Origin of the sequence: Sphingomonas sp. (assembly GCF_019746665.1) — a bacterium.
In the GTDB taxonomy this organism is placed as follows: domain Bacteria; phylum Pseudomonadota; class Alphaproteobacteria; order Sphingomonadales; family Sphingomonadaceae; genus Sphingomonas.
This window is the reverse complement of the sequence record NZ_JAIERS010000009.1, coordinates 1-41,985: the sequence shown is the minus strand read 5'-3', so window position 1 is coordinate 41,985 and position 41,985 is coordinate 1. Positions and strand designations below refer to the sequence as shown.

The window sequence follows — 41,985 nt, the reverse complement described above, 5'->3', positions numbered from 1 at the left end:
TTGGCAGGCATTCGTCGTCCCTTCCTTGATCCAGACTCTCATAGTCGATGGACCACTCAGAAGGGGGCAGCTCACGACCTCCAACTGGAACAGATAATCCTCGCACGCATCAACGCTTTCGTCATAGCGGATCGCCCGCGCGAGGTCGCCGCGGATCAGCGGGCTGCTGCCGTTCGAGACGAAATTGTCCTCCAGATGGCGGTGGAACGCCCAGCCCTCGACGCGCGGCGCGGCCGAGCCCGGCAGCACCCGGTCCTCGGCGTCGATCCGGCGAAACCAGCCATAGGCCATCCCCGCGCCCGGCCGCGCCTCGATCGCGGCCACCTGGCGCGTCAGCTTTTCGGGGTGCCACAGATCGTCCGCGTCGAGCGGGGCGATGTAATCGCCGGTCGCCTCGTCGAGCCCGCGGTTGCGCGCCCCGGCGAGGCCGCGATTCGCCTGGTGGATCACGCGTATCCGCGCATCCCGCGCCGCGAACTGCTCCGCGATCGCTCCCGTGGCGTCGGTCGATCCGTCGTCGATCACCAGGATTTCGTGAAGGGCATAATGTTGGCCGAGCGCGGATTGTAACGTGCGCGCAATCGTGTCCGCCGCGTTGTAGGCAGGGATGATCGTGGTCACTCTTCCCATTCTACGTAAACTTGCCACTAGTTATTTCCGTTTATCGTGATCTAGCGCTATCGGCTGCCACGGGGAGAGATTTTTGCGCGTCGCGTATTTGTCATTGGCATCGCCGTTGCGGCGCGATTCGTGGAGCGGGATGCCCTGGTACAGCTTCCGCGAGATCCGCGCGCGCTTCAATGACACGGTGCTGGTGGACACGCCACGCCTTGATCGCGTTGTGGAGCGGTTCGCCTCGTTGCAGCGCTATGGCTTGTCGGTGCGCCAGCGGCGCTTGCTCGGCGCGCTTTATCGCCGGATCATCGACGCTCGACTGGAACAAATCCAGCCCGATGTCGTGCTCTCCATCGGTGCGGCGCATAAATTGATGGGCCTTGAATCCAAGTGGCCACTCATTCATGTAACCGATGGTTACTTTGCAACCATCGTCAATTATTATGACAAATACCGCTACTTCTCCAGAGATGTGAAGCGCGCGGGGCATGAAGATTATCAGAGTTTTATCGATAACGCGAGCATGTCTTTATTCGCGTCGGAATGGGCACGCGATTCCGCGCTTGGCTTGTACCGTATGGACCAGGGCCGCGTGCGCGTCGTCCCGTTCGGCGCCAATCTCGACCAGGATCCCGGACGGCGTGAGCGCCAGCGTGGAGACCGGCTGAAGATATTGTTCGTGGGGTATGATTGGCAGCGCAAGGGCGGCGAACTCGTGCTCGCCACGTGGCGTTTGCTCCGCGCCCAGCTGCCGGATTGCGAACTGCACATCGTCGGCTGCCAGCCCCAGACCGCGATGGGGTTGGCCGGGGTGCACGTCCATGGCCGATTGGACAAGGCGAAGCCGGCCGATTTCGCGCGGCTCACCGGCCTTTTCGATAGCAGCTCGCTGTTCTTCATGCCGAGCCGGGCGGAAGCGTTTGGCATGGTGTTCTGCGAGGCCGCTTCCTATGGCCTTCCCGTCGTCGCTACCGCGACCGGGGGGGTGCCAACCGTCGTGCGCGAGGGCGAGACGGGCTTGTTGTTGCCGCTGGAAGCGGGGCCGGCGGCCTATGCCGAACGCATCCTCGCGCTGTGGCGCGATGCGACGGGCTATGTGAGGATGACCATGGCCGCGCGCGCGCGGTACGAAACGACGCTGAATTGGCATGCCTGGGGCGAGGCGGTCGAAGACGCGGTCGAGACAGTGCTGGAGCAGCGCGCGGCGACCATCGCCGCTTGACGGTCGCCGATCGCGCTGGTCGTCGGCTCTGACGATCAAGGGGCATGGTGTGAACCGGCGGCGGGCACCGGCACGGCGCGGTGCCTAGTGCGCTCAGGCGAGCGCGGCCGCCGCGGGCGCTTGCTTGAGCGGCCCTGCGCCCTTCGCCGCTTCCTCCAACCGCGCCAGTACCTGCTCGCGCGGGCCGAAGGCGGCGCTGCGACCATCGCGGAGCAGCAGCACATGCGTGGTTTGGGAGAGGATCGCCGAGCGGTGCGTGATCACCACCACGATCGCTCCGCGCGCCCGGGATGCCGAGATCGCCGCCGCCAGCGCCTGCTCGCCCGCCATGTCGAGGTTTGAATTGGGCTCATCGAGCACGATCAGGAACGGCTCGCCATAAAGCGCGCGGGCGAGGCCGATGCGCTGGCGCTGCCCGGCCGAGAGGCCGACGCCATTGTGCCCGACCGGCGTGTCATAGCCCTGGGGCAGCGCCACGATCAGCTCGTGAACGCCCGCCAGGCGCGCCGCGTCGACGATCGCCGCCCCCTGGGCGTTGGGATCGAACCGCGCGATATTCTCCGCGATCGTCCCGTCGAACAGCTCGACGCTCTGCGGCAGATAGCCGATCACGGCGCCCAGCCGATCCCAGTCCCATTGATCCGGTGTCGCGCCATCATAGCGCACGCTGCCGCGCGCCGGCGCCCACAGCCCGAGCAGTGCGCGGGCGAGGCTGCTTTTGCCGGCGGCGCTCGGCCCAATCACACCCAACACGTCGCCCGCCTTCAGGCGCAGATCGATGCCCTGGAGCAGCAGCCGATCGCTGCCCGGCGCGGCGACGGCGAGCGCGGTGACGCTCAGGTCGCGGCGCGGATAGGGCAAGGCCAGGCCGTGGCGCACCGGCTCCGGATGCGCGGCGAGCAGCGCGTTGAGCCGCCGCCACGAGGTCTGCGCACCGGCGAAGCCGCGCCAATTGGCGATCGCGACGTCGATCGGCCCCAGCGCGCGGGCCGAGAGGATCGACGAGGCAAAGATCACCCCCGCGCTCGCTTGACCCGAGAGGACGAGGAGCGCCCCCACCGTCAGCACGCCTGATTGCAGGAACATGCGAAAAGTGCGGCTCGCGCCACCATAGCGCCCGACGAGCGCCGCGAGCTGTTCCTGCGCGGTGAGGTAGCGCGCATGGACCGTGACGAAACGCTGTTGCGCACGGCCGAGCATTCCCAGCGCGGCGAGCGTTTCGACATGATGTACCACCCGTTCGGCCGAGGCGAAGCGGGCGGCCGTCACCCCGGCGAGCTCGCGGCTGGGCGCGCGGGAGCTGAGGTGGGTCGCATAGGTGAGCCCCACCATCACGGCCGCCCCCAGCAAGGTCGCGACACCGAGCCAGGGGTGGAGCAGGCTCAACACGCCGAGGAAGAAAAGAATCCACGGCAGATCGAAAAAGGCGGCGGGGCCGGCGCTCGCCAGGAAGCCGCGAATCTGGTCCAGATCGCGCATCGGGGTTAGCCCGTCGCCCTCGATCGCGCCGCCGCCAAGCAGCCGGCGCGCCATCGCGTGCTGGACATGCGGCGTCAGCTCCTCATCGACCGCGCTGCCCAGATCGGTCAGCAATCCGGCACGCGTCGTCTCGATCAGCGCTTGCAGCACATAGACCATCGTGACCCCGGCAAAGAGGAACAGCAGCGACGGTACGCTCGCGCTCGGCAGTGCCGAATCATAGACGAGCATCATGTAGACCGAGCCGCCGAGCAGCAGGATGTTGAGCAGCGCGGTCAGGCCCGCGACGGTGACGAAAGTGCCGAAATGTCCGCGCAGCGTCTGGCCGAGGACGCCGGTGCCGGGAGGAAGGAGCGTCATCACATCAATCCTTGAAGGCGCGGGCGACTTGGTCGCTCAGGGGTTTCAGCAGGTAAGACAGGAGCGACCGCGTGCCGGTGCTGATCTGGGCCTCGACCGGCATACCCTGCTTCAGTTTGATCGAGGGATGGCGGGCGAGATCGGCGGCGTCGATCGCCACTTGCACGCGGTAGAAGCTCGTCTTGCCGTCTTCGCTCGTCGTGCGATCGGGCGGAACGTAGCGCACGGTGCCGGCGATTTCGGGGGTCGCGGCGCGGTTGAACGCGGTGAAGCGCAGCCGCGCCGGTTGGCCTTGCGTCAGCTGGTCGATGTCGGTCAGAGCGACGGCGAGCGTCACCACCAGCGCGTCGCGATCGGGCACGATATCCATTACCGGCGTGCCCGGCGTGATCACCTCGCCCACCGCCGATACGCTCAAATGGTTGACGGTGCCGCTATGCGGCGCGCGCAACACGGTCTGGCCGAGCGTGTCCGCGGCATTTGCGGCCGCGATCCGCTGCTGGTTGAGCATTGTTTCGAGTTGGGCGAGCTCCTTGCCCGCCTCGGCGCGACGTTCGCTGCGCTGCTGGCGGAGCAGCGCGCGGGCTTCGGTGATTTTGCCGCTCGTCTGCGCAATCGTCGCCTGAAGTGAGCCAAGGCTGCCCTGCAGCTCCATCGCCGAACGCTCGAGCTGGTTGCGGCGGCTGATCGGCGCCAAGCCCTTTTTGTAAAGCTGCTCGATACCGTCCAGCTCGGGCTGGATCAGCACCGTCTGCTGGCGCACCGCCTCGAGCTGGGCACGGTATCCGGTGAGTTCCGCCTCATATTGAGCAACCCGCGCGGCGATGCCGGCGGTAGCCCCGCTCGCTTCGGCACGGTGGATCGCGAACATTTGTGCCTCGCGCGCAATCGCGCTCTGGGCGGCGGAGTCACGCCGCGCCGCGAGCGGGCGTGGCCAGTGGATCATGGAGGCGCCGGCGGCCTCGGCTTCGAGCCTGGCGCGGCGCGCGACCATCTGATCGATGCTGAGCGTGCTATAGGTATCGTCGGCGCTCGCGCTGCTGCTATCGAGCCGGAGCAGCGGCGCGCCCCGCTCGACATGCTGGCCTTCGCGCACAAGCAACTGGGCTACGACCCCGCCGCGCGGATGCGCCACCTTCTTGACGCGCGACGCAACCTCGACCTGGCCGGAGGCGATCACCGCGCCGCCGAGCGGGATCACCGCGCCCCCGCCACCGCCAAGCAGCGCGAGCAGGATAATGATCAGTCCCGCCCGGCGGCGATGTCGCCGCAGGCGCTCCGCGCGCGCTGGCAATCCGGCGTTGGCCAAGGGCACGAAGTGCTTTTGGAATTCAGCAGGCGCGATCGGCGGCGACATAAGGTGAACTTCCCCTCGCCATGCCGATTTCTGGTTGGCGCTGGCTTTACCAAGGCAATGCCATCCAAGGGATTATTTTTGGTTACCCTTCTCCTGCACATGCGCCTTGTTCGGCGCCGTTGCGACGAACCGCTGCCCGGACTGAGACGGCCAGGCAAATCCAGTTGATGCGGGGGGCGGATTCTTCCCTATAGAGGGGGCCATGGACGATACCGGGGCGGCGCGCGCGCCGCGCAAAGGGCTGGGCGGCATCGATCTCGACGCGCTCGCCAACATCTTCTTTCGGATCGGCAGCGGCGGGTCCAACCGACCGCTGGCGGTGATCGAGCGCAAATATATGCGCGCGCTGCCCTTCGTCGTGCTCGTCATGCTGGTGTCGACCGCGCTGGAAGGGGCGAGCATCGGGCTGATCATTCCGCTGCTGACGGTGATGATGGCCGGACGATCGAGCCTGATCTCGGATGAATTCGGCGAGATGATGCAGCGGATCGTGGGCGAGGCCAACCGGCTCTATCCCGGTCATGCGATCGAGGCGCTGGCGATCGCGATGGTTGGGTTGTTGATCATCAAGGCGGTGGTGTTGACGCTCGGCTGGCTCGTCATCTCGCGGATCGATGGTTTCGCTCAAGCCGACGTGCGCAATGCCGTCGCGCGCAAGCTATTGCGTGTACCGTATCGCTTTTATATTGTTCATGAATATTCAAAACTCGTGAATATCATCTCGAACGATACTTGGCGCACGGGTCAAGCGATCCAAGCAATTTACGGAATCGCGGGGGCGTTGGCGGCGACGATCGTGCTCGGGGCGCTGGCGGCTTATGCAAGCTGGCGATTATTCCTGGTCGTGCTGGTAGGCGCCGTGATCGCGCGCTTGCTGCAACAGGCGCTTGGCAAGCGAATGGAACAGCTGAGCGAGCAAGTGTCCAGTGCGAACGAGAAAATGGGCGAGCGGATGCTTGCTACCATCGACTTCGCCCGGATGCTGCGCTTGTTCAACCAGCAAGGCGCGATGACCGAGCGTTTCTACCGCGCGTCCGATGACTTGCGGCGCATCTTGTTCAATAGCGAAAAGCTGGGTTCCGTCTTCGGTCCGGTGATGGAAATCGTCCAGGCGGTGCTGTTCGTGCTGGTGTTGCTGCTCGCCCAGCGTTTTGGGATGACGCTCCCAGAGATCATCGCTTTCCTCGCGCTGCAATATCGGCTGCAGCCACAGATCCTTGCGGTGACCCAGGGGGTGCTGGATCTCTCGGCGCTGGCGGGTTCGATCCGCAATACCGAATGGCTCCTTGGGCAGCCCGACGAAGTCCACGCCGATGCCGCGTATCAGCCAATCAGCGCGATCGACCAGCCGATCCGGTTCGAGCAACTCTCCTACCAATATCCCGATGGCGACGGGCCAGTGGTTATCGATGCCAGCTTCACGCTGCCCATCGGCCGCGCCACCGCGCTGATCGGCCGCTCTGGCGCGGGCAAATCAACGCTGATCAACCTGCTCACCCGGTTGATCGAACCCGATCGCGGCCGCATTCTCCATGGCGACACCCCGGTGACCGCTTACGATCCAGACGCCTGGCGCGCGCGAATTGCGCTTGCCGGCCAGGACATCGATCTGATCGAGGGCAGCGTCGCCGACAATATCGCGTTCGGCGCGCCGGGCGTGACGCGCGCCGATGTCGAAGAGGCGGCGAGGCTGGCGGATGCGCATGATTTCATCGCGGCGATGGGCGGTTACGACGCGCGGATCAGCGCTTTCGGCGCCAATCTCTCGGGAGGGCAGCGGCAGCGGATCGGTCTCGCACGCGCACTCGCCCGACGGCCGAGCCTGCTGATCCTGGATGAGGCGACCAACGCAGTCGACGGCCTGTCCGAAGGGACGATCATCGAGCTGCTGACCGAGCATCGTCGCTTCGGCACCGCGGTCGTGATCAGCCATCGGCGCAGCACGCTCAACGCCTGCGAGAACGGCATCGTGATCGAGGGCGGACGGGTGGTCGAGCAGGGGCCGCTGCGCGCGCTCGATTTCTATCATCGGATGGAGAAACTGCCCGAGCTCGATGGGTCGGCGACGTGACCGCGCCGCCGAGGTCGAGCCGTGCGCGCCGCGCCTGGGCCAAGCTGCGGCGTGGGCTGGGGCTGCCGCTCGGCTTCGGGGCGTTCGGCGGCACCGCGCCGCTCAGCGACCGATTCGGCTTCGATCGCGGCACCCCGATCGATCGGTTCTACATCGAGGATTTTCTCGGCCGCCATGCCGGCGCGATCACCGGCCGCACGCTCGAAGTCGGCGACGACGCCTATACCGCCCGCTTTGGTGGCGACCGCACGGAACGGCGTGATGTGCTGCATGTCGATCCCCACTGTCCCGCCGCGACGATCATCGGCGACTTGGCCGACCCTTCGACGCTTCCAGAGGCGAGTTTCGATTGCGCGGTGATTACCCAGACACTGCACCTGATCTGGAACATGGGCGCGGCGGTCCACGCGCTCCACCGCGCGCTGCGCCCGGGGGGGACGCTGTTGCTTACCGTGCCCGGCATCACCCGCGTCGATCGCCACGAATGGGGCGCGGGCTGGTATTGGTCGTTGACCGAGCATTCCGCCAAGCGGCTGTTCGGCGAGGTGTTCGGCGAGGGACAGGTAGAGATCGCGGTTTACGGAAATGTCTTCGCCGCCTGCGCTTTCCTTCAAGGCGCGGCACTCGAGGAGGTGCCGCGGCGCAAGCTGGTGCCGGTCGATCCTTGCTTTCCGGTAATCCTGGGCGTCCGCGCGACGCGGTAGCGCTTAGCCGAGGCGCCGGAGCGCCGCATGCGCAAGCCGAAGCGGAAAGCGCGCGTCGTGGCGCCATCCGAGCCAAGCCAGGGCCAGCGCGCGCCCGGGCGTGGCGCGCATCGCCCCGATCAGCGCGAGCGAGCGCTGGCGCCGCGCGAAGTCGCGTCCCGCGCGCAGCGCCGCCGCCTCGCCGGCGCTGAGTCCCTCGGCCTGCTTGGCCAGCACCCGTTCTGTCATCGCGGCCATGCGCGCAAGATTTCGCGACATGCCGTGGGGGTGGCGGCGATAGTCGGCGGCAATCAGTGGATAGCTGGCGATCGGGTGGTGGCGCGCGAGGCGTAGATACGCATCCCAGTCCTCGCAACTGGTCAGGCTCGTGTCGAACCCGCCGATCGCGCGCAGCGCAGCCGTGTCGTAAAGCACCGTGCCGTGCATGCCGATATAGTTGTCGTGCAGCAGCGCGGCGAAGCTGGCGGGCTTAGTGACCGGCGGATGCTCGCTGATTGGGGCGCCGTCGGCAGCGATGTCCCGGTAGCCGCCATAGACGAAAGCGGCGCCCGGCGCTGCTCTCAGCCGTTCCGTTGCCGCCGCGAGCGTGCCGGGCCGGAGACGATCGTCCGCGTCGAGGAACAGGATCGTGCTCGTCCTTGCTAAAGCGAGCCCAGTGTTACGTGCCGCCGACAGTCCTGCATTGGCCTGGTGATGATAGGTCACACCAGCAAAGGATCGCGCCACCGTCGCGCTGCCATCGGTCGACCCATCATCGACCACGATCACCTCGGCCGCGCCCTGCGCCAGCGCCGATTCGATCGCTTCCGCTAGATAGGCTGCCTGACTGTAGCAGGCGATGGCGATGGTGGCGTCGAGCACTCCGTCCCGCCGTGTCACCGTATCTCGCTCGGCCAATTCTGCTCGCTGCCCTTTAGCTGACCACGCTTGCCGACTTCGATTCCTTGGCGGATCACCCGCGCCGGGTTGCCCGCGGCGATCGAGGCGGGGGGAACATCATCGAATACCACCGCGCCCGATCCCACGATCGAGCCATCGCCGATCGTCACCCCAGGCATCACCACCGCGCCGCCGCCGATGAAGCAGCGGTGGCCGATCCGGATCGGTCGCGTCCGGCCGGACATGTCGCGCGCGACCAGCAGCGTCTTGAAGGCGATGAGGCTGTCATTGCCGATCGAAATGCTTCCCTTGCCACCGCTTACGACCCGGCCGGAGAGCGATATCGACGAGTTCTCCCCCATCACGACCCCGTGGCGCAGCGCGAGCCAGCGCCGCCGGCCCTCCAGGATCAGGCGACGCAGCTTATAGAGCCGGTTGATCGTGCCCAACGCCATGACGGCCAAACCTCTATCGCGGATTGCGCGGCTCAGGGAAGGGCGATAATCGTCGCACCGCGCAAGCAGCGAGGTAGCGGGTGTTCGGTCAGCGCTGGCAACGGTTCATCCAGACCCGGGTCTGGGGGATGAACATCGATCCAAGCGCGCGCATCGCCACGACCGCCCTTATCGACCGGACCTGGCCGCGCGGTGTCCACATCGCCGCGGATGTGATCATCGGCGAGGAAGCCGTGATCCTGACTCACGACATGACCCGCGGCTTGTTCTGCGACACTCGCATCGGCCGTGGCACGGTGATCGGCCCGCGTGCGATCGTCCTGCCAGGGGTGACCATAGGGGCGGGTTGCGTGGTGCTGGCGGGTGCGCTGGTTAACCGCGACATACCCGATGGCGTCACTGTGATCGGCAATCCCGCGCGCCCGATCGACGAAACGTCAGCCTGACATCGCCAATACGCAGTCATTTCGCTTGGGGCTGTCCTACAGGATGATGTTCAATTAGAACATAACACGAACATAATCAAGCCCCCTATCAAAAAGGAACAGCAGATGAAGAGTTTGCCGCCAATTTTGGCGATTGCCCTCGCTTGCGCCGCGCTGCCGGCCCAAGCGCAGAGTGCGAAAACGATCGATGCCCCTGCCAATTTCGCCCCGCTCGTCGCCCCTTGCGCGCGAGCGAGCGACGGGAGCTGCGCTGCGATCTCGCTTAGCAATCCGCTCCCCGTCGACACCGTTGCGCGGGCCAGCGCTACCGATCGCGGGGCGATCGTCTCCAGCGCCGCCGTCGCGCAACTGCTGATGCCGGCCAATGCCGCACGTCGCGGTTTCGCCGTCCAGAACCAGTCGAATGGTGCCTGCTACATAAACGACCTCGCGACCGCGACCCAGGACTATCGCAGCCTGATGATCCCGGCGGGCGGCTATTATGAAACGCCGACAACCCAGGTCGGCACGGGCGCGGTGTCGATCATCTGCACCGTGGCCAGCACGCCCGTCTGGGCGCGTGAGTGGTAAATGGCGCTCTTCCCGAACCCCTTCCGGCGGCTGCGCGATAGCCTTCGCGCCCCCTCGGCCGTCGCCGCCACCTTCCCCATCATCACTCGGCCGGCGAGCTTCGCGATCACCCAGGCCGGCAATGCGTTCGGCGACAGCACGACCTTTGGCGTGGGCGCGCCCTCGGGCCAAGACCTTGTGGCCCGGATGCGCGCCGCCGTCGCGAGCGGCCCCACGAGCCAGGCCTTCAATCTGGTCGGCCTCAGCAGCACCGTCACCGCCAACTATTATGGCAATGGCGGCGACAGCGGCCAGAACACGGCCAAGATCGCCAGCAACGTCAGCTATTGCCGCACCAACTACGCCGCGCAGATGAACCGCATCCAATTCTTCTCGGGCGGGCTCAACGATTACAACACCGGCGTCACCGGCTGGGCGCGCAACTGGCCCGATCAGGTGAAGGCCAATTTCGCCACGATGGCCGCGCAGGTGCCCGGCGGTTACGATTATTTCTTCGATCTCGCCCCGCCCGAAAGCAACTCGCAGGCGGGCACCAATTTCGGCGCCGACCACGCCTATCATCGCCGCGACATGCTCGCCACCCATGGGCGCCGCGCCAATTTCTACGCGCGCACGCTGCGCCTGATGCGTGAGCTGGAGAGCCCCAACCCCGCCAATGCCGACGCGCTCGCGATCCAGCTGGGCGTGATCCCTTATTCGTGTCGCGGCTATCCCACGGCGAGCGGCGATTTCGCGGACGGCGACCCCGCGATCACCAGCCAGGCGAGCGCGCCGACGATCGGCGGCGCGGGCACCGATGGCGCGCTGATCTGGGCCACCGCGACCAACACCATGTACCGCTGCGGCGCGGGCGGCTGGCAGCTGCTCGATACCAAGCACCAGGGCCGCTACGGCAATACCCGCTACGCGCTGATCCGCCGCGACATGCACGCCGCGAGCGAAGGCACCGGCGCTCCGTTCGTGCCGCCGATGGAAATGCGCTGCCCGATCGACGCGGCGGCGGGCGCGGTGGTGGGGCAACTGGTCTATACCGGCACCGCCACCCGCTTCGCGCTCGGCAATCTCGACGGCACGCTCAACAGCCAGTTCGCGGTGAGCGCGACCGGGCAGATCACCCGCACCGGCACCGGCACGCTCACCGATGGCGTGCAAACGCTGGTGGTCGCCGCGACCAACGCCAACGGCACGCTCTATTCGGCGCTCGACATCTATGTCACCCGCGCGAGCAGCGTCACCGCGCCGACGATGCGCAGCCTGTCGGGCGCGATCTCGGTCGCGAGCCGCTGGGCGCATGGCATGACCGATGGCACGCTGGTATCGTTCGCGGTATATTTCCAGTGCGCGGTGCTCAACACCCAGCAGACGCTCATCAATCTGTGGCGCCAGACCAATTTGCCGTTCCAGCTGTTCGTGCTGGGCAACGGCCAGCTGCGCATTGTCAGCACCAACAGCGCGGGGACGCAGAGCATCATCGCCTCGACCGGGGTATCGCTCGGCGTCGGCACGCCGCGCTGGCTGTTCGGCACGATCAACACCGCGACCGGCGCGGTGGTGATGTATCTCGGCGACAATCCGGTGACGATGAGCGGCACGCTCAGCACCGGCACGCTATCGCTGGGCGACTGCAACCCGATCTTCCTCGCCTCCTCCGCGCGCAACCAGCTCTTGGAGCCGGGCTCGCCGTTCGTTGGCGGCACTGGCGCGGGCATCGGCTTCATCGGGTTGTGGAACGCCGATTGCGGCTGGGCGACCACCGCCAACCGCCGCGTGCTGATGGACGCGAGCGGCAACCCGGCGGCGCGCACGCCCTATGCGGCGGTGAACGGCGCGGCGCCCAAGCTGGAGCTATGGGGCAGCAAGGGCGACTGGCTCTATGGCACCCCCGATGGATCGAACGGGCCGCAGACGATGAGCACCGATTGGTTCGCGATCAGCCGGATGGGGTGAGGGCGCGCGCGCTTGTTCGACCCCATGCTTTGAGCTAGGCGGAGTGGGGGTACGGGCTTCGTGCTGCCGGCGACGGCAGCCAATTGGCGAGTGAGCGTATGAGCCTGATGCAATTTCTGCGCATTCTGTGGGTGTGGCGCGTCACCATCGTTCTCGCCGCGGCAGCATGCCTTATCGCCGGCATCGCCGCCGCGCTGGTGCGGCCCAAGACCTATACCGCCGAAGCGCGCGTGCTGCTCGATTTGCTCAAGCCCGATCCGGTTACCGGTCAGGAAATTTCGAGCAGCTTTGCCCGGGCTTATTTGCCGACCCAAACCGAACTCGTCCGGGATTATCGCGTCGCCGGTCGGGTCGTCGACAAGCTCGGCTGGACGCGCTCGCCCGAGTTGCGCGCCGATTATGAGGCGAGCAACGCCCAAGGCGTCGACTTCCGCCGTTGGCTCGCGGGCGGGGTCGCGGAAAATACCAAGCCGTATAACGTCGAAGGCAGCAATGTGCTGGTGATCGGCTATACCGCGAGCGACCCCGAAACCGCGGCGAAGATGGCTGACGCGGTCCGGGACGCTTATATCGAGGAAACGTTGCAGACCCGCCGCAGCGAAGCGGCGGGCAACGCGGCGTGGTTTGAGCGCCAGCTGCGCGATGTGCGCGATAAGCTGATCGCCGCCGAACAGCGCAAGGTCGCCTTCGAGCGTGCCAACAACATCGTGCTGCTCGACAAGGATAATGACGCCGACGCGGCGCGGCTGCAGGCGCTTTCTGGCCAGACACCCCCTAGCTCGACAATCGTCGGCGGCGGCGGGGCGAGCGACCCCAATGCCGGACAGTTGGCGGCGATCGACGCGAAGATCGCGGCGGCCTCGACCACGTTGGGCGACAACCACCCGGTGCTTCAGGAACTGCGCCAGCAGCGCGCGGCGATCGTCGCCAGTTCGCGGGCGAGCGCCGCCCCGGCGCCACGGTTGGTGCTCGGCGGCGGTGGCGGTGACGTCAATTCAGCCCGGGCGAAGGTGCTCGCGCAGCGCGACAAGGTGGAGACGGCCAAGCGACTCGAAACCGATGTCGAGGTACTGCGCGATCAATATGCCAAGGTGAACGCCCGTGCCGCCGAGCTCCGCCAGCAGGCCGCGTCGAACGAATCCGGCATCACATTGATGGACAGCGCCGTGCCGCCGCGCCAGTCGGATGGGCCCAAATCGATGGTGCTTATCGCCGGATCGGCCGGTCTCGGGTTGGCGCTCGGCGTGATGCTGAGCCTGTTGATCGAGCTGCTCTACCGTCGGGTGCGCGGTGCCGATGATTTCCGGGCGCTGGATGTGCCGCTGTTGGGCGTCGTCCAGTGCCGGGCGGTTGCATTGTAAGCCGCGAGGCAAGCGAAGCTCGCGCCGCCTGGGAGCGCGCTTAACGGCAGGGCGCGGTCCCGTCGCTCACATGCGGATAATCGACCTTGTTGCCGCAAATCTTGTTGCGTGCGCCGTCGAAGGTCCGGATCCAGGAGGTGATGCGCCCGAAGGGATAGTTGAGCATCTTCGCGCCCGGAACCGTGCGGATGATATTGTTGGACACCTCCGAATCGCGCGCGGTGTAGAGAACGATCCCGTTCCATGCCGAGAGCGCGAACTCGTTGTTCTTCACGATCATCCGGTCCAGCGGGCCGCCGGCATTGCCGAAGAACACACCCTGCATATAACCTTCGCCGCGATTGCCGGTGATCGTGATGTCCGCCGTCAACGGATAGCCAGGCGCGGACCAACCCTGGATGCAATCGGGATGGTCGCCGTCTTGCACCAACCTTCCAGTGGGACTGTAAACCGGCATGATCGGGTTGAAATTGTGGCAGTGATTGCCGGTGATGACCACCGACTGCGACATGGCGATATTGATTCCGTCCGAGCGGAGCCCGTCCAGATCATTGTCGATCAGCCGGATATCCCGGCTACGGGCGACACCGATTCCAATTCGCGCGCCGCTTACCCTTGCCTCGTGCACCTCGACGGCGCGGGAATAATCGATGACGATGGCATGTTCCTCGGTCGAGCTGGTCTCGATCGTGCCACCGTTCAGCACCACGCCCTCGACGTTGCGCATTGTGATGCCATCGATCCTCGCCGCGCGCGCATCGATCGTGACCGGGCGATTGAAGCGCCGCCCTTGGATCATGAGCCGCGGATAGCGCGCGCCTTCAAGCACGATAGTTTGGCCCGGCTGGGCGTTCGCGATAGCGCGGTCGACCGTCGCGGGCGTCACGCGGAGCGTTTGGGCCTGGCACGCGCCGCTCGCCACCCCCAATAGGGCGACAGCGCCGAGTAATCGGGCCCGTTCTTGCATTGCAGCATCTCCTTCGCGCGTTGGCATGGCGCCCTCTGCCCGCTTGGGCAAGCGTACTCGCGCCGAGGCGTTCGGCTTGGTCGGTCCAAACGCTAAAGATACCGCGCCGGCCACTGCTGACGCCGATCCCGGCGCGGGCGCCTTGCCAATGCTGCACTGCGCTGATACGCGCCATACCATACAAGGGAGGCGGATCATGAGCGACGAACTCGTCACGCGTGTGCGTGATATCATGTCGGACGTCTTCGATCTCGATGAATTGCATATCACACGCGAAACGACAGCGGAAGATATCGAAGAATGGGACAGCTTGAGCCATATTCGGTTGGTTGTTGCGGTAGAGCGCGCCTTCGGCGTCAAATTCAGCAATAGCGAGATCGAAGGTTTGGCCAATGTTGGAGAGTTGGTCGACGTGATTAAGCAAAAGCTTTAAGCATTAGCTTCCGGAGGCGACAATGCTGTCCGACTTGGCTTGGCTGCCGCAACCGCCGCGTGACTTTCGCCAACAGCTGGCTGCTCTCGGCGCCGCCCCCCAGGGCGAGGCGCTGGTCAGGCTTGCCACGCACCGGTTGGACGAGACCCAGCTCGCGCGGCTCGCGCGAATGGTCGGGGCGCTCGCCGCACCCCCCGCGCCACTATCGGCGCTACGGCTGGGATTGATCGGAGACGGGACGTTGTCGTTGCTCGGCCCGGCGATCATCGGTTCGGGCGTGCGCCACGGGCTGGCGATCGAGCTTGTCGAGGGCGGCTATGGCACCGCGGTGCAGGATGCGGTCGATGCGAACAGCGCGTTGCGCCGCGCCGCGCCCGACATGGTGCTGCTCGCGCTCGACGCGCGCCTCGCCGGCTTCGAACACGCCGCGCTGGGCGCGGGGGCAGCGGCCGAGCGCGTCGACGCGGCGGTCCAGCGGGTCGAGATGATCGCCGCCGCGCTGCGTCCCGCGATGAAGGGACCGCTGCTCGTCCAGACGATCGCCCCGCCGCTCGACCCGCTGTTTGGCAGCTTCGATCGGCTGGAGCCCGGCTCGGTGTTCGCGATGGTCGAGGCGTTCAACGCCCGGCTCGCGGCGCTCGCCCGCGCGGGCACGATCGTACTCGTCGACGTTGCACGGCTCGCCCAATCGATTGGGCTCGAACAATGGGAAAGCCCCGGGCACTGGCATTCGGCCAAGCTCGGTTTCTCGCCGCATTATGTGCCCGCCTATGCCGATCTCGTCGCGCGCGTGCTCGGCGCGATTCGCGGCAAGGCGAAGAAGGCGCTGGTGCTCGATCTCGACAACACCCTGTGGGGTGGGGTGATCGGCGACGATGGGCTGGAGGGGATCGTCCTCGGCCAGGGCTCGGCGATGGGCGAAGCGTTCCTCGCGATCCACCGGCTCGCGCTTGATCTGCGCGCCCGTGGCATCGTGCTCGCGGTGTGCTCCAAGAACGAGGACGACGCCGCGCGGCTGCCTTTTCGCGAGCACAGCGAGATGCTGCTGCGCGAGGAGCATATCGCGGTGTTCCAGGCCAATTGGACCGACAAGGCGAGCAACCTGCGGGCGATCGCGGCGACGCTCAACATCGGCGTCGATGCGCTCGTCTTCCTTGACGACAACCCGGCCGAGCGCGAGCAGGTGCGGCGCGAGCTGCCGCTGGTCGGCGTACCGGAGCTGCCCGAGGATCCCGCGCTCTATCCGCGGATGCTCGCCGCCGCCGGCTATTTCGAGGCGATCGCGTTCTCCGACGAGGATCGTAACCGCGCCGATCTCTATCAATCGCTCGCCGAGCGCGCGCAGCTGATGGCGAACGCGTCCGACATGGAAAGCTATCTCCGCGCGCTCGAAATGACATGCACGATCGGCCCGGTCGATGCCCGCAACCGCGCGCGCGTCGCGCAGCTCATCAACAAATCGAATCAGTTCAACCTCACCACCCGCCGCTATACCGAGGCCGAGGTCGCGGCGGCCGAGGCCGATCCCGCGCGGCATCTGGCGCAGATCAGGCTCGTCGATCGCTTCGGCGACCATGGGCTGATCTCGGTGCTGATCGCCGACAAGGGCAGCGACGCCTGGGTGATCGATACCTGGCTGATGAGCTGCCGCGTGCTCGGCCGCCGGGTGCAGGAGGCGGCACTCGCGCACCTCGCCGCCGCCGCGCGCGCGGCCGGGGCGCGTGCGCTGATCGGCCAGTTCATTCCCAGCGCCAAGAACAAGATGGTGGCCGAGCATTATGCCGGCCTCGGCTTCGCCGCCGATGACGTGCTCGACAATGGGACGACGCGGTGGCGGCTTGACCTGGGAAGCTATCAGCCGCCCGAGCTGCCAATGCGGATCGACGATCTGGCGCTCACCCCGGAACGCGTGGCGGCATGAGCGGGTCGCCCTATGCCGGCCGGCCCGCGATCCAGGCGTTGGTCGATGCCGTGATCGCGGTATGGCCCGAACATCAGGCCTATCTCGACAAGAGCTTCGCCGCGCGTACCGAGGCGCTGCTCGACACCAGCGATCGGATGGCGGCCGCCGTGCTCGAACTCGCGGCGGACAATGTCGCGGGCGCGGCCGCCGATTACCGCTGGCTGTGCGACCGGATCCGCGAGGAAGAGCTTAATTTCGCGCGCACCGACGCCTATCGCTTCTCGACCTTCGCCGAGACCAACGCGCATGTCTACGCCGACGACGCGTTCATGCAGCGCTACATGAACGGGCTGCTCTTCAGCCATGTCCTGTGGTTCATGCACGCCTCGTCGCTGCACTTCTTCACCCAGCGGCTGGCGGCGCGGGTGCAGCGTGGCGGCAAGGTGCTCGAGGTCGGCTCCGGACACGGCCTGCTCCTGTTCATCGCGCTGCGCGATCTGGGTCTTGACGAGGCGGTGGCCTGGGATTTGAGCCCCGTGTCGCTCGATCACACCCGCGCCGCGTTGGCGCGGCTGGGGGCGGTGGGCAAAGCGCGCTTCGCGGTGCAGGACATGCACGAGGCGCGCTCGACCGGCGAGCGCTTCGACCTGGTGATCCTGAGCCATCTACTTGAGCATCTGGAGGAGCCGGGACGTGCGCTTGAAACCGTTGGCGCGCTGCTGGCGCCCGGCGGCGTGTTGTTCGTCAACATCCCGCTGAACGCGCCGATGCCCGACCACATCCAGCTGCTGCGCGCGCCCGAGGAAGTCGAGGCGATGTTGCGCGCGGGCGGCTTCCGCGTTCTGGAGTTCGCGGCGCACACCACCCAGGCGATGCCGCTCGGCAAGGCGCTCAAGCGCAAGGCCGCCGTCACCTGCTCGGTGATCGCCGAGCGCGCCTGATCGTCCGCCACCGCCATGTTGTTCAACTCGATCGTCTTCATTTTCGGCTTTCTGCCAGTCACGTTGACCGGCTATTGGCTGTTGGCGGCTTTGCCCTGGCATCGGCCGCGGCTGTGGTGGCTGATCCTGGCCAGCCTGTTTTTCTATGCCTATTGGGCGCCGCGTTACGCGCTGCTGCTGATCGCGGCGATGATGGTGAATTACGCGGTCGGCCAGCTGCTGCAACGAACACCGGCCGAGCGCAAACGCCGTCGCAACTGGCTGCTCATCGGTGGCGTCGGGTTTAACCTGGCGCTGCTCTTTTATTTCAAATATTTCAATTTCTTCATCGACAACATCAATGCGCTGCTCGGCACCGACATCGGTGTCGGCCGGATCGTGCTGCCGCTCGCGATTTCATTCTTCACTTTCCAGAAGATCGCGCTGCTGTTCGATATCGCGCGCGGCAAGGTTCGGCTGGGCGGGGTGAGCGAGTTTAGCACTTTCGTGCTCTTCTTCCCGCAGCTGATCGCGGGGCCGATCGTTCATTATTCAGAGCTCGAGCCGCAGCTCGCCGCGCCGCCGCGACGTACGGCGGCCGGGCGCGACATGGTCGCGGGGCTCACCATCTTCGCGATCGGCCTGTTCAAGAAAACCGTGCTCGCCGATACGGCCGCGCTTTACGCGACGCCCATTTTCGACGCGGCGCGTGACGGGGCGGCGCCCGGCATGGTTGGCGCATGGCTGGCCGCGGCCGCCTATACGCTGCAAATCTATTTCGACTTTTCCGGCTATTCCGACATGGCGATTGGCCTCGCGCGCATGTTCGGCGTGGTGATGCCGCTCAACTTCCATTCGCCGCTGCGCGCGCGCAACATGGCCGAGCTGTGGCGGCGCTGGCACATGACGCTCAGCCGCTTCGTTCAGAGCTACATCTTCCAGCCGCTCTCGATCCCGCTCGCGCGCTGGGCGGCCGGGCATAGCAGCGGCGCGCTCGCGTTTCTGGCGCTGTCGACACTGCTGCCGACTTTCCTTGCGATGGTGATCATCGGCGCCTGGCACGGGGCAGGGTGGAACTTCTTCATCTTCGGCGCGATGCACGGCGTGTTCGTCGCGAGCTATGAAGCCTGGGCCTTCGCGACCAAGAAGCGCCGCAAGGGGCGGGTCGAACCGGGCTGGGAGCGCGCCTTGGCCCATGTGCTGACGGTCACCTGCTTCGTCGCCGCAGTGGTGCCGTTCCGCGCCGCCGATGTCGGGGTGACGGGGCAGTTCTTCGCCGACATGCTGGGCTTGCATTCGCTGGCCGGCGATTGGCCGACGCGCGTCCCTTTCGGCGCGGCGGGCATGGCGCTGGTTCTGATGGTCGGCGCCCTGATCGTCGCGCTGTTGCCCAACACGCAGCATTTCATGACCGGGGTAACGCCGGCGCTTGAGTGGAAGAAGTGGCGTAGCGTGGGGCTGCCGCCGATCTCGTATCATTGGCGCCCGACCCTGGGGTGGAGCGTGGTGACCGGGCTGATCCTGATGCTGGGCATCGTTTTCATCTCGCGTGGCACCACCGAGTTCATCTACTTCAACTTCTGATGGCGCGCGCGGCAACCCTGGAGCCCAAAGGCAAGGCACCGGCACCGGCGGCGATCGAGCTGCGCTGGTCGTCACCGCTGCTGCTCGCGTTGACAAGCTTCGCGACCGCGCTCGTCGCGGCGGCGGCGCTGGTCGCGCTGCCCCATGATCCCTATATCCGCTACCAGCAGCTGGCGAAGACGATCCAGTTCCGCAGCCAATGGCGCTATGAGCGGATCGAGTTCGACCCGACGCCGATCGATATCGCGATCATCGGCAATTCGCGGCTTGAGGCGGGGGTTAGCGGGCCGGGGCTGCAGTCCCAACTCCGCGCGCGGCTCGATCGTCCGCTGAACGTCGCCAATCTGGCGATGCCGCAAGAGGGACGGAACATGCATTATGTTCTCGTCAAGCGCCTCCTTGCCCGCCATCCCGAGGTAAAGCTGCTGATCCTCTCGGTGATCGAGCGGATGCCGCGCGATGGGCATCCCGCGTTCCGCGATCTCGCCGACGCGCGCGACGTGATAAGCGCTCCGGCGCTGCTCAACCGCGATTATCTGGACGCGCTCGCCGCGCTCCCCTATCGCCAGCTCTCGCTGTTCATCCAGTCACAGGCGCCGACGCTGTTCGGCGATGCCCCCCGGCTCGATCCCAAGCATTATGCCGGGCCAAATTTGGATTCGAGCAAGAGCTTCCGTCTGCCTGACGGCCGCATCGTCGATCGCGAAAAGGTTCATAGCGCCACCGAGCTCGCCGAGCAGCGCGCGGCCAAGCCCGAGGGGCGCGCGCGCTTCCTGCCGGCGGCGGCGGGCGACCTCGAATTCGCGGTCGAGCGTCATTATACCCGGCAGATCGCCGCCCTCGCGCGGGCGCGCGGCGCCAAGCTGATTTTTCTGTACTTGCCGGGCTATGCCGATCACCGCGGCATTGGCGATCTCGACTTTTACCAGCGGCTGGGGCCGGTGCTCGATTTCGGATCGTTCGCCGATAATCCCGGGCTCTTCGCCGATTACGGCCATTTCAACCGCTTCGGCACGCGCCTCGCGACCGCGCGGCTCGCCAAGCTGTTGAGCGCCCGGCTGGAGGCGCAGTCCGCCGCCCGGCGCTCCGACCGGGCGGTGCCCTGAGGTGACGCCGCCGCCATTTCCACGCGACATCGCGGCCCTCACCGGGCTTCGATACCTCGCCGCCGCCTGGGTGGTGCTGTTTCACTACACCCATTTCACCGCCGTACCGGGGATCGAGGCGATTCCGGTGCTCGGCCAGGGTTATCTCGGCGTGGATTTCTTCTTCGTGCTGTCGGGCTTCATCCTCACCCATGTCTATCTGCCGCAGATCCAGCGTGGGGCGTTCAACTATTGGTCGTTCCTCGTGAAGCGGTTCGCGCGTATCTACCCCATGCATCTCGTCACGCTGGCGGTGTTCCTGCTGTTGGCGGTGCTCGCGCAGCGGGGGCTGCTGCGCGCCGATGTCTGGCTCGGTGCCGATGCGTTGGAGCCCGAGCAACGCAACGCGGCGATGCGCGCGTTCGTCGCGCATCTCACCCTGATCCATGCCTGGGGGGCCACCAGCCAATTGTGGCTCAACCAGCCGTCCTGGTCGATCAGTGCCGAATGGTTCGCCTATCTGCTGTTCCCGATCTTCATCGTCGCTCGGCGCCATTTGCCCGGCGGCGATGGCGCTCGCGTCGTGATCGTGGCGGCGTTCTTCCTGTTGCTCGCGCTGGCGATCGACAAGCTGTTGCACACCGAGCTGACGCGGCTGACCTGGAATGTGGGCATTTTGCGGATCGTGCCTGAATTCATGCTCGGCATGATCCTCTACCGCTTCGGGGAGACCCGTTCGGCGGGTGCCCGACTGGCGCCGGCCGGCTTTGCCGCGAGCGGCGCCGCCGTCGTGGCGCTGCTCACCGTGGGGGCGACGGTCGCCAAAACCTTGGCCCCCGCCTGCGCCGCGCTGGCGGTGCTCGGGCTTGCCGGGCTGGTGTTCTTCGCGGCGGATGCGGCGCGCTACCGCGCGCTGCGCTTCTGGTCGGCGCCGTTGCCGGTCTATCTCGGTGAGATTTCCTATTCGGTCTATATGGTCCATCTCGCGGTTGGGCTGATCCTGTTCACCGGGCTGTTCCCGATGTGGCGCCCCGCCGACGTGCCCGGCGCGCTTCTCGCGCTGATCACCGGAATCGCCCTGTCGACCCTGATCGCGATGGCGAGCTATCGCTGGATCGAAATCCCTTGCCGGCGCTGGCTGGTCGCCCGGGCGGCGATGTTTACCAAGCCGGAGGCGCCCCATGTTTCATGATCTTCCCCTGCATCATGTCGGCATCGTCCAGCCCGATGAAGAGGCGGTCGCCCGGCAGATGGCGCTGCTCGGGCTGAGCGAGGATTATCGCGGTTATGTCCCGCAATTTCACGCCTTGTGCATTTTCACCCAGGCGGCGCCGGGCAGCTCGCCGATCGAGTTCGTCGTGCCCGATGGCGGACCACTGCTAAAGTTCAACAAGGGAGCGGGGGGCCTGCACCATATCGCCCTGGCTGTGCCCGATTTGCGCGCGACGATGGCGCGCTTCGCGGCGGAGGGCACGCCGCTGATCGAGCCCGAGCCGGTAAAGGGCGCGGGGCCTTTCCTGTGCAATTTCCTGCCGCCGATCGCGACCCGCGGTATCATCGTCGAGTTCGTACAACCCTTGTGAGCGCCAGGCCGCGCGGCGATCGCGCCCTGGCGCTCCAGGCGCTTACAGCACGAAGCTGCTCGCGGTGATCGCGTGCACCCCGGCGAGGAAGATGCAGAAATCGGCCACGCCGTCGCCGTTGGTATCGCCCATCACATTGACGCCGCCATCAATCGCTTCGTAGCGTAGCTGACCCGCGACCTTCTGGAAGGCATTGGTGCCGACGAAGCTGAATGCCTCGTTGACGCTCCCGGTATTGCTGTTCGCGTCGATCAACGACAGGTTGATGATGTCGCCGTCCAGCACCGAGAAGTCAGTGATCGTGTCGCGCGACGCCGCCAGCCCGCCGGCAAAGTCGCCGGGGCGGTAGATGAAGGTGTCGCGGCCCGCGCCCCCGGTCATCACATCGGCGCCCGTGCCGCCTTCGAGAATATCGTCGCCGATGCCGCCGAGCAGGACGTCGTCGCCATTGCCGCCGACGAGCGTGTCGTTGCCCGTGCCGCCATCGAGATAATCATTGCCGTCGCCGCCGAAGAGGCGATCATTGCCGTCGCCGCCATAAAGACGGTCGTTGCCGGCGCCGCCCTGCAGCACGTCGTTGCCGCCTTCGCCAAAGAGCGTGTCGGGGCCATCCGCCGAGCCGACCAGGCTGTTGTCGAGCGCGTTGCCGTGAATGGTGAGGCCGCCGATGCGCGCCCGGCCATTCTCGACATTGGCGCCGAGCGTATAGTCGATCGAGGTGACGACCGTGTCCATCCCTTCGCCCGCCGCCTCGACCACCGTCTCGCCCAGCTTGGTGATGATGTAGGTGTCGTTGCCCGCGCCGCCGATCAGCGTGTGACGCCCGGTGCCACCACCGCTGAGCGTGTCGTCGCCATCGCCGCCGATCAGGCGATAGTCACCGATCTCCCCAACGGTCAGGCGATCCGCGCCGGCGGTCCCGTTCACCACCACCTCGGTAAAGGTATAGTTCATCGTGGTGGACGGGCTGTCGATATAGCCGAGCAGCGCGAGCTTGCCGATGAGCGACGAACCGAGCATCTCGCGCGTCACGGTCAGGCTCGCCGCGCCGTTCTCCAGCATCGCGATCTGCATCGCCTGAACGTTGCCGCTTTGCGTGACCGTCGAATTCACGAACTGGTAAGCGGTCGCGACATTGTCGTTCAGCACGGTGTTCTTGACGTTGGTCAGCCCGATCCAGCTTTGCTGATCGGTATAGCCGGCGACGATGTTGCGCGCGACGGTAACGCCGTCGCCGCCGGTGATGGCAATACCATTATAGCCGGCGCCGACGATGCGATTGTCGGTGATCACGACATTCTTGAACGGCAGATTGCCGACATCGTCGCGCATGAAGACGCCCTGCACCGCCGCGCCCGTGCCGCGATCAAAAGTATTGCCCGTGATCGTGATATCGGTCGCACTTTTGGTGGTGTTGGTCGTCCAAATCTGGATCGCGTCAGGGTGAATATCGCCGACATGATCGAAGTTGGTGAAGGTGTTGTTGGTGATCTTCAAGCCGGAGGTACCGCCGCCGACGATGCCGTTGTCGCGGATCGTGCTGAAGCTATTACCGGCAAAGGTGATGCCATTACTGTTCAGGTGCGAGATCGCGTCCGTCAGCTCGGTAAACCGTGAATTGGTAACCGAGATACTCTGGCTTTCTCGGATCACCAAAGCACGATAGTCATCATGCGATGAACCATTCAGCGTGCCATGAACAAAAAGATTGTCCATATTGATCCGCGACGATGAATTGATGCGGAATGGCGCGTCATTCTGAACGGTTAGCTCAAGATTGGAGAAATTAAATCCACTGCTAGAATTGATCGTCAGATCGGTGATCACGGCGGGCTTATCCGGATTCGCGGATGCTATCGTAACACCGGCGCCAATCTTGTTGATCCCTGATATCGTAATATTACTATAAACTCCGGGTTTCAAAGCGATGACATCGCCAGGCTTGCTGGAGCTGATTGCGCGCTGAAGTTGCGCGACGTTGCCGACGGTAAATACAGCCATTTAAGGAAAACCCCCAATGCTCGAGAAACCATTCGTCCCCGGCGCCGTTAATAAAGTCACGCGCATTGACGATAGACTTAGTGCAGTGGTTAAGTGGCGAGTCAGTACGTTTCCTCAACGACAAAATTAAGGATGAACCGAAACGAACTATATCCAGAAGTCGATTTGACAGGGCCATGGCCCGAAGGATAGCAGGCGTCAGGTCGGGCATGGCGGTTAGGTAGGGAGCGATGGGTCTAACCGATTTCTTCGTCGCGACCCGTGGCCGTCGGCGGGTCCGGGCACGGCCGCCCTATGCTCAAACCCCGCTCCTCGCCGGGATGCCGTGGCTCGGCCATGTCCTGATCTTCGTGGTGTGTCTGGCCTACGGCCATGTTTATGCGACGCAGGTCGCGGCGGGAAGCAGCCCCACCCCGTTTCTCGCGCCCCTGGGCGTGATCGCGGCACTGATCATCTGGGTGATGCCGCAGATATCGAGCCCGCCTTATGCCTGGATCGATCGCTTTTTGATTGCTTTCCTGTTCGCGCTCTTCTGCTGGCCCGATTACCTCGCCTTGGATCTGCCCGGCCTGCCATGGATAACGGCGGTCCGCCTCACCTCGTTTCCGCTGACGGCGTTAATGCTTTACGCGCTGTTCGGCTCGCCGGCGGCGCGAGTCCGACTGCGGACGATCATGAGCGGATCGCCCTATGTCGCATGGGGTGTGGTGGTGTTCATCGCGCTGGCGGGCCTGTCCATCGCGATGTCGAAGGATATTCCGGGGTCGAGCAATCGCTACTTCATCGCCTTGACCACTTGGCTCGTGCCCTTCGGCGCCGCGCTTTTCTACTTTTCCCAAGAGCGGTCGGCGCGGAGGCTCGCGATTTACCTGACCGGTTTCACGATCCTGTCGATCCTGATCGGCATGTACGAGGCGCGCTACGCACAGTTGCCGTGGAAGAACCGTATCCCGTCATTCCTTGCCGTGCCTGACGAGCGCGTCGATGCGCTGTTGCAAGGGATCGTCCGTGCGGCAGACGGGATTTACCGGGTGCAGAGCCGGTTCTCGACCAGCATCGGGCTGGGCGAGTTCTTCGGCATGGCGCTGCCCTTCATGCTGCACTTGATGATGAAGACGCGCCGCGCCGGGGTGCGCCTGCTGATCCTGAGCTTGCTTCCGCCAATGTTCTATGTGGTCCTGCGCACCGGATCGCGGCTGGCGCTGATCGCGTACATCTCCTCGGTCGCGCTTTACATTCTGTTCTTCGCGCTGCGGCGCTGGGTGCGGCGGCGCGATAGCCTGATCGCACCGGCGATCGTGCTGGCTTATCCAGCGGTGATGGGGCTGTTCATCATCGCCTCGTTCCTCTGGCGCCGCCTGGAAGTGGCGATTTGGGGTGGCGGCTCGGCCGCGCCCAGTACCGAGGCGCGCCGGGTCATGGTGCAGATGGCCATTCCGCTTATCGAGCGCAATCCCATAGGTTATGGCATTGGTCGCGCGGCGGAAACACTAGGCTTCATCCAGCCCGGTACGAATATCTTGTCGATCGACTCCTATTTCCTCTCGGTCGTTCTTGAATTCGGTGTGGTCGGCTTCATAATTTACTATGGGATATTCGTGTGGGCGGCGGGCCAAGCGGCGGTCACCGCTTTCCGATCCAGCGACGAAGACATTAGTTATCTGGCCGCGGCGTCGATCGCCATCGTTAATTTCTTGATTAGTAAAACGATCTACAGTCAGCAGGAAAATCACCCGCTGGCCTTCATTCTGTTGGGGTTCGTGGTCGCTCTGTGCTGGCGCGAGGGGCGCAAGGCGGTGCCCCGATTAACGAACACTGCTCGCCCGCGGGCGGCCGCGATCGTCTGAACGAGCCTAAACTCCGGGGGAGACCATGCAATGGCGCAGCAACCGTTCCGACTGGGCCATATGCCGGTTCTCGATGGTATTCGGGCGCTTGCTATCCTGATCGTGTTCGTCGGTCACACGAAGGTCGTCGAACCCTTCCCATCGGGCTTTGGCGTGACATTGTTCTTCACACTCAGCGGCTATCTGATCACCACTTTGCTGCGCATCGAAAAAGGCAATAACGGCAACGTAAGCCTCAGCAAATTCTACATTCGCAGATTGTTGCGTATCAACCCGCCGCTGTGGATTTCAATGATCCTGGCCGGCTTGATGATCCAAATAGGCATGCTTGACCTGAAACCAAACCCAGGGGGGATAGTGGGGCAGGCCCTGTTCGTTGAGAATTACGTCACCTGGTTTACGAACAGCACAGGCTTGCCAATGCCGCTATGGTCATTGGCGGTCGAAGAACATTTCTACTTGCTATTTCCAGCGATCTTCATCCTGGCCAGCCGCTACCTGCCAGCGGACCGGCTGGGACGTTATTGCCTGATCGCCTGCGCGATCGTGCTGGCGATCCGCTTGATCAACATCCTGGTCTTCAAGATTGTCGAGCCCAACTACTATCTTACACACACCCGTATCGATTCGATCCTGTTCGGCTGCGCGCTGGCATTATGGCGCAATCCGGTACTCGATCCGGTCAAACGCCCGCCGCTATGGCTGCTCATTCTGTCGATCGGCGTGATCCTTGCGACTTTTGTGTTTCGGGCGCCGCTGCTGCGCGAAGGGTTGCGCTATTCGATCCAGGGCGCCGCGACCTTGGTTCTGTTCAGCGCCGCGTTGCAGGCGACCGGCGGGCCGGTGCTCAACCTGCTGACGTCGCGGCCGATGCGGCTGATCGGCACGTATTCCTATACCCTGTATCTGGTTCACTATCCGATTTTGGTCGCGATCTGGCAGAATTTGCCCGGCCTTCCGCGCATCGCGCAAGGCTCGATCGCCGCTGCCGCGTCGATGGCGGTCGCTTACCTGATGTACCGCCTGGTCGAACGGCCCCTCGCGCGGGTGCGCCATCGTTTGTCCGATGCCGAGCGGCCGGTCGATCTGGTCTCGCAGCCGACCATCTAGCAAGCCGGCGACCCTGGGCGGTGCGGGCTGGCGTCAGCTGCCGTTGTAGACCGAGCCGATCACGTTCACGCCATCGGCGCGGAACTCGGCGATCAGCGTTTTCAAGTCGGCGAGCAATGTCTGGTCCTTGCGGCCGACGACGAGCGCATAATGCGTTAGCAGCGCGATCCGGCGCGCATCGGCGCGCTGCTTGGCCGGCGGCGGCACGGCGATCGTCAGATCGAAATCGCGCAGGCACAGATCGAACGCCCGCGCCATCTGCGGCCCAAACACCAACTGCTGGGCATTGTCCGACGGCGTCCCCGCATAGATCACCGACAGGTTGCGCACCACGTTCGAGCGCACCACGTTGCTCAGCGACATCTTGCGGTCCTCGAGCAGTTCGCTGAGGCCGACGATCGCGTCATGCGGCTGGATCAGCTTTTCCAGCCCGCCGCTGCGCAGGTCGCAATCGACGAGTAGCGTGCGGACGCCGCTCTGCGCCAGCGCGACCGCGAGATTGGCGGCGAGCCACAGCGCGCCGTCCGCGGCATTCGGCGCGCTGATCGTCAGTCCGCGCCGGCCCTCGTTCAAATGGCTCGCGGTCAAGTGGTTACGCAGCGCGCTGATCGATTCGGCGTCGACCCCATTGGGGTCGCTGATCACGACCAGATTGTTGCTGAACGCGTAGTTGGCCTGGGTATCGGGCGTGGTATCGCGCGTAACGATCATCGCACGGTCGGCGGTTGTCTGCGTCATGCTCCACTTCCCCTGCGGCCGCGGCCGTTTAGAAAAACCGCCCGCCCACGGTCAAGGTATCGCCCGGCTGCAGCTTGTCGTCGAGCTTGGCCTTGAACTCCTGCTGGCCGCGATGAAGCACCACCTTCTTGGCCGAGCCGATCGCCGTCAGACCGCCACCCCGGGCGAGCGCCTGGCGCACCGTCATCCCGCTGTCGATCGGATAGACGCCGGGATTGCTCACCTGGCCGTAGATGTAAAAGATTTCGGCCGGCGCGATGAAGACCTTGTCCCCGGGCTGGATCACCGGATCACCCGGGCCGCCCGCGGTCGCGATCAGGCGCAGCGAATAGTTGCGCGTGGTCCCATTCGCGTTGGTGAGCGTGATCGTGTCGATGCCGCTCGCCTTCACGCCGCCCGCCCGGGCGATGATTTCCGACAGGTGATAGGGGCGATCGAGCGAGACCAGGCCGGGCGTGTTGATTTCGCCCAGCACCGTCGCATAGCGGCTGACCGCGCTGGCGACCGTGACGCTGACTTCGGGGCGGCGGAAATAGCCGCCGCTGATCAGGCGGCTGGCGATGTCGTCGCGCGCCTGCGCGGGCGTGCGCCCGGCGATCGGCGTCCGCCCGATCAGCGGCAGGACCACGGTGCCGTCGGGCTCGACCGTGACGCGCGCCTTATAGTCAGTGCTGTCGGCCAGGGCCACGTCGATCACGTCGCCCGAGCCAAGGACATAGCCCGGATCGACCGCCGCGCCCGCTTGGTCGGCACCAGCCGTGGGCGCTTGCGCCGGCGCCTGGGCAGCGGCGGGGGCGAGCCCCGCGAGCGCCAACGCCATCGCCAGGAAAGTCGCAATCAGCCTTCGCAGCATCGTCAAACCCTCGCTATCGTTCGCTTCGTCCCGGCGCTAGAAAACGCCGCGTAGCCCGAAAAAGACGCGCGCCGCGTCATATTCGAAAACCGCGCTGTTCGCGCGCCGGCTCGAATAGCCGGCCCCAGCCGTCAATACGAGCCGGCGACCGAGCTTGTAAAAGAATTCGCCGTTCAGATCGTGCCGCTGGTCGTTGGTGAGCAGCGCGACCGCCGCGGGCAGCGCCCGGCTGTTCACATAGCGCGTGTCGCCATATTGGTACCGCGCGTTGAACGACAAAGTCGGTCCCAGCTGCAGCGCGGCGCTGGCGGTGATCGTGTTGTCGACGGTGTAATCGACCAGATAGGACAGGCTCGGCTGGGTAACACGCGCGGCGGTCACCTCGAAGCTCGCCTTTTCGGTGGGTGACACGCGCACCACCAGCTCTCCGGTCACGCCCGTGAAGCTCGCGCCCTGCACTGTCGCGACATCGGTGTAGTTGACCCGCGCCTTGCCGTAGAAGAAGCGCGTGACATCGCGCACATAATAGACGCCGACGCTGCGTGTGGGAAAGGACTGTAGCCCCGACAGCAGGGTGCCGGTGCTGCCGTCGCGCGCGGTATAGCGTGTATCCTCGACGCTGCCGACAATCCCCAACTCGCCGATCGAGGGCTGGCGATAGCTGATGCCGCCGCCATAGGTGAAGGTTTCGAAATCGGAGCCGCGGCGCAGCGCGTTGGTATTGGTGCCGCGCGAATAGTCGAACTGCCCGAACGGCTGCAGCCCGACCACGCCGCCACAGCCGATCGTGACGCCGACCGAGGTCGTCGTCTCGAAATTCTGCACGCTCGCCAGCTGCGCGACGAGATTGCCGACGTTTGTCCGAACCCGGCTGAGCTCCCCATCGAGGCTCGCCGAGCAGCGCGCAAATTCGGTGGAGACGCCGCCCGACAGCGCCAGCTGTTCGCCATCCAGCCGCGAGTTCCGCGCATGGATCAGGTAGGAGGCCGTGCCGGTAAGATAGGCCTGGCTGCGGCCGAAGGGCAGGCTGACGTTGATCAGCGCATTGGGCGCGACGTAAACGTCCGACGGATCCAACCCGTTTTGCTGGGCGACATTGATATTGGCGCGGGCGACGTTGCTGTCATAGGTGGTGGTCAGCCCCAGCGTCACCTCGATCTCGCGCACGAATTTTTGGCGCTGAACCAGCCGAACGCCCTGTTGCGGGGTCCTGCTTGTCGCCGGTTGCCCAACCGATACCGCCTGCGCGCTGGCCGCGACCGGAAGCGCGATGAGCAGCGCGGCGCAGCCCCATTTTATTGGTTTGATCACCCGGGTCCCCCTGGCTGCCATGTCATTGTCACCGATGGGCGCAGCTTATGCAACCGTCGCCCTTGGGCGCAAAGCGCTTTATGCGAGCATCAGGGTCCAAGCCTATGCAGTAATTGCTAACTTAACCCACCGATCGCATAAGGCCCCAGTGGCAACGACGGCGCTTGACCTCCCTTCCGCGGCACGCTCGACGGATTCCGCGCCGGGGCAGGGATCGCGCTTCCTGGCGCTGTGTCTGCTGATCTGGGCGGTGCCGAGCGCGGTGCGGCTGGCGCTGCAACCCGCCGCTTTCGGACCAGGCGGACCGCTGCTCATCATGTTGCCGGCGGCGTTGTGGCTCGCCTGGCGCGATTGGCCCGCCGATGCCGCCGCCGCCCCCGGGCGACCCGCGCTGGTGACGGGCGCGCTGCTCGGCGCGTTGATCCTGCACGCGGCGGGCATGGTGTTTGGCGTCCTCTTCGCCGAGCTGCTGGCCATTCACGCGGCGGTGGTCGCATTGCTTTACGCGCATGGCGGCGCGCGGCTGTGCCGGCGGCTCGTGGTACCGTTGCTGTTCGCGCTCACGGCGCTGCCGTTGCCGGGCGCGGTGATTGGGCCGGCAACGCTCGGGCTGAAGCTGTTCGTCGCCCAGGCCAGCCTGGTGCTGCTTAGCTGGGGCGGAGGGGAGGTGGCACGCAGCGGCAGCGCCCTCTTCATCGGCCCCTATGAATTGACCGTCGAGGCGGCGTGCGCGGGTATCAATTCGGCGCTCGGCCTGGTCGCGGTCGGGCTGTTCTACACTTATCTGCGCGGTGCGCGCGGGTGGCGGATGGCGATGTTGATGGCGGCGGCGGTGCCCGTCGCGATCGCGGCGAACGTGTTTCGGGTCTTGCTGCTCGCGGTGTTCGTCACCCACTGGGGGGTGTGGCTGCTCGACACGCCGCTGCATCCGGCGACAGGCCTCGCGATGTTCGCGGTGGCGGTGCTGCTGTTGATGGCGCTCGACGGCGCGCAGCGCATGATCGCCCGGGCGGGCGGCGGGCGATGATCGCGCGGCGCGAGCTGCTGCTGGGCGGCGCCATGCTCGCGGCGGCGGCGGGCGAGGGCGCGTGGCTTTGGTCGCGCCCGCGACACCGTGGCGGGCGGCTGCCGATCGACGCTTGGTTGCCCCCCGTCGTCGCCGGGCGCCTGATCGACCGGAACGCCGCGCCGTTGCTGCCCCAGCGAGATGCCTTTGTCGACCAGATCTACGACGATTACGCCGCTTGCAGCTATGCCGTGGCCGGCGCCGCGCCGATCACGCTGCTCATCGCGCACCGGGCCGGGCAAGGGCGCGGGATCGAGCTGCACCGGCCCGAAAGCTGCTACCCGCCGGTCGGCTATCAGCTGACGCACCCTCGGTCGCGCCGCCTGCGCCTGCGCGGGCAAGCGGTCGACGCCCGCGCGCTCACCGCGGTGCGCAGCGGCCGGGCCGAGGAGCTGCTCTACTGGACACGCATCGGAGACAGCTTTCCGCTCGGTTATTGGCAAACGCAGCTCGCGATCGCGCGCGGATCGCTGGATGGCGGAAGCGACGGCGTGCTGGTGCGTCTGTCGATCCCGAGCGCCGACGCGGGCGCGGGCGAGGCGCTGCTCGCCGACTTCGCCGCGCATTTCCTGGCGCGCGTCCCGCCGCCGCTCGCGCGTCTGTTGGTCGGTACTGGACAATAATATCCCGGCTGGACAAGGGGATAGTTTCGCGGCACATCCGATTCCCTAGGGAGATGGCGCGGTGCGCGCGGTACAGGGGATCAAAGCTTGGGAGCCGGTGGCGCGGCGCGCCCGCGGCGCGTCGATCAGCGCGATGGCGGTGATGGCGCTCACGGCCTGCGCCAAGCCCGCGCCCAGCGGCCAGGTTCTGGTCGATGTCGATGGCACCGATATCACCCGGCGCGATCTGGTGGTCGAGCTGCAATCGCCCGAGGGGCGCGGCGTGGCGCCGGCGGCGCTGATCGAGCGCCTCATCGATCGCCGGCTGCTCGCCGCCGCGGCGCGGAACGACGGGTTGGATCAGAGCCCGGATTATCTTGGCCAGGTCCGGCGCCAGCGGGAGCTGCTGCTGGCCCAAATCTATATCGATCGGATCGCGCAAACGGTGCCGCCGCCCACCGCCGCGGCAGTCGCCACTTATATCGCCCGGCACCCGCAAGCCTTCGCCGAGCGCCGGCTGATCGACGCGCTGCGGCTTACCACCGCGCCGACGCCGGTCGCCCAGCGCCTGTTGCGCGCGGCGCCGAACATCGCGCCGGCCGCCGCCGCGCTCGCCCGCGCGGGCCAGGTCGCCAAGCTCGAACCCGTGACGTTCGATAGCGCCGCCGTACCACCCGCGACCTTCGCCGCGCTGGCTGGATCAGCGCGACCGGTATTCACCGACGCGACCGATCGGATCGAGGCGATCATGCCGCTCCGGGTGCGGCCCGCGCCGCTGACGGGCGCGGCGGCGACCGACGAAGCGCGCCGGGCGCTGACGACCGCGGCGGTGACCGCGCGCATCGCCGAGCGCCTGCAAACCGCGCGCGCCCGCGCGCGCATCCGGCGGCAATCCGGGCGGACGCTTGAGGCGATCAAGGAAAAAACGGCATGACAGGCCAGCATAATCCATACCGCGCGAGCGACATCACGCTCGCCGCGCTCGCCGCCGCGGGTGTGATCGTGGTCGCTTGGCAAGCTTATCGGTTCGCGGCGCCGTTCGGTCTGCTGCGCGATTGGCAACTCGGCTGGTTCGGCCAATATTTCCCTGGCCTGAGCGTGCTTGTGTTGCTCGCACTGGTCGCCGTCGTCGCCGGGCTGGCCCCCCTGGTGACTTCGCGGAAGCGCGCCGCCCTGATGGACGGTGAGCGTGCCCGTCGACGTGCCCGGCAACTATATCTGGTGCTGGCGTTCGTTACCGCCGCGTTCGCCGCCGGGCTGGTCGCGGCGCTCGTGCCGCTGTTGACCATGCCCAACGACCGCGCGCCCGCGGTGCGCGTCGATGCGCGCGCGGCGGGGCTGGCGCAGGGTCCAGCGACGCTGGTCGGGCGGATCGTGCCGGGCAAGGCGATCGTCTTCAGGCGCACGGTGGGGCTCGCCACGCGGCGGCTGCAGCTCGTCGCGATCGAGAGCGGCGCGGCGGGCACGAAGGCGCGCTATCTGATCGAGGTGCCGACAGCCACCGCGGGCGACAACCGTACCGAGCATCGCGGGCTGCTGGTGCAGAACGCGCTTCCCGCCGATGCGGTTCTGGCGCTGGAGGAATCGGGCCAACCCGTCGCGCGCCCTTACGCCGTGCTGTTCATGACAGCGGCGAGCGCGAGCTGGGCGGCATCCGCCTTCGTCGTGCAGCTGGGCTTGCTGACGCTGGTTTCGCTCGCGGCGACGATCATCCAGCGCGGGATCGCCCGCCGCTTGGCGGCACCGCCGCGCTTGCCCGGCGCCGCCGCTTAGGATCGTTTTCAGCTGTGCTGAGCGGGCTGGCGCCGCCGCTGGTTCAGCCCTGCCGAAACAACCACTAGGCCGCGGTTAACCACGGCCGGCGAGCCGTCTTTAAGCAAGTCGGTGGCATGGGGAGACCATGCCGCTCGAGCGACTTCTGCTGTTATTCGTGACGCTGGCCGGCGCGGTGAGTGCCGCGCAAAGCCGCCCGGAGCCGGTGGCGCCGCCGCAGCCAGCGGGGGTAACGCTGGCGTCTGCCGCGCCGCTGATCCGCGCGACCCGCGACGCCGACGGGCTGTTCTACGCGGTGCTGCGCGTCAACGGCCAACCCGTGCGCTTCGTGATCGACACCGGCGCGACGCATATGGTGCTAACCCCCGGCGACGCGGGTGCGATTGGCGCCGAGGTGATCGCGCCCGGCGCGATACGGTTGACGACCGCCGCCGGCACCGAAGCCGGCGGCCGCGCGCGCTTGCCCGATGCGGTCATCAACGGTGCGGCGCTCGGGCCGATCGACGCGATCGTCGCCCCGCCGACGCTGCGCGTCTCGCTGCTGGGCCAGGACGTGCTTTCACGCTTGGGTGGCCTGCGGATCGAGGGCGACGAACTTCGCATCGATCCCGCCGGCTGAACCGCCACCGGAACGGCGTCGGGCTTGGTCGCGACGCACGAGCGCCAAATATCTAGAGCAGAGGCGCGGCGCGCCAGCGCGCCGATCAGCCGAAGAAGAACCAGGCCATCGCGGCATAACCCGCCGCCAGCGCGCCAATGCCGATCGCGCGCGAGAGGTGACGCAGCGCGATGTCGACCCGGCTCGGCTGATCGAAGGTGGCGAGCTCGGCGAACCGCGCCTCGATCATCCGCTGCCAATCGGCCACGACCCCGCCTTCGGCAACGTTGCCGCCCGACACGGGGGGCAGCGCGATCGCGGTTTGCGGGGTTTCGATAGGCTGTGGGCGCATGGTCGGCTCCTTCGTCGCCACCATCCATGCGCTGGAAAGTGTTAACAACAAACGAAAGCGCCCGCCGCGTCTTGCTGCAACTGCGAAATAGATTGTGCGGTAGCGAAGATGCTTGCGATTACCAGGCGACGCCGACCATGGCTACTAGGCGGTGCAAATACCTACTTGCAATGTGCCAATTCGATACATAGCTTGATCGTAGGAGAGAGCAGCGAAATGCTGTAGGTTAATAACACAGAGCGAGACTGTTTCGATGGACCGCCGCCCGAATTTTGGTTCCTCCCATACGCCGGCGCGAAGCCTTGCCGGGCTCCAGAGTCTCGATGACGATGGCGTGGCCTATTGGACGTCGCGGTGGATCGGCTATGCGGCGCTGCTCGCCGGGTTCGCGATCGCAGCGATCTTCCTGATCTAGCCTGCCTGCGTTGGGGCACGGCTGGCCCCGCCAACCTTTCGGCCCATCCCAGATTGGTTCATCATTCCGTTGCCGTGGTTTGCACGGCTGCGCCAAGCCGATTATACTTTAATCACTTGGAAAGCATGTATCCCATGTTGAGCGCTCCTGGCGTGTGGGATGGAGGTCAGTCGTCGTCGGACGCTGATGATGTGGCAGTTTGGGGGCGATGTTGACCGGCAATTTGGCTGTTTCCCCTGATACGCGCGCCAAAATCCCCGCGCGGCCGATCACCACCGAATCGATGCGGGTCATGGTGTATCTGGTGCAGATGCTGCTCGATCTGCTCGCGATCTGCCTTGCCTTCGCGATCTCGGCGCTCATCCGTCACGGCACCTTCGGCTTCGTGATGGACAGCGCCACGCTCATCACCTTGCTGCCGGTATTCGCGATCGTCGCCTTTTATTCGGGCGCTTACAGCTATGAAGCGTTCGCGACCCGCGTCGGGATCGAGCGCGTGCTGTCGTCGCTTGCCTTGGCGCTCGCGTTCAACGCGCTCACATCGGTGGCGCTGAAGGACGGTACCGATATCTCGCGACTGTTCCTGTTCGTGGGCGTTGGCATCGCCGCGCTGTTGATCAGTGCCGAACGGCTGGTGGTGCAGTGGTTCGTCGGCCAAAAGCTCGGCGCGCGTTTCATCCGCCGGGTGCTGGTGATCGATGGCGAAACGGTCGAAGCGCCGCCCGGCTATGAAGTGTTCGACATGGCGGCGCTGGGCATCGTCGCCGATCCCAATGATCCGCACGCGCTGCACCAGATTTCCGGCCTGCTCTACGGCGCCGACCAGGTCGTGGTTTCGGCGGCGCGCGACCGGCGCGAGACCTGGTCGCTGTTCCTGAAAGGCATCGGCTGCAACGGCGAACTCCTCCTGCCCGAGCTTCACGCGATCGGCCACCTGAGCCTTGATCGCGGCGCGACCCTCGCCGGCATCCCGGTGTCGACGGGCCGGCTGGATATTCGCAGCCGCCTGCTCAAGCGGCTGTTCGATCTGGCGATCACGGTGCCCGCGATCATCGTGTTGACCCCGCTCATGCTCGTGATCGCGGTGCTGGTGAAGCTTTCCAGCCCCGGCCCGGTGCTGTTCCGCCAGCGCCGCATGGGACGCAGCAACCGGCTGTTCGACGTCTATAAATTCCGCACCATGCGGGAGGAGAGCTGCGACAGCGATGGACGTCGCTCGACGGCGCGTGACGATGATCGCATCACGCCCCTGGGCCGCATCCTGCGCCGCACCAGCCTCGACGAACTGCCCCAGCTGTTCAACGTGGTGGAGGGCGATATGAGCCTGGTCGGCCCGCGTCCCCATGCGTTGGGCTCGCTCGCGGGCGATCAGCTCTTCTGGCACGTCGACCGGCGTTATTGGCTGCGCCATGCGATCAAGCCCGGCATCACCGGCCTTGCGCAGGTGCGGGGGTTTCGGGGCGCGACCGACCATCGCGACGATTTGATGCTGCGCCTGCAATGCCACCTTGAATATGCGTCGCGTTGGTCGCTGTTCATCGACGCCTATATCCTGCTGCGCACCTTCGCGGTGCTGGTCCACAAGCGCGCTTATTGAAGCGGCGCGGGATCGGCGCCGGCGTCGATACGCTGCAGCGCCGCGATCAGCCGCTCGATCTGCCGATAGCGACAGAAGTTGACGACGTTGCCCGCGTCACGGCTGGCGCGGACCTGCTGGTGCGCATGGGTCAGCGCGGCGTCGCCATGCGAGGCGATCAACGCCAGCGCGGTTTCAGCGAGCGCGCGATCGGTAAGAATGGGGAGCGGGTCGACCGGCGCGGTTGGGAGCTGCATGGCACCCCTGTAGGCCCCGCTTGCCCTCTATCGCTTTACCCATTTTGGTAAATGTGCCGGCAGCCATGGCCTTTGTGCCGCCGGCATGGCAGGGCACCGTGATGCGCAGTCCTTCCAAACGGTCGCCCGCGGCGGGCGGCATCCTCCTGGCGATCGCGACCATGCTTGGCGCCTTCATCGGCGCGACCCAGCGCCAGCCGAGCGCGGGCTTGCTGATCGGGCTCGGCGTGGGGGCGTTGCTGGCGCTGGGCGTATGGCTGCTCGATCGCGGACGGGGCTGAGCGCCTAGCGTAACCGCCGGGTAAGCCGCACCACGCGCCCGACCCGCTCCGCCCCCGCCGCGCTCATCGGCGGATAAGCCGGGTTGTCGCTCAGCAGCCGCCAGCCGTCGGCGGCGCGGGCGACGCGCTTCACCAAGAGCGCGCCGTCGCGACGCAGCACGAACAGCCCTTCGCCCTCGCGGTCGCGCGCGTCGATCAGCAGTTCGTCGCCCGGGGCGATCGTCGGCAGCATCGAATCGCCCTCGGCGGTCAGGATCGCCGCCGCGCCGGGGGCGAGGCCGAGCGCGCGCAACGTGGCCGCGTCGAACGTCTCATGTCCCAGCGCGCGCGCTTCCTCGACCGGCACGCCATGCCCCGCCGCCGCGCGCGCATCGAGCCGGGGCACCGCGACCGGGGGCGGCGGCGCGGGCGGACCGCCCAGCTCGACCTCATCCACCCCCAGATAAGCCGCGAGCCGGCGCCGGTCGCCCTCGTCGAGCCGCTTGGGCGAGCCGCGCGTCGCGAATTGCTGGAGATAGGCGGCGTTCCGCCCGATCAGCCGCGACAGCGCCGCGAGGCTCTCCCCCCGCGCCGCCGCATGGGCCAGCAGGGCCGCGCGGGGGTCGTTCGTCATGACGCGACTGTAGCATAGGAAAAATCCTAGACAAGTTGGAAAGCCAATGAGAACAAATAAGGAACAATGAGTCGGGAGACGATGATGCTACTGTCCAAGATCGAACGCTTCCTGCGCCGCACCAACATGCCGCCGACGCGCTTTGGAAGGCTCGCCGCCAATGATCCGCGGCTGGTGGGCGACTTGCGCCGGGGACGCGAGCCGCGCGAGGCGATGGCGGCGCGGGTCGAGCGCTTCATCCGCGAGTTCGAGGCATGAGCGCGTTGATCGCCCAGCGGCTGGTGCGTTCGGCGGCGGCGGCGGGGTGCGCGGTGCGCGTGCGCGCGCATCACAGCCGCCACTGGGCGAGCGCGACCTTCACCGGCACCCGCCACGCGCTGACGCTCGCCGCCGCCGCCTCGCCGGCGTTCGATGCCTGGCTCGCGGGGCTGCACGACGCCGAGTTCGACACGCGGCGCGAGTTGGTCGCCGACCTCGCGCTGGTCGAGCGCGCGGCGGTGGGGGACGAAGTGGAGGCGCGGATCGAGGCGCTGACGGTGGCGGTGGAGGGGTAGCGTTTCAGCGGCTCGGGAGGACGAGGCCCGTGCCGTTCAATCCCAGCGCCCCGCCGCCGCGTCGTCGGCCGTGCGCGCCTCCACCCAGCGCGCGCCTTGCGGCGTTTCCTCGCGCTTCCAGAACGGCGCGTCGGTCTTCAGCCGGTCGATCAGGAACGCGCACGCGTCGAGCGCCGCCGCGCGGTGGCGCGCGGCGGTGCCGACGAAGACGATGCGCTCGCCCGGCAGCATCCGCCCGACGCGGTGAACGATCGTCGCGGCGCTCAGCGACCAGCGCTCGCTCGCCGCCTGGGCGAGCTTCAGCAGCGCCGCATCGGTCGCGCCCGGATAATGTTCCAGCTCGAGCGCGCTCACGCCATCGTCGCGCCGCACCAGGCCCGTGAAGCTCGCGACCGCGCCCGCCTCGGCGCCTTCCAGCCGCGCGAGTTCGGCCGCCGTATCGATCGGCTCGGTCGGCAGCAGCACGCGGATCATCCGCCCGTCACCGGCGGGAACAGCGCCACCTCGCGCGCGCTCTTGATCGAGGCGTCGAGGCCCACGAACACCTGATCGACCGCGGCGCGCAACCGCGTGCTGTCGGCGAGCGCCGCGTCCTCGACGGGTCCGCGCGCGCGCAGCCAGGCGATCAGCTGCGCGACCGTCTCGACCTCGGCCGGCGGCGCCACCCGCTCGCCGCCGCGCCCCATCTTCTCGCGCACCCAGGCGAAGTAGAGCAGCTCCATCAGCTATCCATATGCTTCAGGCCGACGCGCAGATAGTCATAGCCTGTCACCAGCGTCAGCAGCGCGGCGCTCCACAGCGCGACCAGGCCGATCAAGTGCAGCGTCGCCAGGCCGGGCAGCGCGCCCGCCAGGATCAGCGCGCCGAGCGCAACCAGCTGCAGCGTGGTCTTCCACTTGGCGAGCTGCGACACCGGCACCGACACCTGCAATTGCGCCAGGAACTCGCGCAGCCCCGATACCGCGATCTCGCGCAGCAGGATGACGAGCGCGGCGATCACGTCCGGCCCCTGGATATGGCCGGCCCCCACCAGGATCAGGATGACGGCCGCGACCATGATCTTGTCGGCGATCGGATCGAGGAAAATGCCCAGCTTCGACACCGTGCCCTGCGCGCGGGCCAGATAACCGTCGAAATAATCGGTCACGCCCATCAGGCAGTAGAGCGCGAACGCCAACGCATAGCCCAGCGCCCAACCGGGCCAGGCCAGCAGCAGCACGAGCAGCGGCACCGCGACGATCCGCGAAAGCGTCAGCAGATTGGGCAGGGTGAGCATCCCCCCGAATTAAGGCGGCCCGCGTCCGCTGGGAAGCCGTAACCTCCGCCCCGCCTCAGCCGAATCCATTTGCGGCAATTGTCGGGCATCGGCTATGCCGCCCGCCACTTTGATGCCAAAAGGATCGCACCTTCCGCCATGCTGAACGCGCTCGGGCTACTCAAGGAGCGCCGCTTTCTCCCGCTCTTCACCACGCAGTTTCTGGGAGCTTTCAACGACAATCTGTTCAAGCAGGCGATGGTGCTGTTCGCGACCTATCGCATCTTCAACGACGCCAAGGTGGAGCAATCGTTCAACGCGCTGGCCACCGCGATCGGGATCCTGCCGTTCTTCCTGCTTTCGGCGCTGGCCGGGCAATTGGCGGACACGCACGACAAGTCGCGCATCATCCGCATCGTCAAGACCGCCGAAATCCTGATCATGGTCGCCGGCGGCGCCGGGCTGCTGATCGCCCATGCCGGCTACAGCATGGCCGGGCTGGCGCTGATGCTGATCGCGGTGCTGGGGCTGGGGGTTCATTCGACCTTCTTCGGCCCGATCAAATACGCCATCCTGCCGCAGCATCTGCGCGAGGACGAGGTGCTGGGCGGCACCGGCCTGGTGGAGGCGGCGACCTATCTCGCGATCCTGACCGGCACGATCGTCGCCGGTTTCCTGGCGAAGCTGCCGCCGCACTGGACGGTGATCAGCGTGCTCTCCATCGCCGGCGTCGGCTGGCTGATGTCGCTGCGCGTGCCGCCCGCGCCGCGGCTGGGCAAGGTGCTGAAGATCGACGCCAATCCCTTCACCGCCAGCCTTCGCATCATCTCGGCGACGATGCACATTCCGCGGCTGTTCATGGCGATCGTCGCGATCAGCTTCTTCTGGTCGATGGGGGCGGTGCTGATCATCATCTTCCCGCCGCTGGTGAAGAATGTGCTGACCGCCGACGAGACGGTGACGACGACGATCATCGCCTTGTTCTCGATCGGGGTCGCGGTCGGCTCGGTCGCGATCAACGCGCTGCTGAAAGGGCATACTTCAGCCAAATATGCGCCGGGATCGGTGATCGCGATGGGGCTGTGCGTCGTCGCCTTCTCGCTGCTGTGCCGCGCCTGGCCGGCGGCGCCGGCGGGCACGCTTTATGATCTGGAGGCGTTCTTCAGCCTGTCGCGCGCCTGGGCGGTGATCGCCGCGCTGATGGCGATCGCGATCACCGGCGGGATGTTCGTGGTGCCGCTCTATGCGTTCCTCACCACTTCTGTGGAAAAGGACCAGACTTCGCGCACGGTGGCGGCGAACAATGTCGTCAACGCCGGCGCGATGGCGGTGAGTTCGGGTGTCGTGGTTGGCATCGGCACGCTCGGCGTGCTGCCGCAGGACATGCTGTTCCTGGTCGCGGCGATGAGCCCGATCGCCGCCTGGCTCGGGCACCGGCTGCACCAGCTGTGCGACTGATCAGAAGATCAGCGTGTAGATGCAGATGAAGAAGGCGGTGAAGCTCAGCGCGAACAGCCGCAGATCCTGGTCATCGTCATGCCGGCGCGCGGGGCGCGGCGGGGGCAGGCGGCGGCGCAGCGGATGGCGCGCCGAAGGGTTTAACAAGCCGTTCATGAGCGCAGTTAACGCGCCGGTAAGAATTAGGGCCAGCGGCCAGAATCGTTAACGCCGTCCCGGCGCGGGACGTCAGTTCTTCAGCCGCCAGCCGCTCGCGAGCAGGCGGTAGACGAGCAGCCCGAAAGCGAGGTCGATCACCCCGATCACCACCGCGCCCAGCGCGACGTTCGAATCCGCCTCCAGCAGGAAGCCATAGCGGAAGCCCGAGATGATGTAGAAGAACGGGTTGAAATGGCTGATCATCTGGAACGTCGGCGCCAGCCGGTCGATCGAGTAGAAGGTGCCCGACAGCAGCGACAAGGGCGCGATCACGAAATTGGTGACGCTCGCCGCATGATCGAATTTCTCCGCCCACATCGAGGTGAGCACTCCGAGCAGCGACAGGAACACCGAGCCCGTCAGCGCGAAATAAAGGATCGCGAGCGGGTGGCGCGGCACGACATGCACCCCCGGCCACAGCTGCACCACCAGGAACACCGCGCCGCCGATGCAGAAAGCGCGCGTCACCGCCCCGCCCACCAGCCCGGCGAGCAGCTCGCCGGTGGAAAGCGGCGGCATCAGATAATCGACGATCGTCCCCTGGATCTTGCCGACGAGCAGCGAGAAGCTGGAATTGGCGAAGGCGTTCTGCAGCATCTGCATCATGATCAGCCCGGGCGCCAGGAAGTCCGCGAAGGCGACCTCGGTGCCGCCCACCAGGATCGGTCGTCGCGCGCCGGTCGCGACCGTGAAGATCACCATGAACAGCACCGCCGTCACCGCCGGACCCCAGACGGTTTGCAGCTGCACCTTGAAGAAGCGGCGCACCTCCTTCACATAGAGCGTGCGGAGCCCTCCCCAATTCACGCGGCGGAACAGCGGCGCCCCTGGCGGACGCTGGCGGGAAAGTTGTTCTTGGCTGCTCATGGCCAAGCGGGGTAGTCGCTCGGGCTGTGCTGGGCAAGCTGGCCGGTAAGGGCAGGCGGTGAAGGATAAAGAATGAGCTGGACCGAAGAGCGGATCGAAACGCTGAAGACGATGTGGGAAAAGGGCCTTACCGCCAGCCAGATCGCCGAAACTTTGGGGGGCGTCAGCCGCAACGCGGTGATCGGCAAGGCGCACCGCTTGGGCCTGCAGGCGCGCCCCTCGCCGGTGAAGGCGCATGAGGAGGCCAAGGCCGCGGCGCCGGCGCCCGCCGCTCCCGCCCCGGCCGCGCCCCCCGCCACGCCAAGCGCCGCCGCCCCCA

46 protein-coding genes are annotated in these 41,985 nt (G+C 66.2%); 28 read left to right on the top strand and 18 right to left on the bottom strand.

Annotated features, from left to right (window positions below):
* A partial coding sequence (locus K2X73_RS07855) for a glycosyltransferase family 2 protein (RefSeq protein ID WP_294109716.1) occupies positions 1 to 621 on the bottom strand: 621 nt, incomplete at its 3' end.
* Positions 622 to 736: 115 nt separating this feature from the next.
* Between K2X73_RS07855 and K2X73_RS07850 the strand changes: the two genes are divergently transcribed.
* Positions 737 to 1,837 (top strand): glycosyltransferase family 4 protein, encoded by a 1,101-nt coding sequence (locus K2X73_RS07850; protein ID WP_294109714.1) that lies wholly within the window; start codon positions 737 to 739, stop codon positions 1,835 to 1,837.
* Positions 1,838 to 1,930: 93 nt separating this feature from the next.
* Here K2X73_RS07850 and K2X73_RS07845 read toward each other — a convergent pair whose 3' ends face one another.
* Together K2X73_RS07845 and K2X73_RS07840 are read right to left on the bottom strand one after the other, a co-directional pair.
* A complete protein-coding gene (locus tag K2X73_RS07845) occupies positions 1,931 to 3,676 on the bottom strand; it encodes a type I secretion system permease/ATPase (protein ID WP_294109713.1) in 1,746 nt (581 codons plus the stop codon).
* Positions 3,677 to 3,680: 4 nt separating this feature from the next.
* Entirely contained in the window at positions 3,681 to 5,033 is a 1,353-nt protein-coding gene (locus K2X73_RS07840; protein ID WP_294109711.1) for an HlyD family type I secretion periplasmic adaptor subunit, read from the bottom strand.
* A gap of 202 nt (positions 5,034 to 5,235) precedes the next feature.
* On the opposite strand from K2X73_RS07840, the gene K2X73_RS07835 reads away from it, so the two are divergent.
* Both K2X73_RS07835 and K2X73_RS07830 read left to right on the top strand, forming a co-directional pair.
* Positions 5,236 to 7,104, top strand: coding sequence for an ABC transporter ATP-binding protein (locus K2X73_RS07835; RefSeq protein WP_294109709.1), 1,869 nt, complete (start codon positions 5,236 to 5,238; stop codon positions 7,102 to 7,104).
* Positions 7,101 to 7,808: a methyltransferase domain-containing protein gene (locus K2X73_RS07830; protein WP_294109707.1), complete on the top strand. Its 708-nt coding sequence runs from the start codon at positions 7,101 to 7,103 to the stop codon at positions 7,806 to 7,808. The genes K2X73_RS07835 and K2X73_RS07830 overlap by 4 nt, the downstream gene beginning before the upstream one ends.
* Before the next feature lie 3 nt (positions 7,809 to 7,811).
* Here the strand turns inward: K2X73_RS07830 and K2X73_RS07825 are convergent, their stop codons facing one another.
* Both K2X73_RS07825 and K2X73_RS07820 read right to left on the bottom strand, forming a co-directional pair.
* The gene (locus K2X73_RS07825) at positions 7,812 to 8,669 is read right to left on the bottom strand and encodes a glycosyltransferase (protein ID WP_294109705.1); all 858 of its coding nucleotides are present in this window, start codon (positions 8,667 to 8,669) and stop codon (positions 7,812 to 7,814) included.
* A gap of 14 nt (positions 8,670 to 8,683) precedes the next feature.
* Positions 8,684 to 9,142 carry a DapH/DapD/GlmU-related protein gene (locus K2X73_RS07820; RefSeq protein WP_294109703.1) on the bottom strand — a complete coding sequence of 153 codons (459 nt, stop codon included), beginning with the start codon at positions 9,140 to 9,142 and terminating at the stop codon, positions 8,684 to 8,686.
* Between the two features lie 80 nt (positions 9,143 to 9,222).
* On the opposite strand from K2X73_RS07820, the gene K2X73_RS07815 reads away from it, so the two are divergent.
* The 4 genes from K2X73_RS07815 to K2X73_RS07800 all read left to right on the top strand — a co-directional run bounded on the left by K2X73_RS07815 (position 9,223) and on the right by K2X73_RS07800 (position 13,466).
* On the top strand, positions 9,223 to 9,588 hold the full coding sequence (locus K2X73_RS07815; protein ID WP_294109701.1) for an acyltransferase: 366 nt from the start codon (positions 9,223 to 9,225) through the stop codon (positions 9,586 to 9,588).
* 105 nt (positions 9,589 to 9,693) lie between these two features.
* Positions 9,694 to 10,158, top strand: a complete 465-nt coding sequence (locus K2X73_RS07810; RefSeq protein ID WP_294109699.1) for a hypothetical protein — start codon at positions 9,694 to 9,696, stop codon at positions 10,156 to 10,158.
* Positions 10,159 to 12,105, top strand: a complete 1,947-nt coding sequence (locus K2X73_RS07805) for a hypothetical protein (RefSeq protein WP_294109697.1) — start codon at positions 10,159 to 10,161, stop codon at positions 12,103 to 12,105.
* A 98-nt stretch (positions 12,106 to 12,203) separates the two neighbouring features.
* Positions 12,204 to 13,466, top strand: coding sequence for a GNVR domain-containing protein (locus tag K2X73_RS07800; RefSeq protein WP_294109693.1), 1,263 nt, complete (start codon positions 12,204 to 12,206; stop codon positions 13,464 to 13,466).
* 40 nt (positions 13,467 to 13,506) lie between these two features.
* Here the strand turns inward: K2X73_RS07800 and K2X73_RS07795 are convergent, their stop codons facing one another.
* On the bottom strand, positions 13,507 to 14,460 hold the full coding sequence (locus K2X73_RS07795) for a NosD domain-containing protein (protein WP_294109689.1): 954 nt from the start codon (positions 14,458 to 14,460) through the stop codon (positions 13,507 to 13,509).
* On the opposite strand from K2X73_RS07795, the gene K2X73_RS07790 reads away from it, so the two are divergent.
* The 7 genes from K2X73_RS07790 to K2X73_RS07760 are packed head-to-tail and all read left to right on the top strand — an operon-like array spanning position 14,459 to position 21,941.
* On the top strand, positions 14,459 to 14,866 hold the full coding sequence (locus K2X73_RS07790) for an acyl carrier protein (protein ID WP_294109687.1): 408 nt from the start codon (positions 14,459 to 14,461) through the stop codon (positions 14,864 to 14,866). The two genes, K2X73_RS07795 and K2X73_RS07790, sit on opposite strands and share 2 nt — an antisense overlap.
* A gap of 22 nt (positions 14,867 to 14,888) precedes the next feature.
* Positions 14,889 to 16,787, top strand: coding sequence for an HAD-IIIC family phosphatase (locus K2X73_RS07785; protein WP_294109685.1), 1,899 nt, complete (start codon positions 14,889 to 14,891; stop codon positions 16,785 to 16,787).
* Entirely contained in the window at positions 16,784 to 17,710 is a 927-nt protein-coding gene (locus tag K2X73_RS07780; RefSeq protein ID WP_294109682.1) for a class I SAM-dependent methyltransferase, read from the top strand. Before K2X73_RS07785 ends, K2X73_RS07780 begins: the two co-directional genes overlap by 4 nt.
* Positions 17,711 to 17,728: 18 nt before the next feature.
* Entirely contained in the window at positions 17,729 to 19,273 is a 1,545-nt protein-coding gene (locus tag K2X73_RS07775; protein ID WP_294109678.1) for an MBOAT family O-acyltransferase, read from the top strand.
* Positions 19,273 to 20,379, top strand: a complete 1,107-nt coding sequence (locus K2X73_RS07770) for a hypothetical protein (RefSeq protein WP_294109676.1) — start codon at positions 19,273 to 19,275, stop codon at positions 20,377 to 20,379. The genes K2X73_RS07775 and K2X73_RS07770 overlap by 1 nt, the downstream gene beginning before the upstream one ends.
* 1 nt (position 20,380) lies before the next feature.
* Positions 20,381 to 21,550: an acyltransferase gene (locus K2X73_RS07765; RefSeq protein ID WP_294109674.1), complete on the top strand. Its 1,170-nt coding sequence runs from the start codon at positions 20,381 to 20,383 to the stop codon at positions 21,548 to 21,550.
* On the top strand, positions 21,540 to 21,941 hold the full coding sequence (locus tag K2X73_RS07760; protein WP_294109672.1) for a VOC family protein: 402 nt from the start codon (positions 21,540 to 21,542) through the stop codon (positions 21,939 to 21,941). The genes K2X73_RS07765 and K2X73_RS07760 overlap by 11 nt, the downstream gene beginning before the upstream one ends.
* A 42-nt stretch (positions 21,942 to 21,983) precedes the next feature.
* Here K2X73_RS07760 and K2X73_RS07755 read toward each other — a convergent pair whose 3' ends face one another.
* Positions 21,984 to 23,942 carry a right-handed parallel beta-helix repeat-containing protein gene (locus K2X73_RS07755; protein WP_294109670.1) on the bottom strand — a complete coding sequence of 653 codons (1,959 nt, stop codon included), beginning with the start codon at positions 23,940 to 23,942 and terminating at the stop codon, positions 21,984 to 21,986.
* Positions 23,943 to 24,172: 230 nt separating this feature from the next.
* Here K2X73_RS07755 and K2X73_RS07750 point away from each other — a divergent pair, with 230 nt between their 5' ends.
* The gene (locus K2X73_RS07750; RefSeq protein WP_294109668.1) at positions 24,173 to 25,789 is read left to right on the top strand and encodes an O-antigen ligase family protein; all 1,617 of its coding nucleotides are present in this window, start codon (positions 24,173 to 24,175) and stop codon (positions 25,787 to 25,789) included.
* A gap of 30 nt (positions 25,790 to 25,819) precedes the next feature.
* On the top strand, positions 25,820 to 26,899 hold the full coding sequence (locus K2X73_RS07745) for an acyltransferase (protein WP_294109666.1): 1,080 nt from the start codon (positions 25,820 to 25,822) through the stop codon (positions 26,897 to 26,899).
* Between the two features lie 33 nt (positions 26,900 to 26,932).
* On the opposite strand, the gene K2X73_RS07740 is transcribed toward K2X73_RS07745, so the two are convergent.
* From K2X73_RS07740 to K2X73_RS07730, 3 genes are read right to left on the bottom strand one after another with little or no spacing between them, the layout of a single operon-like run.
* The gene (locus tag K2X73_RS07740) at positions 26,933 to 27,637 is read right to left on the bottom strand and encodes a diutan polysaccharide export protein (RefSeq protein WP_294109661.1); all 705 of its coding nucleotides are present in this window, start codon (positions 27,635 to 27,637) and stop codon (positions 26,933 to 26,935) included.
* A gap of 28 nt (positions 27,638 to 27,665) precedes the next feature.
* Positions 27,666 to 28,490 (bottom strand): polysaccharide biosynthesis/export family protein, encoded by an 825-nt coding sequence (locus K2X73_RS07735; protein WP_294109658.1) that lies wholly within the window; start codon positions 28,488 to 28,490, stop codon positions 27,666 to 27,668.
* A gap of 36 nt (positions 28,491 to 28,526) precedes the next feature.
* On the bottom strand, positions 28,527 to 29,801 hold the full coding sequence (locus tag K2X73_RS07730; protein WP_294109656.1) for an outer membrane beta-barrel protein: 1,275 nt from the start codon (positions 29,799 to 29,801) through the stop codon (positions 28,527 to 28,529).
* Between the two features lie 148 nt (positions 29,802 to 29,949).
* Between K2X73_RS07730 and K2X73_RS07725 the strand changes: the two genes are divergently transcribed.
* The 5 genes from K2X73_RS07725 (at position 29,950) to K2X73_RS07705 (ending at position 33,861) form a co-directional block, all read left to right on the top strand.
* Positions 29,950 to 30,828, top strand: coding sequence for an exosortase/archaeosortase family protein (locus K2X73_RS07725; RefSeq protein ID WP_294109654.1), 879 nt, complete (start codon positions 29,950 to 29,952; stop codon positions 30,826 to 30,828).
* On the top strand, positions 30,825 to 31,490 hold the full coding sequence (locus tag K2X73_RS07720; RefSeq protein ID WP_294109652.1) for an exosortase C-terminal domain/associated protein EpsI: 666 nt from the start codon (positions 30,825 to 30,827) through the stop codon (positions 31,488 to 31,490). Before K2X73_RS07725 ends, K2X73_RS07720 begins: the two co-directional genes overlap by 4 nt.
* Positions 31,491 to 31,587: 97 nt before the next feature.
* Positions 31,588 to 32,403: a hypothetical protein gene (locus tag K2X73_RS07715; RefSeq protein ID WP_294109650.1), complete on the top strand. Its 816-nt coding sequence runs from the start codon at positions 31,588 to 31,590 to the stop codon at positions 32,401 to 32,403.
* Positions 32,400 to 33,242 (top strand): hypothetical protein, encoded by an 843-nt coding sequence (locus tag K2X73_RS07710; protein ID WP_294109648.1) that lies wholly within the window; start codon positions 32,400 to 32,402, stop codon positions 33,240 to 33,242. Before K2X73_RS07715 ends, K2X73_RS07710 begins: the two co-directional genes overlap by 4 nt.
* Before the next feature lie 127 nt (positions 33,243 to 33,369).
* Positions 33,370 to 33,861: a TIGR02281 family clan AA aspartic protease gene (locus tag K2X73_RS07705; protein WP_294109646.1), complete on the top strand. Its 492-nt coding sequence runs from the start codon at positions 33,370 to 33,372 to the stop codon at positions 33,859 to 33,861.
* A gap of 85 nt (positions 33,862 to 33,946) precedes the next feature.
* Here the strand turns inward: K2X73_RS07705 and K2X73_RS07700 are convergent, their stop codons facing one another.
* On the bottom strand, positions 33,947 to 34,192 hold the full coding sequence (locus tag K2X73_RS07700; RefSeq protein WP_294109645.1) for a hypothetical protein: 246 nt from the start codon (positions 34,190 to 34,192) through the stop codon (positions 33,947 to 33,949).
* 253 nt (positions 34,193 to 34,445) lie between these two features.
* Between K2X73_RS07700 and K2X73_RS07695 the strand changes: the two genes are divergently transcribed.
* A complete protein-coding gene (locus tag K2X73_RS07695; RefSeq protein ID WP_294109643.1) occupies positions 34,446 to 34,607 on the top strand; it encodes a hypothetical protein in 162 nt (53 codons plus the stop codon).
* A gap of 211 nt (positions 34,608 to 34,818) precedes the next feature.
* Complete coding sequence (locus K2X73_RS07690; RefSeq protein WP_294109641.1) at positions 34,819 to 36,204, top strand: sugar transferase; 1,386 nt, start codon at positions 34,819 to 34,821, stop codon at positions 36,202 to 36,204.
* Here the strand turns inward: K2X73_RS07690 and K2X73_RS07685 are convergent.
* On the bottom strand, positions 36,198 to 36,440 hold the full coding sequence (locus tag K2X73_RS07685) for a hypothetical protein (protein ID WP_294109639.1): 243 nt from the start codon (positions 36,438 to 36,440) through the stop codon (positions 36,198 to 36,200). The genes K2X73_RS07690 and K2X73_RS07685 overlap by 7 nt on opposite strands.
* A 65-nt stretch (positions 36,441 to 36,505) precedes the next feature.
* On the opposite strand from K2X73_RS07685, the gene K2X73_RS07680 reads away from it, so the two are divergent.
* Positions 36,506 to 36,721 (top strand): hypothetical protein, encoded by a 216-nt coding sequence (locus tag K2X73_RS07680; protein WP_294109638.1) that lies wholly within the window; start codon positions 36,506 to 36,508, stop codon positions 36,719 to 36,721.
* Between the two features lie 4 nt (positions 36,722 to 36,725).
* On the opposite strand, the gene K2X73_RS07675 is transcribed toward K2X73_RS07680, so the two are convergent.
* Positions 36,726 to 37,334 (bottom strand): S24 family peptidase, encoded by a 609-nt coding sequence (locus tag K2X73_RS07675; RefSeq protein WP_294109637.1) that lies wholly within the window; start codon positions 37,332 to 37,334, stop codon positions 36,726 to 36,728.
* Positions 37,335 to 37,418: 84 nt separating this feature from the next.
* On the opposite strand from K2X73_RS07675, the gene K2X73_RS07670 reads away from it, so the two are divergent.
* Positions 37,419 to 37,592 (top strand): hypothetical protein, encoded by a 174-nt coding sequence (locus K2X73_RS07670; RefSeq protein ID WP_294109636.1) that lies wholly within the window; start codon positions 37,419 to 37,421, stop codon positions 37,590 to 37,592.
* Positions 37,589 to 37,888 carry a hypothetical protein gene (locus tag K2X73_RS07665; RefSeq protein ID WP_294109635.1) on the top strand — a complete coding sequence of 100 codons (300 nt, stop codon included), beginning with the start codon at positions 37,589 to 37,591 and terminating at the stop codon, positions 37,886 to 37,888. Before K2X73_RS07670 ends, K2X73_RS07665 begins: the two co-directional genes overlap by 4 nt.
* Before the next feature lie 36 nt (positions 37,889 to 37,924).
* Here K2X73_RS07665 and K2X73_RS07660 read toward each other — a convergent pair whose 3' ends face one another.
* Genes K2X73_RS07660 through pgsA form a run of 3 tightly spaced genes read right to left on the bottom strand, consistent with a single transcriptional unit; the run spans position 37,925 to position 39,164 of the window.
* Complete coding sequence (locus K2X73_RS07660; RefSeq protein WP_294109634.1) at positions 37,925 to 38,362, bottom strand: molybdenum cofactor biosynthesis protein MoaE; 438 nt, start codon at positions 38,360 to 38,362, stop codon at positions 37,925 to 37,927.
* Positions 38,359 to 38,610, bottom strand: coding sequence for a molybdopterin converting factor subunit 1 (gene moaD, locus K2X73_RS07655; RefSeq protein ID WP_294109633.1), 252 nt, complete (start codon positions 38,608 to 38,610; stop codon positions 38,359 to 38,361). The genes K2X73_RS07660 and moaD overlap by 4 nt, the downstream gene beginning before the upstream one ends.
* Positions 38,610 to 39,164, bottom strand: a complete 555-nt coding sequence (pgsA, locus tag K2X73_RS07650; RefSeq protein WP_294109632.1) for a CDP-diacylglycerol--glycerol-3-phosphate 3-phosphatidyltransferase — start codon at positions 39,162 to 39,164, stop codon at positions 38,610 to 38,612. The genes moaD and pgsA overlap by 1 nt, the downstream gene beginning before the upstream one ends.
* Before the next feature lie 138 nt (positions 39,165 to 39,302).
* Here pgsA and K2X73_RS07645 point away from each other — a divergent pair, with 138 nt between their 5' ends.
* On the top strand, positions 39,303 to 40,601 hold the full coding sequence (locus K2X73_RS07645; protein ID WP_294109631.1) for an MFS transporter: 1,299 nt from the start codon (positions 39,303 to 39,305) through the stop codon (positions 40,599 to 40,601).
* Here K2X73_RS07645 and K2X73_RS07640 read toward each other — a convergent pair whose 3' ends face one another.
* Both K2X73_RS07640 and K2X73_RS07635 read right to left on the bottom strand, forming a co-directional pair.
* On the bottom strand, positions 40,602 to 40,757 hold the full coding sequence (locus K2X73_RS07640; protein WP_294109630.1) for a hypothetical protein: 156 nt from the start codon (positions 40,755 to 40,757) through the stop codon (positions 40,602 to 40,604).
* A 72-nt stretch (positions 40,758 to 40,829) separates the two neighbouring features.
* On the bottom strand, positions 40,830 to 41,666 hold the full coding sequence (locus K2X73_RS07635; protein ID WP_294109629.1) for an ABC transporter permease: 837 nt from the start codon (positions 41,664 to 41,666) through the stop codon (positions 40,830 to 40,832).
* 72 nt (positions 41,667 to 41,738) lie between these two features.
* On the opposite strand from K2X73_RS07635, the gene K2X73_RS07630 reads away from it, so the two are divergent.
* On the top strand, positions 41,739 to 41,985 hold a 247-nt coding region (locus K2X73_RS07630), incomplete at its 3' end, for a GcrA family cell cycle regulator (protein ID WP_294109628.1).

Bases quoted from the DNA above. Each gene is read 5' to 3' on its own strand.
- K2X73_RS07845 (WP_294109713.1), bottom strand. From the start codon at position 3,676: ATGACGCTCCTTCCTCCCGGCACCGGCGTCCTCGGCCAGACGCTGCGC.
- K2X73_RS07840 (WP_294109711.1), bottom strand. From the start codon at position 5,033: ATGTCGCCGCCGATCGCGCCTGCTGAATTCCAAAAGCACTTCGTGCCC.
- K2X73_RS07835 (WP_294109709.1), top strand. From the start codon at position 5,236: ATGGACGATACCGGGGCGGCGCGCGCGCCGCGCAAAGGGCTGGGCGGC.
- K2X73_RS07820 (WP_294109703.1), bottom strand. From the start codon at position 9,142: ATGGCGTTGGGCACGATCAACCGGCTCTATAAGCTGCGTCGCCTGATC.
- K2X73_RS07810 (WP_294109699.1), top strand. From the start codon at position 9,694: ATGAAGAGTTTGCCGCCAATTTTGGCGATTGCCCTCGCTTGCGCCGCG.
- K2X73_RS07805 (WP_294109697.1), top strand. From the start codon at position 10,159: ATGGCGCTCTTCCCGAACCCCTTCCGGCGGCTGCGCGATAGCCTTCGC.
- K2X73_RS07800 (WP_294109693.1), top strand. From the start codon at position 12,204: ATGAGCCTGATGCAATTTCTGCGCATTCTGTGGGTGTGGCGCGTCACC.
- K2X73_RS07790 (WP_294109687.1), top strand. From the start codon at position 14,459: ATGGCGCCCTCTGCCCGCTTGGGCAAGCGTACTCGCGCCGAGGCGTTC.
- K2X73_RS07795 (WP_294109689.1), bottom strand. From the start codon at position 14,460: ATGCCAACGCGCGAAGGAGATGCTGCAATGCAAGAACGGGCCCGATTA.
- K2X73_RS07785 (WP_294109685.1), top strand. From the start codon at position 14,889: ATGCTGTCCGACTTGGCTTGGCTGCCGCAACCGCCGCGTGACTTTCGC.
- K2X73_RS07780 (WP_294109682.1), top strand. From the start codon at position 16,784: ATGAGCGGGTCGCCCTATGCCGGCCGGCCCGCGATCCAGGCGTTGGTC.
- K2X73_RS07770 (WP_294109676.1), top strand. From the start codon at position 19,273: ATGGCGCGCGCGGCAACCCTGGAGCCCAAAGGCAAGGCACCGGCACCG.
- K2X73_RS07760 (WP_294109672.1), top strand. From the start codon at position 21,540: ATGTTTCATGATCTTCCCCTGCATCATGTCGGCATCGTCCAGCCCGAT.
- K2X73_RS07755 (WP_294109670.1), bottom strand. From the start codon at position 23,942: ATGGCTGTATTTACCGTCGGCAACGTCGCGCAACTTCAGCGCGCAATC.
- K2X73_RS07750 (WP_294109668.1), top strand. From the start codon at position 24,173: ATGGGTCTAACCGATTTCTTCGTCGCGACCCGTGGCCGTCGGCGGGTC.
- K2X73_RS07745 (WP_294109666.1), top strand. From the start codon at position 25,820: ATGGCGCAGCAACCGTTCCGACTGGGCCATATGCCGGTTCTCGATGGT.
- K2X73_RS07740 (WP_294109661.1), bottom strand. From the start codon at position 27,637: ATGACGCAGACAACCGCCGACCGTGCGATGATCGTTACGCGCGATACC.
- K2X73_RS07735 (WP_294109658.1), bottom strand. From the start codon at position 28,490: ATGCTGCGAAGGCTGATTGCGACTTTCCTGGCGATGGCGTTGGCGCTC.
- K2X73_RS07720 (WP_294109652.1), top strand. From the start codon at position 30,825: ATGATCGCGCGGCGCGAGCTGCTGCTGGGCGGCGCCATGCTCGCGGCG.
- K2X73_RS07710 (WP_294109648.1), top strand. From the start codon at position 32,400: ATGACAGGCCAGCATAATCCATACCGCGCGAGCGACATCACGCTCGCC.
- K2X73_RS07705 (WP_294109646.1), top strand. From the start codon at position 33,370: ATGCCGCTCGAGCGACTTCTGCTGTTATTCGTGACGCTGGCCGGCGCG.
- K2X73_RS07700 (WP_294109645.1), bottom strand. From the start codon at position 34,192: ATGCGCCCACAGCCTATCGAAACCCCGCAAACCGCGATCGCGCTGCCC.
- K2X73_RS07695 (WP_294109643.1), top strand. From the start codon at position 34,446: ATGGACCGCCGCCCGAATTTTGGTTCCTCCCATACGCCGGCGCGAAGC.
- K2X73_RS07685 (WP_294109639.1), bottom strand. From the start codon at position 36,440: ATGCAGCTCCCAACCGCGCCGGTCGACCCGCTCCCCATTCTTACCGAT.
- K2X73_RS07680 (WP_294109638.1), top strand. From the start codon at position 36,506: ATGGCCTTTGTGCCGCCGGCATGGCAGGGCACCGTGATGCGCAGTCCT.
- K2X73_RS07675 (WP_294109637.1), bottom strand. From the start codon at position 37,334: ATGACGAACGACCCCCGCGCGGCCCTGCTGGCCCATGCGGCGGCGCGG.
- K2X73_RS07670 (WP_294109636.1), top strand. From the start codon at position 37,419: ATGCTACTGTCCAAGATCGAACGCTTCCTGCGCCGCACCAACATGCCG.
- K2X73_RS07665 (WP_294109635.1), top strand. From the start codon at position 37,589: ATGAGCGCGTTGATCGCCCAGCGGCTGGTGCGTTCGGCGGCGGCGGCG.
- K2X73_RS07660 (WP_294109634.1), bottom strand. From the start codon at position 38,362: ATGATCCGCGTGCTGCTGCCGACCGAGCCGATCGATACGGCGGCCGAA.
- moaD (WP_294109633.1), bottom strand. From the start codon at position 38,610: ATGGAGCTGCTCTACTTCGCCTGGGTGCGCGAGAAGATGGGGCGCGGC.
- pgsA (WP_294109632.1), bottom strand. From the start codon at position 39,164: ATGCTCACCCTGCCCAATCTGCTGACGCTTTCGCGGATCGTCGCGGTG.
- K2X73_RS07645 (WP_294109631.1), top strand. From the start codon at position 39,303: ATGCTGAACGCGCTCGGGCTACTCAAGGAGCGCCGCTTTCTCCCGCTC.
- K2X73_RS07640 (WP_294109630.1), bottom strand. From the start codon at position 40,757: ATGAACGGCTTGTTAAACCCTTCGGCGCGCCATCCGCTGCGCCGCCGC.
- K2X73_RS07635 (WP_294109629.1), bottom strand. From the start codon at position 41,666: ATGAGCAGCCAAGAACAACTTTCCCGCCAGCGTCCGCCAGGGGCGCCG.